This is a genomic window from Brachybacterium sp. J144 (assembly GCF_036321705.1).
Taxonomy (GTDB): Bacteria; Actinomycetota; Actinomycetes; order Actinomycetales; family Dermabacteraceae; genus Brachybacterium.
Genome location: NZ_JAZDCG010000003.1, coordinates 1 through 57,263, shown reverse-complemented (window position 1 = coordinate 57,263; position 57,263 = coordinate 1). Strand labels below are relative to the sequence as shown.

Annotated in this window: 48 protein-coding genes (1 of these 48 running past the window's edge); 17 read left to right on the top strand and 31 right to left on the bottom strand. The window is 73.7% G+C overall.

Going from position 1 to position 57,263, the window contains the following annotated elements; translation table 11 throughout:
• Positions 1-954 carry the 3' portion of an acyltransferase gene (locus V1260_RS02095; protein ID WP_329745142.1) on the top strand. It extends 162 nt beyond the left edge of the window, so 954 of the gene's 1,116 nt are visible here — the last part of the coding sequence; its start codon lies beyond the left edge, outside the window; its stop codon occupies positions 952-954.
• 69 nt (positions 955-1,023) lie between these two features.
• On the opposite strand, the gene V1260_RS02090 is transcribed toward V1260_RS02095, so the two are convergent.
• Together V1260_RS02090 and wecB are read right to left on the bottom strand one after the other, a co-directional pair.
• Positions 1,024-2,160 (bottom strand): glycosyltransferase, encoded by a 1,137-nt coding sequence (locus V1260_RS02090; protein ID WP_329745141.1) that lies wholly within the window; start codon positions 2,158-2,160, stop codon positions 1,024-1,026.
• A 53-nt stretch (positions 2,161-2,213) separates the two neighbouring features.
• The gene (gene wecB, locus V1260_RS02085) at positions 2,214-3,278 is read right to left on the bottom strand and encodes a non-hydrolyzing UDP-N-acetylglucosamine 2-epimerase (RefSeq protein WP_329745140.1); all 1,065 of its coding nucleotides are present in this window, start codon (positions 3,276-3,278) and stop codon (positions 2,214-2,216) included.
• A gap of 147 nt (positions 3,279-3,425) precedes the next feature.
• Between wecB and V1260_RS02080 the strand changes: the two genes are divergently transcribed.
• Positions 3,426-4,541: a glycosyltransferase gene (locus tag V1260_RS02080; RefSeq protein WP_329745139.1), complete on the top strand. Its 1,116-nt coding sequence runs from the start codon at positions 3,426-3,428 to the stop codon at positions 4,539-4,541.
• On the opposite strand, the gene V1260_RS02075 is transcribed toward V1260_RS02080, so the two are convergent.
• Both V1260_RS02075 and V1260_RS02070 read right to left on the bottom strand, forming a co-directional pair.
• Positions 4,525-5,634: a glycosyltransferase gene (locus tag V1260_RS02075; protein WP_329745138.1), complete on the bottom strand. Its 1,110-nt coding sequence runs from the start codon at positions 5,632-5,634 to the stop codon at positions 4,525-4,527. The genes V1260_RS02080 and V1260_RS02075 overlap by 17 nt on opposite strands.
• Positions 5,631-6,890, bottom strand: coding sequence for a glycosyltransferase (locus tag V1260_RS02070; protein WP_329745137.1), 1,260 nt, complete (start codon positions 6,888-6,890; stop codon positions 5,631-5,633). Before V1260_RS02070 ends, V1260_RS02075 begins: the two co-directional genes overlap by 4 nt.
• 163 nt (positions 6,891-7,053) lie before the next feature.
• Between V1260_RS02070 and V1260_RS02065 the strand changes: the two genes are divergently transcribed.
• Entirely contained in the window at positions 7,054-8,751 is a 1,698-nt protein-coding gene (locus V1260_RS02065) for an asparagine synthase-related protein (protein ID WP_329745136.1), read from the top strand.
• On the opposite strand, the gene V1260_RS02060 is transcribed toward V1260_RS02065, so the two are convergent.
• Positions 8,720-9,820 carry a hypothetical protein gene (locus tag V1260_RS02060; RefSeq protein WP_329745135.1) on the bottom strand — a complete coding sequence of 367 codons (1,101 nt, stop codon included), beginning with the start codon at positions 9,818-9,820 and terminating at the stop codon, positions 8,720-8,722. The two genes, V1260_RS02065 and V1260_RS02060, sit on opposite strands and share 32 nt — an antisense overlap.
• Positions 9,821-9,955: 135 nt before the next feature.
• Here V1260_RS02060 and V1260_RS02055 point away from each other — a divergent pair, with 135 nt between their 5' ends.
• Positions 9,956-11,983, top strand: a complete 2,028-nt coding sequence (locus tag V1260_RS02055) for a DUF6541 family protein (protein WP_329745134.1) — start codon at positions 9,956-9,958, stop codon at positions 11,981-11,983.
• A gap of 62 nt (positions 11,984-12,045) precedes the next feature.
• Here the strand turns inward: V1260_RS02055 and V1260_RS02050 are convergent, their stop codons facing one another.
• From V1260_RS02050 to V1260_RS01995, 12 genes are all read right to left on the bottom strand, one after another.
• Positions 12,046-13,173, bottom strand: a complete 1,128-nt coding sequence (locus V1260_RS02050; protein ID WP_329745133.1) for a glycosyltransferase family 1 protein — start codon at positions 13,171-13,173, stop codon at positions 12,046-12,048.
• Complete coding sequence (locus V1260_RS02045; protein ID WP_329745132.1) at positions 13,170-14,975, bottom strand: ABC transporter ATP-binding protein; 1,806 nt, start codon at positions 14,973-14,975, stop codon at positions 13,170-13,172. Before V1260_RS02045 ends, V1260_RS02050 begins: the two co-directional genes overlap by 4 nt.
• Positions 14,972-16,546 (bottom strand): glycosyltransferase, encoded by a 1,575-nt coding sequence (locus V1260_RS02040; protein WP_329745131.1) that lies wholly within the window; start codon positions 16,544-16,546, stop codon positions 14,972-14,974. The genes V1260_RS02045 and V1260_RS02040 overlap by 4 nt, the downstream gene beginning before the upstream one ends.
• On the bottom strand, positions 16,543-17,550 hold the full coding sequence (locus V1260_RS02035; RefSeq protein ID WP_329745130.1) for a Gfo/Idh/MocA family protein: 1,008 nt from the start codon (positions 17,548-17,550) through the stop codon (positions 16,543-16,545). Before V1260_RS02035 ends, V1260_RS02040 begins: the two co-directional genes overlap by 4 nt.
• Positions 17,551-17,552: 2 nt before the next feature.
• Positions 17,553-18,662: a DegT/DnrJ/EryC1/StrS family aminotransferase gene (locus V1260_RS02030; protein ID WP_329745129.1), complete on the bottom strand. Its 1,110-nt coding sequence runs from the start codon at positions 18,660-18,662 to the stop codon at positions 17,553-17,555.
• Positions 18,659-19,366: an acyltransferase gene (locus tag V1260_RS02025; RefSeq protein ID WP_329745128.1), complete on the bottom strand. Its 708-nt coding sequence runs from the start codon at positions 19,364-19,366 to the stop codon at positions 18,659-18,661. The genes V1260_RS02030 and V1260_RS02025 overlap by 4 nt, the downstream gene beginning before the upstream one ends.
• 195 nt (positions 19,367-19,561) lie before the next feature.
• Positions 19,562-20,074, bottom strand: a complete 513-nt coding sequence (gene purE, locus V1260_RS02020) for a 5-(carboxyamino)imidazole ribonucleotide mutase (protein ID WP_329745127.1) — start codon at positions 20,072-20,074, stop codon at positions 19,562-19,564.
• Entirely contained in the window at positions 20,071-21,273 is a 1,203-nt protein-coding gene (locus tag V1260_RS02015; protein WP_329745125.1) for a 5-(carboxyamino)imidazole ribonucleotide synthase, read from the bottom strand. Before V1260_RS02015 ends, purE begins: the two co-directional genes overlap by 4 nt.
• A gap of 10 nt (positions 21,274-21,283) precedes the next feature.
• Entirely contained in the window at positions 21,284-22,663 is a 1,380-nt protein-coding gene (locus tag V1260_RS02010) for an ATP-binding protein (protein WP_329745124.1), read from the bottom strand.
• Positions 22,664-22,666: 3 nt separating this feature from the next.
• Positions 22,667-23,362, bottom strand: coding sequence for a response regulator transcription factor (locus V1260_RS02005; RefSeq protein ID WP_329745123.1), 696 nt, complete (start codon positions 23,360-23,362; stop codon positions 22,667-22,669).
• Between the two features lie 48 nt (positions 23,363-23,410).
• Positions 23,411-24,565, bottom strand: a complete 1,155-nt coding sequence (locus V1260_RS02000) for an adenylate/guanylate cyclase domain-containing protein (protein ID WP_329745122.1) — start codon at positions 24,563-24,565, stop codon at positions 23,411-23,413.
• Positions 24,566-24,573: 8 nt separating this feature from the next.
• On the bottom strand, positions 24,574-25,563 hold the full coding sequence (locus tag V1260_RS01995) for a biotin--[acetyl-CoA-carboxylase] ligase (protein WP_329745121.1): 990 nt from the start codon (positions 25,561-25,563) through the stop codon (positions 24,574-24,576).
• Between the two features lie 150 nt (positions 25,564-25,713).
• Between V1260_RS01995 and V1260_RS01990 the strand changes: the two genes are divergently transcribed.
• From V1260_RS01990 to V1260_RS01970, 5 genes are read left to right on the top strand one after another with little or no spacing between them, the layout of a single operon-like run.
• Entirely contained in the window at positions 25,714-27,303 is a 1,590-nt protein-coding gene (locus V1260_RS01990) for an acyl-CoA carboxylase subunit beta (protein ID WP_329745120.1), read from the top strand.
• Positions 27,300-27,611, top strand: a complete 312-nt coding sequence (locus V1260_RS01985) for an acyl-CoA carboxylase epsilon subunit (protein ID WP_329745119.1) — start codon at positions 27,300-27,302, stop codon at positions 27,609-27,611. The genes V1260_RS01990 and V1260_RS01985 overlap by 4 nt, the downstream gene beginning before the upstream one ends.
• A gap of 53 nt (positions 27,612-27,664) precedes the next feature.
• Entirely contained in the window at positions 27,665-29,365 is a 1,701-nt protein-coding gene (locus tag V1260_RS01980) for a DUF885 domain-containing protein (protein ID WP_329745118.1), read from the top strand.
• Entirely contained in the window at positions 29,362-30,126 is a 765-nt protein-coding gene (locus tag V1260_RS01975) for a Maf family protein (RefSeq protein WP_329745117.1), read from the top strand. The genes V1260_RS01980 and V1260_RS01975 overlap by 4 nt, the downstream gene beginning before the upstream one ends.
• A gap of 55 nt (positions 30,127-30,181) precedes the next feature.
• Positions 30,182-31,960: an acetyl/propionyl/methylcrotonyl-CoA carboxylase subunit alpha gene (locus V1260_RS01970; protein ID WP_329745116.1), complete on the top strand. Its 1,779-nt coding sequence runs from the start codon at positions 30,182-30,184 to the stop codon at positions 31,958-31,960.
• A gap of 73 nt (positions 31,961-32,033) precedes the next feature.
• On the opposite strand, the gene V1260_RS01965 is transcribed toward V1260_RS01970, so the two are convergent.
• Complete coding sequence (locus tag V1260_RS01965; RefSeq protein WP_329745115.1) at positions 32,034-33,512, bottom strand: NAD(P)H-quinone dehydrogenase; 1,479 nt, start codon at positions 33,510-33,512, stop codon at positions 32,034-32,036.
• Between the two features lie 67 nt (positions 33,513-33,579).
• On the opposite strand from V1260_RS01965, the gene V1260_RS01960 reads away from it, so the two are divergent.
• Both V1260_RS01960 and V1260_RS01955 read left to right on the top strand, forming a co-directional pair.
• A complete protein-coding gene (locus V1260_RS01960; protein WP_329745114.1) occupies positions 33,580-34,419 on the top strand; it encodes a purine-nucleoside phosphorylase in 840 nt (279 codons plus the stop codon).
• A complete protein-coding gene (locus V1260_RS01955; protein ID WP_329745113.1) occupies positions 34,416-36,176 on the top strand; it encodes a phospho-sugar mutase in 1,761 nt (586 codons plus the stop codon). The genes V1260_RS01960 and V1260_RS01955 overlap by 4 nt, the downstream gene beginning before the upstream one ends.
• A 46-nt stretch (positions 36,177-36,222) precedes the next feature.
• Here V1260_RS01955 and V1260_RS01950 read toward each other — a convergent pair whose 3' ends face one another.
• Complete coding sequence (locus V1260_RS01950) at positions 36,223-37,383, bottom strand: DUF2330 domain-containing protein (protein WP_329745112.1); 1,161 nt, start codon at positions 37,381-37,383, stop codon at positions 36,223-36,225.
• A 100-nt stretch (positions 37,384-37,483) separates the two neighbouring features.
• A complete protein-coding gene (gene deoC, locus V1260_RS01945; RefSeq protein ID WP_329745111.1) occupies positions 37,484-38,149 on the bottom strand; it encodes a deoxyribose-phosphate aldolase in 666 nt (221 codons plus the stop codon).
• A 14-nt stretch (positions 38,150-38,163) separates the two neighbouring features.
• On the opposite strand from deoC, the gene V1260_RS01940 reads away from it, so the two are divergent.
• Positions 38,164-39,171 (top strand): L-idonate 5-dehydrogenase, encoded by a 1,008-nt coding sequence (locus V1260_RS01940; protein WP_329745110.1) that lies wholly within the window; start codon positions 38,164-38,166, stop codon positions 39,169-39,171.
• A 61-nt stretch (positions 39,172-39,232) separates the two neighbouring features.
• Complete coding sequence (locus V1260_RS01935) at positions 39,233-40,315, top strand: NUDIX domain-containing protein (RefSeq protein WP_329745109.1); 1,083 nt, start codon at positions 39,233-39,235, stop codon at positions 40,313-40,315.
• A 22-nt stretch (positions 40,316-40,337) separates the two neighbouring features.
• Here V1260_RS01935 and V1260_RS01930 read toward each other — a convergent pair whose 3' ends face one another.
• The 8 genes from V1260_RS01930 to V1260_RS01895 all read right to left on the bottom strand — a co-directional run bounded on the left by V1260_RS01930 (position 40,338) and on the right by V1260_RS01895 (position 50,691).
• Positions 40,338-41,651: a thymidine phosphorylase gene (locus tag V1260_RS01930; protein ID WP_329745108.1), complete on the bottom strand. Its 1,314-nt coding sequence runs from the start codon at positions 41,649-41,651 to the stop codon at positions 40,338-40,340.
• 19 nt (positions 41,652-41,670) lie between these two features.
• Positions 41,671-42,102: a cytidine deaminase gene (locus tag V1260_RS01925; RefSeq protein WP_329745107.1), complete on the bottom strand. Its 432-nt coding sequence runs from the start codon at positions 42,100-42,102 to the stop codon at positions 41,671-41,673.
• Between the two features lie 35 nt (positions 42,103-42,137).
• A complete protein-coding gene (locus V1260_RS01920) occupies positions 42,138-43,475 on the bottom strand; it encodes an ABC transporter permease (RefSeq protein ID WP_329745106.1) in 1,338 nt (445 codons plus the stop codon).
• On the bottom strand, positions 43,475-45,046 hold the full coding sequence (locus V1260_RS01915) for an ABC transporter permease (protein ID WP_329745105.1): 1,572 nt from the start codon (positions 45,044-45,046) through the stop codon (positions 43,475-43,477). The genes V1260_RS01920 and V1260_RS01915 overlap by 1 nt, the downstream gene beginning before the upstream one ends.
• Positions 45,043-46,626, bottom strand: coding sequence for an ABC transporter ATP-binding protein (locus V1260_RS01910; RefSeq protein WP_329745104.1), 1,584 nt, complete (start codon positions 46,624-46,626; stop codon positions 45,043-45,045). Before V1260_RS01910 ends, V1260_RS01915 begins: the two co-directional genes overlap by 4 nt.
• Before the next feature lie 108 nt (positions 46,627-46,734).
• Entirely contained in the window at positions 46,735-47,847 is a 1,113-nt protein-coding gene (locus V1260_RS01905; protein ID WP_329745103.1) for a BMP family lipoprotein, read from the bottom strand.
• 286 nt (positions 47,848-48,133) lie between these two features.
• Positions 48,134-49,375, bottom strand: a complete 1,242-nt coding sequence (locus V1260_RS01900) for a M20 family metallopeptidase (RefSeq protein WP_329745102.1) — start codon at positions 49,373-49,375, stop codon at positions 48,134-48,136.
• A 146-nt stretch (positions 49,376-49,521) separates the two neighbouring features.
• Positions 49,522-50,691 carry a mannose-1-phosphate guanylyltransferase gene (locus V1260_RS01895; RefSeq protein ID WP_329745101.1) on the bottom strand — a complete coding sequence of 390 codons (1,170 nt, stop codon included), beginning with the start codon at positions 50,689-50,691 and terminating at the stop codon, positions 49,522-49,524.
• Positions 50,692-50,909: 218 nt separating this feature from the next.
• On the opposite strand from V1260_RS01895, the gene sdhC reads away from it, so the two are divergent.
• The 4 genes from sdhC (at position 50,910) to V1260_RS01875 (ending at position 54,354) form a co-directional block, all read left to right on the top strand.
• Positions 50,910-51,287 carry a succinate dehydrogenase, cytochrome b556 subunit gene (gene sdhC / locus V1260_RS01890; protein ID WP_329745100.1) on the top strand — a complete coding sequence of 126 codons (378 nt, stop codon included), beginning with the start codon at positions 50,910-50,912 and terminating at the stop codon, positions 51,285-51,287.
• Between the two features lie 3 nt (positions 51,288-51,290).
• Complete coding sequence (locus V1260_RS01885; RefSeq protein WP_329745099.1) at positions 51,291-51,755, top strand: succinate dehydrogenase hydrophobic membrane anchor subunit; 465 nt, start codon at positions 51,291-51,293, stop codon at positions 51,753-51,755.
• A 68-nt stretch (positions 51,756-51,823) separates the two neighbouring features.
• Entirely contained in the window at positions 51,824-53,599 is a 1,776-nt protein-coding gene (sdhA, locus tag V1260_RS01880; protein ID WP_329745098.1) for a succinate dehydrogenase flavoprotein subunit, read from the top strand.
• Positions 53,599-54,354, top strand: a complete 756-nt coding sequence (locus V1260_RS01875; protein ID WP_329745097.1) for a succinate dehydrogenase iron-sulfur subunit — start codon at positions 53,599-53,601, stop codon at positions 54,352-54,354. The genes sdhA and V1260_RS01875 overlap by 1 nt, the downstream gene beginning before the upstream one ends.
• An 80-nt stretch (positions 54,355-54,434) precedes the next feature.
• Here V1260_RS01875 and V1260_RS01870 read toward each other — a convergent pair whose 3' ends face one another.
• From V1260_RS01870 to V1260_RS01860, 3 genes are all read right to left on the bottom strand, one after another.
• The gene (locus V1260_RS01870) at positions 54,435-55,304 is read right to left on the bottom strand and encodes an alpha/beta fold hydrolase (RefSeq protein WP_329745096.1); all 870 of its coding nucleotides are present in this window, start codon (positions 55,302-55,304) and stop codon (positions 54,435-54,437) included.
• A gap of 100 nt (positions 55,305-55,404) precedes the next feature.
• Positions 55,405-56,226: an exodeoxyribonuclease III gene (locus V1260_RS01865; RefSeq protein ID WP_329745095.1), complete on the bottom strand. Its 822-nt coding sequence runs from the start codon at positions 56,224-56,226 to the stop codon at positions 55,405-55,407.
• Between the two features lie 45 nt (positions 56,227-56,271).
• Entirely contained in the window at positions 56,272-57,171 is a 900-nt protein-coding gene (locus V1260_RS01860; protein ID WP_329745094.1) for a bifunctional methylenetetrahydrofolate dehydrogenase/methenyltetrahydrofolate cyclohydrolase, read from the bottom strand.
• Positions 57,172-57,263: the final 92 nt, after the last annotated feature.

Genomic DNA, 57,263 nt, shown 5'->3' with positions numbered 1-57,263 from the left:
TCGGGGATCGCCCTGGTCGCGCTGGACATGGCGCTGATCGCCGCGGTCCCGGTGTTCTTCATGATGTCCGGGGCGCTGAGCCTCGACCCCCGCGCCCTGCGGCGCGGTCCCGCGGACTTCCTGCGGCGCCGGGCCGCCCGCATCCTGCCCGCCCTGGTCGTGTGGTCCCTGTTCTACGTGCTCGCGGTGCGGATGGTGCTCAGCGAACAGCGGTTCACCGGCCCCGACGTGCTCGACATGCTGGTCGGCGGAGACGCCTACACGCACCTCTACTTCCTCTGGGCGATCGCCGGGCTCTACCTGCTCACCCCGGTGCTGCAGCCCTTCCTGCAGGTCGACGAGGGCCGACGCGGCTGGATCCTGGGCCTGGCCGCCGCGGGGTGGACGGTGCTGGTGATGGCGCTGGGGCAGCTCGCGGCCCTCGAGCTGCTGCCCGCCGCCCCACTGACCGCCGGGGCGACCACCTTCGCCCTGATGTACGTCGGCTACTTCGTGCTGGGCCGGGCGATGCTCGTGAGCCCGCTCCCGCGCCACGCCGCCTGGGCCGCGCTCGCGAGCGCCCCGCTGTTCGTGGCCCTGCTGACCTGGCTGTACGAGGCGCTGCGGGATCAGCGCGACGTGGCGACTCCGGATCCCTGGATCGCGATGCTCGCGCCCAGCTACGTGTCGCTGCCGACGGTGCTGTACGCGGTGCTGCTGATGGCCGCGGTGAGCTCGCTCTGCCGTGGCTGGCGGGTCTCCGAGCGGACGGGCAGGATCCTGCGCCGCCTCGGGGAGGCGACCTTCGGGGTCTTCCTGGTGCACTTCGCGGTGCTCGCGGGGCTGCGTGTGGTGCCGTGGCTCGCCACGTTCGACCCGGCGCCGATGGCCGTCTGCTTCGTGGTGACGATCGCCCTCTCGACGGCGTTCGCCCTGATCGGCGCGCGTATCCCGGGACTGCGCCGGATCCTCTGATCCATCGCGCAGGCCCTGCCGTCCCGGCCACCCGCGTCGCCCGCGGCGTCGGGGTGATCGGGGCCGGTCTCAGTCGTCTAGCGAGGAGAGCACCGCGCGGGCAGCCTGTGCGGCGCAGCCGGCGAGGGAGGCGTTCTCCTGCGTCCAGGCGCGCAGGTGTGCGGCCGAGGGCACGTCCGTCCCTTCGAGCGCCCGCGTCATCGCCTCCGCGACCTGGTCCGCGTCGTAGTCGCAGGCCCAGCCGAGACCGTTGTCCCGGATGCGGTCATGGGCGGAGCCCTCGCCTGCGTGGATCACCGGGGTTCCGGTGGCGGTCGCGGCGTAGATCTTGGTGGGCAGCGCGAACTCGTACCCCTGGCCGGGCGTGATCGAGGAGAGCCCGGCGACCGCACCGCGGAGGAACGCGGCGACCTGCGCCGGCGGGATCTTGTCGCGGAACTCGATGCCCTCGAGGCCCTTCTCGGCGACGGTGCGCTCGAGCTGGTCCCGTCCGCTGCCCTCGGAGAAGAACAGCAGCCGAGCGCCCGGATGCTCGGCCCGGACCGCGGCGAAGGCGTCGACGAAGATGTCGGCTCCCTGCCACTCGGAGACGGTGCCCGCGTACACGAAGTACGGTCCGTGCTCGCCCGCGTCGGGGCCCTCGACCGAGAAGGTGTCGGTGTCGATGCCGTTGCCGACCATCACCAGCGAGTCCCGGGCGCCGATCAGCTCCTCGACGCGGTGCTGCACGCCCGGGGAGATGGTGAGCACGCGCGCGGCGCGCCGCCACACGGTGGTCTCCGCGATCCGCACCGCGGCGCGGACCGGAGCGGGGACGCCCTCGACGCTGTCCGTCGCATCGGACCAGATGTCCGCCGCGTAGAAGGTGTACGGCACGCGCCGGAGCGCGGCCGCGACCATGCCGACCAGCCCGGTGGTGGGCGGCGGCTCGAGCACGAGGGCGTCGAGGTCGCGGCGCAGCAGGAGCCGGAGCGCGAGCGGCACGTCGAAGCTGAGATAGGAGACGTACCCGCGCACCTGCCCCTGGGAGTCCCGCTTCACGGGAAAGCGGGAGATGCCGACCTCGCGTCGCCGCGCGGCGCCGGGCACGGTGGTGGTGAGCACTGTGACCTCGGCCCCGGCCTCCTCGAGCGCGGTCACGAGCGCCTGCTGCCGGAAGGCGGCCGCGACCGGCTCGGGTGCGTACACCCGGGTCGCGACGGCCACCCGAGGCGGTCGGCGCGATCCGGTCACGGCGCCCGTGCGGCGGATCCTCAGCATCAGGCCCGCTCGCGCAGCGCGTCGACGCTGCGCAGGGACGCGTTCCCGTCGCCGTAGTGGGCCGGGCGCTCCGCGGTGGGGCGGGACCTGGTGACCGCGGCGGTGAGCTCGGAGGGGTCGACGACGAGGCGGTTCCAGTCGTTCTCGAGGGTCTCGACCCATTCTGTCTCGGTGCGGACGGTCGAGGTGGGGGTGCCGAGGAGGTAGGCCTCCTTCTGCAGGCCGCCGGAGTCGGTGACGACGGCGGCGGCGTGCTGGACGGCGTTGACCAGGTCCGGGTAGGCGATGGGCGAGCCGACGTGGACGGCGCCGCCGGCCAGCTCGATCCCGGCCTCCTCGGCCTTCGCGACGAGGCGGGGATGGGCGAAGAGGGCCAGCGGCATGTCGAGCCCCTGCAGGGCGGAGACGATCGCGGCGAGCCGGGCCGGGTCATCGGTGTTGTCGGCGCGGTGGATGGTGGCGACCGCGTAGTCGGAGGCGGGGTCGATGCCGTCGGGCAGCACGACCGGGGCGTCCTTGACGGACTCGGCGACGCGCAGGCACACGTCGGTCATCACGTCGCCGGTGACGAGGGTGCGCTCGGCGAGGCCCTCTGCGGCGAGGTGCTCGCGGGCGACCTCGGTCGGCGCGAGGAGGAGGTCCGCGGCGTGGTCGGTGAGGACGCGGTTGTGCTCCTCGGGCATGCGCCGGTTGAAGGAGCGCAGGCCGGCTTCGAGGTGGGCAACCTTGAGGTGCATCTTCACGGCGGAGAGGGTGCCGGCGAGCGTCGAGTTGGTGTCGCCGTAGACGAGGGTCCAGTCGGGGCGGTGCTCCTCGAGGACCTCGTCCATGCCGGCGAGCATCGCGCCGGTCTGGCGGCCGTGGGAGCCGGAGCCGACGGCGAGGTTCACGTCGGGGGCTGGGATCCGCAGATCGGCGAAGAAGACGTCGCTCATCGCGGCGTCGTAGTGCTGTCCGGTGTGGACGATGACGTGCTCGACGTCGTCCCGCTGCGCGGCCGCGTCCGCGATCGCGGCGAGCTTGACGAACTGCGGGCGGGCACCCACGACGGACAGGATCTTCATGAGGACTCCCGGGGCGATGGCGGCTGCTGTGCCCCGGGGGCGACCCGAGGGCAGGGGCCACTGTATCGGCATTCGGGCCGCCGACGGCGCAGGCGATACCCTCGGGGCCGGGCCGTGCCCGCCCCCGTCCCCTCCGAAGGGAGTCCCGTGAGGATCACCGCCGTCAGCGCCTGGTTCCCGACCGCCGCCGCTCCGAGCCGCGGCTCGTTCGTGCTGCGCGACCTGCTGGCGATCGCCCGGCACCACGAGGTGCGCCTTGTGCACCTGGTGCCGCCGCAGGACGCCGACGGCACCGTGCGGGAGGTCGTCGAGGGCCTCGAGGTGCTGCGTGTGCCGATGTCGCCGCGCCGTCCCGCCGAGGTGCTGTCCGCCGCCCGCGCCCTCGGCCCGGCGCTCGCGGGTGCCGACGTGGTCCACACCATGGCCTTCCCCTCCCTGCTGCCGTTCTCGGTGCCGGGGCTGAGCCCGGTCCCGCAGGATGCCGCCTGGGTCCACACGGAGCACTGGTCGGCGCTGTCCACCCCGGCCTCGTTGCCGGCGCCGGTGCGCCCGGCGCTGCCGCTCCTGGCGCGGGTGCTGCGCGGGCCCGACCGGGTGACCTCCGTGTGCGAGTTCCTCGCGGAGCCGATCCGTGCGGTGCGCGGGACGCGGCCGGTCGACATCGTGCCCTGCATCGTCGATCCCCACGCTGTCGTGCCGCGGCGCGACCGTTCGGACGGCGGCCTGCGCCTGGTCTCGACCGGCGGGCTGATCCCGCGGAAGGACCCGCTGGTGGCGGTCGCGACGATCGCCGAGCTCGTCGGTCGCGGCGTCGACGCCCACCTCACCTGGCTCGGCGACGGGCCCCTGCGGGAGGCGACCGCCGAGGAGGCGCGCCGGCTGGGCGTGTCGGAGCGGGTCGATCTCGTCGGCACCGTCGACGCGGCGGGCGTGGTCGCCCACCTCTCGGCGGCCGATCTCTTCTTCGGCCCCACCCGGGCGGACAACTTCTTCGTCTCCGCGGCCGAGGCGATCGTCGCGGGTCGGCCGGTGGTCCTCGGCGCTACGGGAGGACAGGGCGAGTACGTGCGGGACGAGGTGGGTGCCCTCGTGGACGTCCAGGACGCGGACGCCTATGCCGACGCGGTCCTCGCGGTCGACGCCCGCACGCGGGACCTGCCCGCCGACGAGATCGCGGCGACCATCGGGGACTCCTTCTCGACGCCGACGGTGGGCCGCGGCTACGACGCGGTGTACCGCCGGGCGGTCAGCGCAGCGCACTGAGGTCCTCCGCGACCTGACGGGCCCGGGCCTCCCAGGAGTGGTGCTCGCGCCCTCGGCGCACCGCGTCCCGCACCCGCTCCACCTCGGCAGGGTCGTCGCGGAGCGCGACCAGCCGCGCGGCGACGGCGTCGGCGTCGTAGTCGACGGACCAGCCCATCCCCTCGCTCGTCACGAGGTCCGCGGCATGGGTGCCCGCCGAGGCGAGCACGGGCAGGCCGTGCCCGATGTACTCGAACAGCTTGATCGGCGCCGCGAAGTCGCGGTACTCGGCCGGCTCGACGACGAGGGCGCAGAGGTCCGCGGCGGCGAAGTACGGCTCGAGCTCGGCGCCGCGGCCGTGGACGACGCGCACGCGGCCCGGACCGTCGGCGATCAGCGGCTCGTACTCGGAGCGCACCGCCTCCCAGGCCTCGGGCGGCACGCAGACCGTCAGCTCCACGCCGTCGACCCGCGCCGCCCCGGCGAACAGCGCGTGCATCCGGTAGTAGTCCGAGACGTTGCCGACGTAGAAGATCCGCAGCGGCTCGTCGGGGCGCCGCCCGTGCGCGGCGGCGAGATCCGTGAGGACCCCGCCGGGGGGCAGGGCCCGCGTGATCGCGGCGTCCACGTGCGGGACGTAAGCGGCCATCTGCGCCGACGGCAGGTAGAGACGGTCGAGCCAGCGCCCCATGACCTGGAGCTCCGCGTGGTAGAGCGTCTTGGTGCCGAGCCCCACGAGGCGGGGGACGCTGAGGTCGTAGGCCGGGAACCGCCAGTAGACGTCCCGGTAGAACAGCCCCGTCGGCACCCCGTGGGCGCGCAGCAGGCGCAGCAGCTCGAGGTCGACGAGGGGGTGGGTGGGCAGATGATGCGGCTCGGTGAGGACGGTCGGCATGGTCGAGGACTCGCCGTACGCGAAGTCGATCCGCTGCCCGGCCCGCAGCCGACGCCGCAGGGCGCGCAGCTTTCGGGCCCGTTCGGCCCCGTGCCCGGTCACGTCGAGGACCTCGATCCCGAGCTCGCGGAAGGCGCGCAGCAGGCGCGGGGGGCGCGCGGCGGAACCGGTGCCGTTCTCCACCACCGGGTAGGGGGCGTGGAAGACCATCGTGGTCATGGGGCGGTCCTTCCGCGGCGGGGGTCGGGGGCGAGGGAGCGGCGCCACAGGGTCTCGGCGCGCGCGACGTACGCCGGGGGACCATATCGCGCCAGCGTGTCCTCGCGCAGTCCGGGGCGGGGAAGCTCCTCCCCCGTCGCGCGGTCCTCGAGCGCCTCCTCGAGGGCGCGGCGCAGGGCCTCGGCGTCCTCCGGCGGCACGAGCACGCCGCGGCGCGGATCCTCCCCCACCACGTCCCGCGGTCCCCAGGCATCGACGGCGATCACCGGGACGCCCACCAGCAGGGATTCGGCAAGGACCAGGCCGAAGGACTCCTGCTCGCTCGCCAGCACGAAGCGGTCGGCCGTGGCCATCGCCCGCGGCACGTCCTCCCGGGCCACGGAGCCGACGAGCGCGGCGCCGCCGGGGGCGAGCTCTGCCAGCCGTCCGCGCGGCGGGAGACCGTCGAGCACGGGGAGGTCCAGCTCGACGGAGAGCCGGCGCACCCGCTCCGGCGACCCGCCGGCGATGACCAGCTCCCGCGGGGCGTCGGAGCGCAGCGCGCGGAAGGCGGCGACGATCCGGTCCACCCGCTTGATCGGGGCGAGATGGGACAGGTGCAGGAAGCGCGTGACGGGGACCTGGCGATCCGCGGGCTCCGGCGCGGGCTGGGCGACGAGCACCGCCGACAGCGGGTTCGGCAGGACCTCCACGCTCCCCGAGGCGAGGCCGTGTCGCTCCTCCATCGCCCCGGCGAGCCCTCGGCTGACGGCGCTCAGGGCGTCGGCCGCGCGCAGCAGTTCGCCCCGTGCCCGCTCGCGGCGGGGCGGGAACAGAGCGGTCACCGCCGAGGGGCGGTGCTCGGTCAGCACCCAGGGGACGTCGAGGGCGCCGGCGACGGCGCGGGCGACCGTCGCGGCCGGATGCACGGAATGGGCGTGGACCACGTCGACCCCGGAGAGGAGCCGCCGGGCGACCCGTGCGGCCCACCGGGCGAGCAGCGCAGTGACCTGGTCGGCGATTCCGGGGAGCGGGACGGGGGCGCGCAGCCGCAGCACCCGCAGCGCGCCCTCGCGGCTCTCCTGCAGGGCGAGCGTCCCGGCGAGCGCGGCCCGGGCCGCGGCGGGGCGGCGGGGGTCGGGGTAGGTGAGCTCGGCGGCGAGGACGCTCACGGTGTGCCCCGCCGCGGCGAGGATCTCGGCCTGCTCGCGGAAGAAGGAGCCGCCGGGGTCCGACGCGCCGCGCGGGTACCACGAGGGGACCAGCAGGACGTGCATGCGGGGTCCTTCCGTTCTGCGAGGCGATGCGCGGACCGGGATCGGACCAGGGCCGAACCGGGCCCGAACCAGAGCCGGACCAGGGCCGAACCACGGCACGCGACCCGCGTCGTATCGTGGGGATCGTACGTCACCCCGTGCCCCGCCCGTCCCCAGGAGCCCGATGACCACTCCGCCGCGCGCCGCCGCTCCCCTCGCCCGTCTCACCCGCGGTGACTGGGTGCGCGTCGAGGCCGCTCCCGGGACGGAGCTCCTCGCGATCGCGCCCCGGTGGACGCCGGCGGAGATCGCCCGCACCCTCCGTGTGGCCGGGGACGCCGAGGAGTCGCTCGACAACCTCGCCGCCCGCGGCGAGGCCGCCGTGCTCCAGATCCGCGCGGACGGCTCGGCGCGCCTGCTCACCGATGCGAACCGCTCCTTCCCGCTCTTCTGGCGCCGCGCCGGCTCCCGCTGGGAGGTCTCCGACGACGTGCGGGTCCTCGCGAGCGCGGCCGGATCCGCACCGCGGCCCGATGAGGCAGCCGTGGCCCAGTTCGCCGGGGGCGGCCTCGTGCTCGGCGAGCGCACCCTCTACCGGGACGTGCACCGCACCCCGCCGGACGCCGTCGTGGAACTCGGGCTCGACGGGAGCTCGTCGACGCTCCGCCGCGGGCGCCTCGCGTTGCCCGCCCGCGGCGCGGTGACCGAGGGGGCCGAGGCCGGCGCCCTATTCCGGGACGCCCTGCTCGAGGCGGTCGCGACCCTGGTCGCCGCTGATCCCGGTGCCCGCTACCTGCTCCCGCTGAGCGGCGGTGCCGATTCCCGCCTGCTCGCGGCGGCCTTCGTCGCCGCCGGGGCGCGGGACGTGCAGTGCTTCACCTACGGGGTGCGACCCACCGCCGAGGTCGAGGTCTCCCGGAAGGTCGCCGAGCTGCTCGGCCTGCCGTGGGCCTTCGTGCCCACACCGCCCGAGGAGGTCCGGTCGGCTTGGCGCGAGCCCGAGACCGCCCGCTTCCTCGGGGACGCCTACACGGGTGCCGCACTCCCCCACATCCAGGACTGGTTCGCGCTGCGCGGCCTCGCGGCGCAGGGCCTGCTGCCGGAGGACCGCTCGCGGGCCGTGGTGGTCCCCGGGCACACCGCCGTGCGCACCCTCAAGGACGCCGACCTCCTCGACGCCCCGGAGCTGAGCCGGGAAGACCTGGTCGCGGCGATCATCCGCCGCCACTTCTCGCAGGCGGGCGCGCCGCGGGCGCTGTTGCGGGATCCGGTGCTGCGGGCGGAGGTCGAGGGGGCGCTGGACCGGGTGGGGTACGACGGCTCCCCGCTCTCCCGCGCCCGGGCCCTGCAGTCGGTGAACATCGACGGGCGGCAGAGCACGTACATCCTCAACTCGGTGCGCGGCTACGAGAGCGCGGGGCTGGGCTGGGCGATGCCGATGCTGGACCTCCCGCTGCACCGTATCGTCGCCGACCTCGACTGGCGCCTGACCCGCGACCGCGACTGGTACCGCGCCATGACTGACCAGGTGTTCCGGGACACCGCCGGCCCCGGTGCCGAGGAGCTGTCCTTCTGGGTGCCCACCGCCGTGCCCGAGGAGCGCCGGCAGCAGATGAAAGCGGCGCTGTCCCGCGTCGGCCTGCTGCGCCTGGCCGAGCACGCCGCTTCGACCCGCACCAACCTCCGCCACCCGATGGCCTTCGAGGCCTTCGCCCCGTCCCCGGCCCGCTACGGGGCCGCCGTCGCTCTCGGGACGACCCCGATCGGGGTGTTCTCCCGGGCCTTCCTCGAGGGGAGGTGGAATCCGGTGTTCGACTGGCGGGACCCGATGACCTGGGGCACCCCCGAGATCAGGGACGCGCTCGATCCCACAGACGGTTGAGGACTCCGCTGGCGGCATGGCGCGCCCGCTGCTCGCGATCGAGCAGTCCCTGCGCGGAGGCGGGGAGCAGCCGGTCGACCGCCCCCAGGCCGGACCATGCGTCCGCGACGCGGCGCATGCCCGCGACGTCTGACGCGCGCGCCATCTCCCCCAGGAGCCGTGCCTCGCCCCGCGAGAGCGCCGTGTCGATCACGGCGAGCTCCCGCCAGGCGGCGAGCTCGGCCCGCAGCGCCGCGACGTCCTCGTCGCCCAGGGTCGGCGCATGGCGCAGCAGCGTGCCGATCACGTCGCGCCGCACGGTGCGCACGGCGTAGGCGCGGCGGAACGGGGCAGGGGCGGCCCGGAACCACTCCTGGCCGCGGAGCAGGGCCGCGGGCCGCAGCATCTCCTCGACCCCGAAGCGCACCGCCTGGATGCGATCGGCGGCCCCGGCGACGACCACGTGGTGGGGCAGGCCCGCCCGCGCTAGATCGATCCGTCCCGCGGTGAGGAAGGCGCGGGAGGTGAACTCGAGGTCCTCTCCGTGGCGCAGCCCCTCGCGCATCCGGATCCCCTCGCGGCGCAGCAGGTCGGTGCGGGCCAGGATCATGGGACCGGTGCGATAGCCGAGGCGATCGGCGACCGCCCCGAGCCGACGACGCCTCCCCACCCGGACGTGCGGGATGGTGCCGGGGCTCGAACGCTCCGGGTGCTCGTGGTCCACGGTGCGGGTGCGCATCAGCACGAGGTCCGCCCCGCCGCGGGCCAGCTCCGCCCAGGCGCTGAGCGCGCCCGCCTCGAAGAAGTCGTCCGAGCCCAGCACCGTGGAGTAGGGGGTGCGCACGGCGTCGAGACCATGGTTCAGCGGACCCGCCGGGGAGGGGATGCCGTCCGCGAGGGCGAGCAGCTCGATGTCGCCCTCGAGGCCCGTGAGCCGGTCGCCAATCGGTCCCGGGTCGGTGTTGTGACAGACCACGACCGCCCGGGCCCCGTCGGCGACGACGGAGCCGACGGCCCGCTCGATCGGACGCGACGGGGTGTGGACGGGGATCGCGACGGTCACGTCGCGGGCTCCGGGGGCGAGGGGCATGGGGATCCTTCCGTTTCCTGTGCCACAGACCGAGGCGGGACCGGGCGGGCGCGGAGCGGGAGCCCGACCCGCCCGTGGTAGCTTGCGAGCTGGCCTCCGGTGCCGGGACGGGGGCAGCCGTCGAGGGAGGAAGCCGTGGGCGAGCTGATCGACGCCGCTCTCCCCTGGGGGGTGGCGATCGGCTGCACCCTAGCACTGCTGGTCCTGCCCGGATGGGGGATCCTCGTGCTCGCCCGGGTGCCGATCCGTCGTCGCTACGGCCTCGCGCCGCCGGTCACCGTCGCCGCCCTCACCGTCACCTCCGCGCTCGCGAAGCTGCTGGGACTGCCCTATGACCGTGCGGTCGTCGCGGTCTCCCTCGCCCTCATGCTGGTCCTCGCCGCGCTGCTGGGCCGCACCGTGTGGACGCAGTCGACCTCCCCCGTGCTGCAGCCCCTCGACCCGCACCCCGAGGCGGATCCGGCGAGCGTCGGCCACCGTCGCGGGGTGCGGCTCCTGGCGCTGGCCGCCCCGCCGCTGCTGTCCCTGGGCGTTGGGCTCGCCTCCGTGGTCCCCGCCGTCCGCGCCATCGGCGATCTCGACGAGCTGCCCCAGCCCTTCGACGCCTTCTTCCACCTGTCCGCGCTGCAGCAGGTGCGCAAGGGCGGCGACGCCTTCCCCTTCACGGCCCTCGGCCCGCTGTACGACCGCGAGGTGGTCCCCTACCCGGTGGGCTGGCACTCGGTCGCCGCGCTGCTGCCCGGGGACGTGGTGACCGCCGCGAACAGCCTCGTCGTCGCGACGCTGATGGTGCTGCCGCTGACCATGCTCGCCCTGATGGACCAGGTGCTGCCCCCGGGGCAAGACCGGCGGGCCTCTCTCGCGGCCCTGCTGCTGCTGCCGGCGCTGGCGACCTTCCCCTCGATCCTGCTGCGCGCGGGCCTGTGGCCCTACGCCCTCGGCGTCGCCCTGCTCCCGGCCCTGCTCGCCGCCCTGCTGCACCTGCGCCACGGCCGCCGTGCCGATCCGCATCTCACCCGTTCGATCGTCGTGCTCCTGGCGACGGTGGGCGGCACCGCCGCGACGCATCCCTCGACCGCCTTCGCCCTGCTGCTCATCGCGCCCGTGCTCCTGGCCGATGCCGTGCGCGCCGTCCGCGTCCCCGCGGAGCGGCGCCGCGGGATCGCGCTGCTGATCGTCTACGCCCTCGCCCTGGGTCTGCTCGCGCTGGTCACCGCCTCCCGCTACGGGACCATGTCCTCCTTCTTCGGACGGCTCGAATCCGGGGACGTGCTCACCGCCCTCGGGGTCGTGCTGACCGACCGGCCGGCCTTCGGCGAGCTGGTCTTTGCCCCGCAGTGGGCGCTGCTGCCGTGGCTCCTCGCCGCCTGCGGGCTGGTCGCGGGGATACGGCGCCGCTCCGTGACCGTGATCGGCCTGGGCGCGGGTCTCGCCGCGGTGGTGCTGGTCATGGTCGCCGCGCTCGTCCCCGGCCCGCTCGGGCCGCTCCTGACGTGGCCCTGGTACGGGGACCGGGAGCGCCTCGGGCCGGTCATGGCGATCGGCGTGGTCGCGCTCGCGGGGGTGGGCATCCAGGCCCTCCTCGCCGCCGCGCGACGACGGCGGGAGCGGGAGCCCTCCGGCACGATGGCGGGCCTGCTGGGCGCTCCGCTGCTGATCGCCCTCGTCATCGTGCTGGTCCTCGCGGGCACCCTCCCGGCCGGGCGCGTCGGGACGCTCGCCACCGCGACGTACCACCCGGAGGGCACGGCCTACAAGATCTACGTCTCGGAGCAGGAGGAGGAGTTCATCCGACGGTCGGCGGAGCTCCTCCCCGCCGACGCGGTGGTCCTCGGCGATCCGCGGGACGGCACCACGCTCTACTACGCAGTCGGCGATCGGGAGGTCGTCTTCCCGTACCTGCAGCCGCCCTCGGACGTCCCCCGCAAGCGGGTCGCGCGCTACGCCGACCAGATGGACGAGGTGCCGCGGGTGTGCGCGGCGCTCGAGTCCACCGGCGCGGACTACTTCTACCGCGACACCAGCGCCGACTCCGGTCGCGCCGGTGCCGATGCGCAGCAGAACGAGGAGTTCGCGGGGCTCGACGCCCTCGACACCGACGAGATGGTGCTCGTGGCGCGCGAGGGCGACTACGCCCTGTACCGCCTCGACGTCTCCTGCTGAGGCGTTCGCGCCGTCCTCCCCCTGCCGAGCCCGCGGACCCCTCCGCGGAGCCCCGGGGCGCCTCAGCGGGAGACGATCGCGGTGATCGCCCGGTCCCAGGCGGCGACCACGGCCTCCGCCCCGACCTGCTCGGCGATCGCGTCAGAGTTCGCCTTGAAGCGGGAGACGTCCTGCGCGGCGAGCTCGTCGATCGCGGCGGCGACGTCCCGGGCGGTGAAGCCAGCCGCGACCACGCCGAGGTCGTGCTCGCGCACGTGGTCGGCCATCTCGACGCTCGGCCCCACCAGCAGGCCGAGCCGCGCCTGGGTGTAGTCGAAGATCTTGTTGGGCAGCGCCAGCTCGTGGTTGAGGTTGACCGGGGGCAGCACGTGCACGCCGACGTCGGAGCGGTTGAGGGTGCCGGCGAGCTCGCGGTACGGGACCGGGTCGTGCACGGTCACGCGACCGCTGCGCCGGCCGGCCTCGCGCAGCTCCTCGATGTAGGCGGGGTCGTTGGGGGCGAGGTAGAGGTCCAGGTGGACGTCGGCGGCGGCGAGCGCCGCGCCCTCGACGATGATCCCCAGATCGCGGTTGCGCAGCGCCGCCCCGGAGTGGACCAGGCGCAGCGGCCGGTGCACGGGGGTGGGGCGCAGGTCCGCGCGATGCGGGGCGGCGTTGGTGACCACGCCGACGGGATGCCCCACGAGCCCCTCGTACTCGCGGGCGATCGCGGCGGAGACGGTGGTGACCGAGGCGGCGCGGCGCACATGGCGCCGCACGACCCAGCGAAAGTAGGGCGAGACGAAGCGCCGCCAGGTCGGGTTCTGCGCGTGGAGGGCGGGGAAGAACTCGTGCAGGTCCACGTGGACCCGCTCGGCGGGCACGATCTCGAGGGCCAGCAGCACCGTGTCGGCGTCGTTCGCGATCACCGCGTCGAAGCTCCCGCCCAGGCGGGTGCGGGCCCAGGCGGGGCCCTGCTGCGACCAGTACACGCGGCGGAACCGCCGCAGCGCGGCGAGCTTGCCGTTGACACGGTTGACGGTGCCCTCCGGCACCTCCACGTGCTGCGCGACCCCGTCGGGGGCCGGACCGTACCCGCAGGTGGTGATGTCGAAGCGGTCCTGGAAGAGGGCGATCTGCTTGAGGATCCGGGCATCCCGCGCGATCGGCGAGAAGGAGATGATCAGCAGGGACGGGCGGGCGGTGGTCATCGCAGGGGCTTTCCGTCGGGGCCGACGAGGCCGGCCAGCTGGGCCTGGAGGGAGAAGGCGGGGACGTCGGCGACGAGCTCGTCGAAGGTGCCGACCGCCTGGACGCGGGCGTCCTCCATGAAGCAGATCTGGTCGAAGCCGCGGATCGTGGAGAGGCGGTGTGCGACGGCGACCACCGTCACCTCGCCGTGCAGCTCGGCGATGGCGCGGGTGATGGCGTCCTCGGTAGCGGTGTCGAGGGCGCTCGTCGCCTCGTCCATCACCAGCACCAGCGGGTCGCTGTACAGGGCGCGGGCGATCCCGAGCCGCTGCCGCTGACCGCCCGAGAGGGCCTGGCCCCGCTCGCCGATCCGGGCGTGGATGCCGCCGGGACGCTGGGTCACCGTCTCGAGCAGCTGGGCCTGCTCGAGGCAGCGCAACACCTTCTCCTCGTCGGCATCGTCACCCCAGGTGAGGGCGACATTCTGCGCGATCGTGGCGTCGAAGAGGGCGACGTCCTGGGGGACGTAGCCGACGCGCGAGCGCCAGGCCTTCAGCACCTCCTGCAGGTCCTGGCCGTCGAGGCGGATCCGGCCGTCCTCCGTGGTCAGCAGGCCCAGCAGCAGGTCGACAAGGGTCGACTTGCCGGCGCCCGAGCGGCCCACGAGCCCGAGCGAGGTGCCGAGCGGCACGGTGAGGTCGACATCCCGCAGCGCGGGCTTGTCGCTCCCGGGGTAGGTGAAGGAGACCTTCTCGAGGGTCAGCTCGCGGGGCCGCTCGGCCATCGGCGCCTCGCCGAGGACCTCCTGGTTGGCGATGAACTCCTCGGTGGTGTGGATGTCGCGGATGACCGCCTCGGCATGCGGGATGGCCGCGGCGGTGGTCGACATCAGGGTCTGGAAGCGGACGATCGCGGGCACGATCCGCAGCCCGGCGATGCCGAAGAGGGCCACGGAGCTGAGCGCCCCGGACATGCCGCCCTCGAGGTACGCGGTCAGCCCGACCACGACGAAGCCCAGCACGAGGGCCGCCTCGACGACGAACTTCGGGGCGGCCGCGAGGAACTGCAGGTTCGCGCGGGCCCGGGTGGAGAAGCGGCGGTTGTCGTGGACCACCTGGCCGACGGCATCGAGCTTGTCCCGCAGCACGATCTCCTTGAGGGTGCCGACCATCTCGGTCATCAGCCGGGCGACCCGGAAGGAGTAGTCGCGGGAGACGCGCCCGGCCTGCAGGGAGCGGCGGGTGATCACGAAGTACAGGAACAGCCCGACGACGCCGAGGTAGATCACCGTGACGGCGGCGGTCGAGGGCTGCGTGATGAAGAGGACCACGAGCACGGCGAGGGTCGTGCAGATCTCGCCCGGCAGGGAGGCGGCGGGGAGCAGCACGCCGGACATGGTGTTGGCGATGCCGACGTCGGCGAGGCGGACCAGCTCGGCGGTCGAGCGGCTGAGGCGGTCGGTCCACGAGGCGCGGATGAAGGAGGAGAACAGCCGGTCGCCGATGGCGAGCTCGTAGGTGGACATGCGGCGGGTCGCGATCCAGGTCCACACGAGCGCGATCACGCTCTTGGAGATCATCAGACCGGTCGCGACCGCGAGCACCGCGACCGTCCCGGTGCCGGAGACGTCCCCGATGAGCGGGAGTGTCACCGTGGTGGCCCCGCCGATCAGGGGCGACAGCACGAGCGCGAGGAGGCCCAGCGCCCCGACGTCGAGCAGGGCGAGCGCCGCGAGGGCGACTGCGTAGAGGCCGAGGAAGCGCTGTGCCCCGGTGGGCAGCAGCGGCAGCAGCTCGGCGACGGTGCGGCGGAGTCTGTTCACGCCGGTCCTCCTTCGGGGCGGGCGGTGCCGCCGGGGTGCGGACGGGCGGGACCGATCCAGCGCTCCTGGGCGGAGGCCAGGGCGTCGGGATCCCGGTCATGTCGGATCTGGGCACGAGCGGCCTCGCCCTCGGCGGCCCGGCGGCCGCGGTGGTCGAGGATCCGCCGTGCGGCGGCGGCCGGATCATCGGGGACGATCCAGCTCTCGGGGTAGACGGTGCGGGCGCCGCCGTGGGCGCGCACCTGGGGCCAGTCGCGCACCACGGGGACGCAGGCGGAGGCGGCGCCCTCGGCGACGGCCTCGTGGGTGCCCTCGATGACGGAGGCGGAGAGGATCCAGCCGCTGCGGGCGAGCACGGCGGGCACGTCCTCCCGGCGGCCCAGCACCCGCACGGCGTCTCCGGCCGCGGCGATGCGGGCGAGCAGGGCGCGGGCGCGCGGGGCGTCGGCCCCGGTGACGGCCGGCTCCTCCCCCACGAGCAGGAGGGTCCAGGGCGTCCCTGCGTCCTGCGCGCGCAGCTGCTCGAGCACGTCCAGGGCGAAGTCAGCGTCCTTGGCCGGTCCGGCCCACCCCACCAGGGCGAGGAGGCGGTCGCGGGAGGGCAGGTCCCCCGGCAGGTCGAGGGCCGGAGCCGGATCCGCGAAGCGCTCGAGGTCGAGGGCGTTCGCGGTGACCGCGGTGCGCGGCGCCGCGGCGAGACGCGGGGCGATGGCCACCGCGGCCTCGCGCACATGGGTGGCGACGAAGCACAGGGAGTCCACCCGCGCCGCGTCCAGCAGCTGCGGGTAGGCCGTAAGGATCTCGTACTTGTGGATCCGGACCGAGAGGGTCCTCGCGCCGCGGTCCAGGTGCGAGAACCAGGCGGCGACCTGGTCCCCCCACTCGACGTGCACGTGGTCGACACCCTCGAGCGCGGACGCGAGGACGGCGGGGACGGGCGCGGGGCGTCCGGTGCGCCAGGTGGTGATCGCGGCGCCGACGACGGTGCGCAGGGTGGGCCGCTCGGCCGCGGGCAGCTCGTCCGCGGTGAGGGTGCGGACCTCATGCCCGGCGGCGCGCCAGGAGTCCATCACGGGGCGCAGGAAGCTCAGTCCTCCCCCGCTCAGCACGAGCACGGTCGCGGGCCGGTCGGCGGAGGCCTCGGTGGGGCCGGCGGCGGACGCGGAGGGCTCCGGGGACGACGAGGATCCCTCGGGCCCGTCACCGGGGAGGCCGTCGACCCCGGCGGCGGGGACGCCACCCGGGCGGCGGAGCACTTCGCCGACCTTCCCACCGTCGAGCACCGAGAGCACGGCGGCAGAGTCCTCGAGCAGCGGCGGGATCGCGGCGCCGAGCGCGCGGCTGGGGTGCAGCAGGAGCACCAGAGCCTTGGTGAGGGCCTCCGCCGCGGTCTCATCCCGGCCCGCCCCGAGCTCCCGCTCGGCCTCGGCGACCAGCTCCCGTACGAGTCCCTCGACCTGCCGTGCCGGAGCCCCCGCCTCGAGGGCCGCGCGGGTGCGCACGAAGCGCGCCCGACGGCCCACCGCGCCCGGGATCGCGGCGAGCGCCCCGAGCAGGAGGTCCCGGATCACAGGGCGTCGAGCTCCACGACGCTGCCCTCGCGGGCGCTCTCGAGGACCGCCTCGACGGCGCGCACCGTGTGCAGGCCCTCGCGCATGGTGACGATGTTCGCGCTGTCGCCGAGGATCGCGTCGCGGAAGGCCTCGTGCTCGGTCGCGAGCGGCTCCTTGCGCTGCAGGGCGTAGGTGATCGAGTCTCCCTCGCTGACCCCGCGGAACGAGGCCATCGACTCCCACAGGTTCGTGGCGTTCTCCCCGTTGGCGTGGAAGGTGAGGTCGGCGTTGACGGTGTCCGCGACCAGGGCACCCTTCTCCCCCGTGACCACGGTGACCCGCTCCTTGAAGGGGGTCAGCCAGTTGACGAGGTGGTTGGTGATGGTGCCGTCGCGGAGCCGTCCCGCGACCGAGACCATGTCCTCGTCCTTGCGACCCGAGCGGCGCGTGGAGGTCGCGGCGACCTGGGCGTAGGGCGACTGGGCGACCCAGGCGGTGAGATCCAGGTCGTGGGTCGCGAGGTCCTTGACCACGCCGACGTCGGCGATCCGGGCGGGGAAGCCGCCCTGACGGCGGGTGACGATCTGGTAGATCTCACCGAGCTGCCCGTCGGCGATCCGGCGCCGCATCTCCTGCAGCGCGGGGTTGAAGCGCTCGATGTAGCCGACCGCTCCGACCAGGCCCGCCGACTCGAAGGCGGCGGTGATCTCCTCCGCCTCCCCGATGTCGAAGGCCAGGGGCTTCTCCACCAGGGTGTGCACCCCGGCCGCCGCGAGGGAGAGGGCGACGTCCTTGTGGAACTGGGTGGGCACGGCCACGACCGCGTAGTCGATGCCCGCGGCGATCAGCGCGTCCACGTCGGGCAGCACCTCGAGGCCGGGGGCGGCGCCGTGCGGGTCGCCGTAGGCGTCGGCGACCGCGACCAGCTCGACGCCCTCGAGGGCGCGGAGGTTGCGGGCGTGGTGGCGTCCCATCATGCCCAGGCCGATCAGTCCGGCCCGCAGGGTCCTCTTCTCGCTCATGCTCACACTCCTGCGGCGGCGACGGTGTTGACGGCGGCGACGATCCGGTCGCGGTCCGCATCGGACACGCTCGGGTGCACCGGGAGGGACAGCACCTCGCGGGCCAGCATCTCGGTGACAGGGAGCTCCAGGTCCACGGCGAAGGTGGCCAGGCGATGCACCGGCGTCGGGTAGTACACGCCGCAGCCCACCTTGTGCTCCTCCCGCAGCGCGGTCGCGAAGGCATCGCGCTCCGCGGCGGTCGCGCCCTCGATACGGATCGTGTACTGGTGGTAGACGTGCGTCGCTTCGGGCCGGACCACGGGGGTGACCACCCCGGTCAGGTGCGCGTCGAAGAAGGCGGCGAGCTCCTGACGGCGCACGGTCCACGCGCCGAGCTTGGTGAGCTGGACGCGGCCGATCGCCGCGTGGATGTCGGTCATGCGATTGTTGAAGCCGACGACCTCGTTCGCGTACTGCGCCTCCATGCCCTGGTTCCGCAGCAGTCGGATCTGCCTGGCGTACTCCGGGGAGTCCGTGGAGACCATGCCGCCCTCGCCCGAGGTCATGTTCTTGGTCGGGTAGAGGGAGAACATGCCGCCGCGCCCGAAGGTGCCGACCTGCGCGCCCTGCCAGGTGGCGCCGTGCGCCTGGGCGGCGTCCTCGAAGATCCACAGGCCGTGGCGCTCGGCGATCTCGACGAGGCGGTCCATCGGTGCGGGATGCCCGTACAGGTGCACCGGCTGGATGCCGACGGTCCGCTCCGTGATCGCGGCCTCGACCGCGGCGGGGTCCAGGGTGAAGGTCTCGGGATCCACGTCCACGAACACCGGCGTCGCACCGCAGGCGGCGACGGAGTTGCCGGTCGCCGCGAAGGTGAAGGAGGGCACGATCACCTCGTCGCCCGCCCCGAGACCGAGGGCGAGCATGCCCAGGTGCTGCCCGGAGGTGCCCGAGTTGACGGCCACGCACTCCCGGCCGCCGGCAAGCTGCGCCCCGAACTCCTGCTCGAAGGCCTTCACCTCGGGGCCCTGCGCGACCATCCCGGAGGCCAGCACGCGGTCGACCGCGTCCCTCTCGTCCTGCCCGATGATCGGCTTCGCCGCGGGGATCATGGCGGGTTCGGTGTTCATGCGGTGGGACCGTCCTGTTCGTCGGCGTGGGAATCTGCGGAGTCGTCGGGCTCGAGGGGAGCGGGGCGCGGGGCGCCCTCGACCGGGGCGGAGGCGAGCTGCAGCCCGCCGCTGGTCTCGTCGGGGATGTACCACTCCCCCGTCACCGGGCACACCCAGGCGTCGGTGCCGTCGGAGGCGGGCAGGAGCTTCTCCCCCGCGCGGCCCACCCAGCCGAGGCGGCGGGCCGGGACCCCGGCGACGAGGGCGTGCGGCGGGACGTCCTTGACCACGGTGGCGCCCGCGGCGACCATCGCCCAGGCGCCGATCGTGACCGGCGCGACGCACACGGCGCGCGCCCCGATCGAGGCGCCCTGCTCGCAGGTCACGCCCACCGGCTCCCAGTCGGAGGCGGACTTGGGGCTCAGGTCCGGGTTGACCGCGCGCGGGAAGTGGTCGTTGGTGAACACCGCCGCCGGGCCGACGAAGACGCCATCCGCGAGGACGGCGGGCTCGTAGACGAGCGCGTAGTTCTGGACCTTGCAGCCGTCGCCGAGGGTCACGCCGGTGCCGATGTAGGCACCGCGGCCGACGACGCAGTCGGCGCCGAGCTGCGCCCGCTCCCGCACCTGGGCCAAATGCCAGATCGAGCTGCCGGCGCCGATGGTCGCCTCGGGCGAGATGTCGGCTCCCGGGGCGACCCGGTAGTCGGGGGTGTCAGTCATGGGGACGACGATACCGTCCGGTCGGGCCCGCTCCCGGGATCGACGGCCCCGGGGCGCGGGCTGTCGCACATCTCGCCCCGCACCTCCGCGAACCGTTCACAGATCGTGGCCGCGACCTGCCCGTCGGACGGCCCGGAAGGCCCCGTCGCGCGCTCGGCTCGCCCCTCCGTCTTGCCTTTCCGTCGTGCCTCTCCGTTACCGGGACGCGCGCAGCGCCTCCCCCTTGGCGAGCGCGACCTCGCGCAGCTCGCCCTGGAAGGCGACCATCCGCGCGCGCAGGTCCGCGGCGCGCTCGTCGCCGCCCGCCGCGAGGATGCGGGCGGCGAGCAGGCCGGCGTTGCGCGCCCCGCCGATGGACACGGTGGCGACGGGGACACCGGCGGGCATCTGCACGATGGAGAGCAGGGAGTCCATGCCGTCGAGGTGCTTCAGCGGCACGGGCACCCCGATGACGGGCAGCGGGGTGAGGGAGGCGAGCATGCCGGGCAGGTGCGCGGCGCCGCCGGCCCCGGCGATGAGCACGCGCAGTCCGCGCTCGGCGGCGGAGCGGCCGTAGGCGACCATGTCCTCCGGCATCCGGTGCGCGGAGACGACGTCGACCTCGACGGGCACGTCGAACTCGGCGAGCGCCTCCTCGGCGGCGCGCATCACCGGGTAGTCAGAATCCGAACCCATCACGATGCCGACCAGGGGGGACAGTGTGCTCATGCGATCTCCTCGGAGGACGGTGCGGTTCCAGCGGGTCCCGGTGCGGGGACCCCGTCGATGATCAGCCGCTCGGCGCGGTGGGCGCGCGCGAGAAGGTCCTCGGCGTCCTCGCCCAGCAGGGTCACGTGGCCGATCTTGCGGCCCGGGCGCACGCCCTTGCCGTAGAGGTGGACCTTCAGAGCGGGCTCGAGGGCGAGGGCGGCGTGCATGCCGGGCACGAGGTCCGTCGCCTCCCCGCCGAGGAGGTTGACCATCACCGCCACCGGGGCGAGCGGGGTCGTGGCGCCGAGGGGGAGGTCGGCGACGGCGCGCAGGTGCTGCTCGAACTGGCCGGTGACGGCGCCGTCCATGGACCAGTGGCCGGTGTTGTGGGGGCGCATGGCGAGCTCGTTGACGCTCACCGTCCCGTCGGCGGTCTCGAACAGCTCGACGGCGAGCATGCCGACCACGCCGAGGTCCTCGGCGATCGCGAGGGCGAGCGACTGGATGCGCTCCTGCGCGGCCTCATCGAGGCCCGGCGCGGGGGCGACCACCTCGTAGCAGACCCCGTCCTTCTGGAGGGACTGCACGACGGGATAGGCGACCGCCTCGCCGTCGGGCCGCCGCGCGACCTGCGCGGAGAGTTCGCGTGCGAAGGGCACCAGCTCCTCGGCGAGGAGCTCGTCGTGCTCCCCGGCCCAGTCGGCGACCTCCGCCGGATCGCTGATCACACGCACGCCGTGACCGTCGTAGCCGCCGCGCGGGGTCTTCACCACGAGACGGCCGCCGGCCTGCGCGAGCGCGTCGGCGAGGTCCTCCGCCGAGGTGATCCGCCACCAGCGGGGGCAGGGGTGCCCGAGGGCGCTCAGCCGCTCGCGCATGACCAGCTTGTCCTGGGCGTGGACGAGGGCGGCGGGCCCGGGGCGCACGGCGACGCCCTCGGCCTCGAGTGCCTCGAGGATCGCGGTCGGCACGTGCTCGTGGTCGAAGGTGACGGCGTCGACGGCCCCGGCGAGGCCGCGCACCGCCTGCTCGTCGTCGTGCCGGCCGATCCGGACCTCGCCCGCGACCGCCGCGGCGCTCTCGGCGGGATCGGTCGCGAGCACCGTCGCGGGCAGCCCCAGCTCGATCGCGGGGCCGAGCATCATGCGGGCGAGCTGGCCGCCGCCGACGATGCCGAGACGACGAGCGGGGGGACGGGGCGCGGGATCGGGGAGCACGCGGGACAGTCTAGGTCGCGTGCGGGTCCTGGCCCGCGGGCGTCCGCACGGTCCGACCGCGGGAGCGGCGCCGCACCACGGAGCCCTGCGGGAGCCGTCCCAGCTCGCCGCCGTCCTCGTCCCCGCCCAGGTCGGGCTCGTCCCCCGGGGCGGAGATGAGGAAGACGCCGAAGGTCGCGGGACTCTCGGTGAGCAGCTCGAGGCGTCCTCCGTCGTCCTCCACCAGGGTGCGGGCGAGGGCGAGCCCCACGCCGGTGCCGGTCGAGGAGCGCCCGGACACGGAGCGCTCGAAGATGCGCGAGCCGAGCTCGGGGTCGATGCCCCGCCCCTCGTCGGAGACCTCGATGACGGTCGAGTGGTCGTTGCGCCGCACCTTGACCAGGGTGCGGCCGCCGCCGTGGGCGAGGGCGTTCTCGATGAGGGTCGCGATGACCTGGGTGAGGGGACCCTGCGATCCCCACACCGCCGCGGTGCGCGGCACCTGGATGCGCAGCTCGCGGCCGGCCCGGCGGTAGGCCGGGGACCACTCCTCGGACTGCTGCGTGAGCACCGTGCGCAGCTCGACGACGCCCGGGGTGCGGCGCTGCGAGGAGCGGGGCGCGTTGATCAGGTCGTGGACGACCTCGGTGAGGCGGTCGATCTGCTCGAGCGAGATGCGCGCCTCCTCCCGCACCCATTCCTCGGAGCTGGTCGCCAGGATCTCGTCGAGGCGCATGGACAGCGCCGTGAGCGGGGTGCGCAGCTGGTGCGAGGCGTCGGAGGCGAGGCGGCTCTCGGCCTCGAGCCGCTCGGTCAGCATGGCGCCCGAGCGGGCGAGCTCCTCGGCGACGTCGTCGATCTCGGAGATCCCGGACGGCTTCCAGGGACCGCGGGCGCGGCCGCCGCCCATCTCCTCGGCGCGGCGGCTGAGGCGGGCGAGCGGCATCGAGATCCGCTGCGCCTGCCAGAGCGCGACGGAGACGCCGATCGACAGGGCCGAGAGCGCGGCGACGGCGATCAGCACCCAGGCGCTGGCCGTGTGGGCGCGCACATCGGACTGCGGGATGAAGACGGTGATCTCCTGGCCGTTCGTGCCGAGGGTGCGCACCTCGATCGCGCCCTCGCCCGGCGGATCGCCGGCCCGGACGGTGAGGTCGTCGACCTTCACCTCGATCGCGATGTTCAGGTCGAGCTGCTCGTCGACCCGCTGCTGCAGCATCGCCTCATCGATGGGCCGGTCCTCGCTGAGCCGCTCCTCGGTGTCGATGCGGACGGTGTCCAGGATCCGGTTCGCCTCGCTGTACAGCTCCTGCCGGTTGAGGTTCAGCCACGACCACCCCAGCGGGATGCCGAGCAGGAGCACGGACAGGACCACGGTGATCAGCGTGGCCTGCAGCACGCGCTGCCACACGCGTCAGGCCTCCGTGCCGGTCTCGAAGCGGAAGCCGACTCCCCTCACCGTGGTGATCCGGCGCGGGTTGGTGGCGTCGTCGCCGAGCTTGCGGCGCAGCCAGGAGATGTGCATGTCGAGGGTCTTGGTGGAGCCCCACCACTCGGCGCCCCACACCTCCCGCATCAGGTCGTCGCGGGTGACGACGCTGCCGGCCTCGCGCACCAGCACGGTGAGCAGGTCGTACTCCTTCGCGGAGAGCGCGAGCTCCTCGCCGTCGACATGGGCGCGGCGCGCGGCGACGTCGAGGTTCACGCCGTTGACGTCGAAGGCGTCGCCGCTCTCCTCCATCGCCTGCGAGCGGCGCATGAGGGCGCGGATGCGCGCCTGCAGCTCGCCGAGGCGGAAGGGCTTGGTCACGTAGTCGTCGGCGCCCGCGTCGAGCCCCACCACGGCGTCGACCTCGTCGGCCCGCGCGGTGAGGATCAGGATCGGCGACTCGAGCCCGCCCTTGCGCAGGCGACGGGCGACCTCGAGGCCGTCCAGGTCGGGCAGGCCGAGATCGAGGATCACCACGTCGATCGGGTCGCTGCCCGCGGCGATCGCGAGGGCGTCCATGCCGCGCGAGGCGCGCGTGACGGTGTAGCCCTCGCGGTCCAGGGCACGGGAGAGGGGTTCGGCGATGGCCGAGTCGTCCTCGACGAGAAGCAGTCGTGTCACGCGTTCCATCCTAAGTCCGTGCCGTCGGCGGGGCGGGCCGCCAGGGTCTCACAGTCCCAGGTCGAGCGGAGCGGAGCGGTCCCGCCGCATCTCCATCACCCGCACCGTGCCGATGCCGTGCAGCTCGACCTCCTGCCCCTCGTCGACCGCGAAGCCGCCGGGCAGCGCCCGCTCGATCGCGGCGGCCGTCTCCTCGTCGACCATCACCCCGCCGGGCCGGGCGACGGCCTCGAGCCGGGCGGCGAGGTTCACCTTCGGGCCGAAGACGTCCCCGTAGCGGGAGAACATCGAGCCCCAGGCCATGCCCACCCGCACGGGCGGCAGGCCGGCCTCCGCGGAGAGCACCTCGGCGAGGCTCATGGCGATCTGGGCGCCATCCTCGGGCGTGTCGGCCAGGAACATGATCTCGTCGCCGACGGTCTTGACCACCCGCCCGCCGCCGACGGAGATGATGTCCCGCCCCAGGGCCTCGAAGCGGCCCACCACGTCGGCCAGCTCGGCGCCCGAGAGGTCCTGGGCGAGCCGGGTGAACTGGACCAGATCCGCGAAGCCGACGGCCCGCTGCAGCGGGAACAGCTCGTCGGTGTCGCGGTGCAGCACCTCGGAGCCGGCGCGGGCCGCGAAGGCCGCGAGCTGCCGCCGGAAGGCGAACATGACCTGCGACTCGAAGGTCTCCAGCAGCTCGGGCAGCACCTCGAGCATCCGCTGGCGCGCCTCGGCGTCGTCGAGGCCCTCCTCGTTCTTGCCCTCGTCGACCAGTGCCTCCGTGATCCACATGGCGAGGCGCCCCATGTGGAAGCCGAGGCCGCGGGTGATCGAGGCGAAGGCCCGCTCGGAGAGCGTGCCGTCTTCGACGATCGCCGCGAGGTCGCCGATCGAGTAGGCGTCCTCCTCCGTGAACACGACGGTGTCCTCGTCGACGGGGGTGAAGCCGAGGGAGCGCCAGTACACGGCGGTCAGCCGCTCGGGGATGTCCTGCTGCTCGGCGAGATCGCGGCGCGAGTACTCGCGCGGCCCCTGCAGGAGCACCTTCTCGAGGGTGCCGACGCTGCGTCGCACGGCCGCGAAGCGCCGGTTGAGGTCGAGGATCTCCTGGGTGTCCAGCGGCGTCTGGTCGAGGTCGGGCGAGGCGCCGACGGGCAGCGGGAGCTCGCCGGTCGGGAGCCTCCCGCCGGGCGCGTCGCCGCGCTCGATGTCGTCCATGCCGCTCGTCACCGCGTCCGGTCCTCCTCGTGCTCTGCTGTCTGATCCCGCTGGTCCTGGCGGTCCTGTCGTCCGGTGCGGGGCGCCGCCTGCGGGTCCGGGCCGACGGGGTCGTCGGCCCGCAGGTGCCGCACGTCGCCGACGCCCACGATCCTCCGGCCGCCTCCCGCGAGGTCCACGACCAGCCCTCCGTGCGCGTCGATCGCCCGGGCCGTGCCGTGCAGCGTCGCCGGCGTCGCCTCCGACGGCCCGTCGGCCCCCAGGGGGTCGACCCGCACCGCGCGCCCCAGTGTGAGGCACGTCATACTGTAGCGGTCCGCGAGACCGGATGCTCCCGCGTCCCCCTGGGCGGACTCGAGGGCGCCGAGCTCGTCGTGCAGGGCGAGGGCGAGGGCGCGCCCCAGCTGCACGACCAGGGCCTCCGCCGCGATCGGATCCGCCTCCGGACCCTCGAGGGGGCCGCCCTCCGCGACAGGCGCCGCCGCCGCGGGAAGCAGGCCGCCGGGGCCGCGCAGCCAGGCGACGCCGGGGACCTCGGCGCCGTCGGCGTCCCGCACCGGACCGCGCACGTTGATCCCGAGGCCGATCAGCACGTGATCCGCGCCGTGCCCCTCGACGAGGATGCCGCCGAGCTTGCGGCCGTCGGTCGTGTGCAGGTCGTTGGGCCACTTGAGGCCCAGCGCCACGGGCTCCGCGGCCGCCCCGGCCGCACTGTCGCCGCACACCTGATCGACGGCGGCGAGCGCGGCGAGCCCCGCGAGATGCGGGATCCACGTGCGGCGCGCGAACGGCAGGGAGGTGCGATGGGCGTAGGTGAGGTAGAGCCCCGCGGCGGGGCTCGCGAAGCGGCGGCCCAGCCGACCCCTCCCGGCCGTCTGCGCCCGCGCGGTCAGCACGAACGGCGCGCTCTCGCCGGCGCGGAGCCGGCGCACGGCCTCGTCCTGCGTCGAGGCGACCTCGCCGAGGCGCTGCGGGACGGGGGCGTCGGGACGGGACACGGGGCGGGACCTCTGCTTCACGGGCGGGCGGGACGGCCGACGCGGCCCGGCACCGGGCGGCACAGGGGCCGTCGGCGGCGAGGGGTAGCGTAGTATCCCCGTGTTCTTCACCCCGATCTCGCGGCCGCTCCGGCCGTGGCAGGAGGCCCCGTGACCGACGCCCCGCGGCCGCTCACCACAGCTCAGCGACTCGCGGATCTCCGCGACCGGGATGCCGCGGCGGTCGCCGCGGCCGACGAGCTGGCGATCCAGAAGCAGCACGCCCGCGGCAAGAAGACGGCTCGCGAGCGCATCGCCGACCTGCTCGACGACGGCTCCTTCGTGGAGACAGACCGCTTCGTGCGCCACCAGGCCCACGCCTTCGGCATCGACGCGAAGCGCCCCGACGGCGACGGCATCGTCACCGGCCACGGCACCATCGACGGCCGCCAGGTGTGCGTCTACTCGCAGGACTTCACCGTCTTCGGCGGCTCGCTCGGCGAGGCCCACGGCCGCAAGATCCAGAAGATCCAGGACCTCGCGCTGCGCACCGGCGTGCCGATCATCGGGATCCTCGACGGCGGCGGCGCGCGCATCCAGGAGGGCGTCGCCTCGCTGGCGATGTTCGCCGGGATCTTCAAGCGCAACACCCGCGCCTCGGGCGTCATCCCGCAGATCTCGCTGATCATGGGGCCCGCCGCGGGCGGCGCGGTCTACTCCCCCGCGCTGACCGACATCATCGTGATGGTCGAGAAGACCTCGCACATGTTCATCACCGGCCCGGACGTGATCCGCACCGTGACCGGCGAGGACGTCGGCTTCGAGGAGCTCGGCGGGGCGCGCACCCACTCGACCCGCTCCGGAGTCGCCCACTACATGGCGCCCGACGAGGCCGAGGCGATCGAGTACGTCAAGGACCTGCTGAGCTACCTGCCCGCCAACACGCTCAGCCCCCCGCCGTCCTTCCCGGTGCGCTTCGACGAGGCGCCCACCGCGGCGGACACCGCCCTGAACACCCTCGTGCCGGACTCCCCGAACCAGCCCTACGACATGCTGACCGTGCTCCGCGCGGTGCTCGACAACGAGGAGTTCCTCGAGGTCCAGCCGCTGTTCGCGCGGAACCTGCTGGTGGGCTTCGGCCGCGTCGAGGGGCACAGCGTCGGCATCATCGCCAACCAGCCGAACCACCTCGCGGGCACCCTCGACATCGACGCCTCCGAGAAGGCGGCCCGCTTCGTGCGGCTCTGCGACGCCAACAACATCCCCGTGCTCACCTTCGTGGACGTCCCGGGATTCCTGCCCGGCACGGACCAGGAGTACGGCGGCATCATCCGCCGCGGTGCCAAGCTGCTCTACGCGTACGCCGAGGCCACCGTCCCGCTGATCACGGTGATCACCCGGAAGGCCTACGGCGGCGCGTACATCGTGATGGGCTCCAAGGAGCTCGGCGCGGACGTCAACCTCGCCTGGCCCACCGCGCAGATCGCGGTGATGGGCTCTCAGGGCGCCGTGAACATCCTCCACCGCCAGTCGCTCAAGCGCACCGGCGAGGAGGGCGGGGACGTCGCCGCCGAGCGCGCCCGCCTCGAGGCCGAGTACGAGGAGCAGTTCGCGACGCCGTACACCGCCGCCGAGCGCGGCTGGATCGACGGGGTCATCGAGCCCTCGCAGACCCGCCTCGAGGTCGCGCGCGCCCTGCGCGCCCTGCGCACCAAGCGCGATGCGCTGCCCACCAAGAAGCACGGGAACATCCCGCTGTGACCGCTGCGGGACCAGCCATCGCACTGGAGGCGTCAGGGGCATCGGAGGCATCGGAGGCGTCGCCGGCCGTCGCGCCCCGCGCGGACGTGCGGCTCGTCGCCGGGCGGCTCGAGCCGGCCGAGCTCGCGGCGATCGCCGTGGTGGTCTCCGCGATGAGCGTGACCAGCCGCCTCGAGGCGGAGGAGCGGTCGCTCGCCGTCGGCGGCGGCGCCGAGAGCGGCTGGGCCGCCCCCGTCCACACCCATGCGGGCGGCCATCGCGAGCGCCTGCACCCCTCGGCCTCCGCCTGGATGCTCGCCGACCGCTGAGCCGACGCTGCGACGACCCGTGCGCGACGGCCCCGGCCCCTAGACTCGCCACCATGTCGCACCCCACGCCGGCCGCCGGCCGCACGCCCACCGCCCTGGACGCCCTCGCCGACGCGTACGTCGACCGCAGCGCCCGGCTCGATCCCTTCCTCGCCACGCAGATCGGCGTGAGCGGCCACGACCACGAGGTCACCGACTTCTCCCCCGCCGCCTTCGCCGAGCGCTCCGAGGCCGCCCGCTCCCTGCTCGCCGCGATCGCCGAGGTGCCCGACGAGGACGCGACCGACGCGGTCACCCGGGCGGCCCTCTCCGAGCGGCTCGGCCTCGAGCTCGAGCTGTCCGCCCGCCGCCTCGACGCCGCGACCGTCAACAACCTCGCTTCCCCGCTGCAGTCGCGGGACGTGCTGGACCTGATGCCGACCGAGACCGCCGAGGACTGGGAGGTGCTCGCCGAGCGCCTCGCCGGGATGCCCCGCTCGATGGCCTCCTGGGCCGACTCGCTGCGGGAGGCGGCCGAGCACGACGTGCTCTCGGCCCGCCGCCAGCTGCTGCTCGGCGCCGAGCAGGCGCGCGGCTTCGCGGCCGACGGCGGCTTCTTCGATTCCTTCGCGGACCAGGCGGTCGGCGAGCAGCCCCTGCGGGACCGGGTGCGGGAGGCGGCGGAGTCCGCCCGCACCGGCTACCTCGAGCTCGCCGCGACGCTCGAGGAGCTCGCGCCGCGCGCCCCCGAGGCGGACGCCGTCGGCCGCGAGGCCTACCAGCTCTCCAGCCGGGTCTTCCTCGGCACCGAGATCGACATCGAGGAGACCTACGCCTGGGGCGTCGAGCAGCTGCGCGCGATCGTCGCCGAGCAGGAGGAGGTCGCCGCGCGGCTGAACGAGCGCTACGGCACCGGCGGCGGCGACTCGGTCGAGGCCGCGAAGGAGGCCCTGAACGCCGATCCGGAGCGGATCCTGCACGGCACCGACGCACTGCAGCAGTGGATGCAGGAGCTCTCGGATCGCGCGATCGCCGACCTCGCCGGGACCCGCTTCGACATCCCCGAGCCGCTGCACCGGCTCGAGTGCCGCATCGCGACCACCGGATCGGGCGGCATCTACTACACCGGCCCCAGTGAGGACCTCACCCGGCCCGGGCGGATGTGGTGGGACGTCCCCGCGGGCACGACCGAGTTCCGCACCTGGCAGGAGACCACCACCGTCTACCACGAGGGCGTGCCGGGCCATCACCTGCAGGTCGGCGTCCAGACCCTCCAGGCGCAGCAGCTGAACCGCTGGCGCGCGCTGATGTGCTGGGTCTCGGGGCACGGCGAGGGCTGGGCCCTGTACTCCGAGCGCCTCATGGAGCAGCTCGGATACCTCGAGGACGACGGCGACCGTCTCGGCATGCTCGACGCCCAGCGTCTGCGCGCGGGCCGCGTGGTCCTCGACATCGGCCTGCACAACGGCCTGGCGATGCCGGAGGGCGTGCCGGGATCCGCCGCCGGGGCCTGGGACTACGGGAAGGCCTGGGACTTCATGAGCGCCCACTGGGGCATCGGCGAGGCGGAGCAGCGCTTCGAGCTGCACCGCTATCTCGGCTGGCCCGGTCAGGCGCCGTCCTACAAGATCGGGCAGCGCGTCTGGGAGGAGCTGCGGGACCACGCCCTCGCGGGGTCGACGGAGGATCCCGAGCAGACCCTGCGCGACTTCCACCGTCGGGCGCTCGAGCTCGGCAGCCTGCCCCTGTCCGTCCTCCAGGAGGCCCTGCGATGACCCAGGTCGGAGCCCCGCTCGACCACGATCCGCTGCTGCTGCTCGCCTCCGCCTCGGCGGGACGGCGGGCGACCCTCGCCGCCGCCCGTATCGAGCACGGCACCCTCCCGGTCGATCTCGACGAGGACGCGCTGCTGGATTCCGCGCGGACGGCGGCCGCGCTGACCGGCGACGCGCTGAGCCCCGCCGAGCAGGTCCTGCTGCTCGCTCGCGCGAAGGCCGAGGAGGCGACCCGTCGCAGCGAGGGCGGCTATGTGGTGCTCGGCTGCGACTCGATGCTCGAGCTCGACGGCGAGGTGATCGGCAAGCCGCACACCGCCGAGCGGGCGCGCGAGCGCTGGCGGGCCATGCGCGGCCGCACCGGCGTGCTCCACTCCGGTCACTGGCTCGTGGACGACCGCGACGAGGAGGACGGCGGGACCGGTGCGACCTTCGGCGCGACCGCGAGCTGCTCGGTCTCCTTCGCGCAGCTCACCGACGAGGAGATCGACGCGTACGTCGCGACCGGGGAGCCGCTCGGCGTCGCGGGCGGTTTCACGATCGATGGCCTGGCCGGTCCGTTCATCGAGGGCGTCGACGGGGACCCGCACGCCGTCGTGGGCCTGTCCCTGCCGCTGCTGCGCCGGCTGCTCGCCGGGATCGGCCTGGGGGTCCACGAGCTGTGGGAGGACGGAGCGCTGACGGCCGACGGAGCGGGTGCGGTGGACGTCGAGGACACCGCGGCCCCGGAGGACCCGACGGCGGAGCCGTCCGCTCCCTGAGGACGCTCGGTACTACACTCGATCTCTGCTGACTCCCGGAAGGATCCCTCTCCCCATGGCCTCACGCTCCGCCAAGCCCCGCCCGCTGTCCACGGTGCTCATCGCCAATCGTGGAGAGATCGCGGTGCGCGTCGCGCGGGCCTGCCGAGACGCCGGTCTCCGCTCCGTGGCGGTCTACGCCGAGCCGGACCGTGACGCGCTGCACACCGTCATCGCCGACGAGGCCTATGCGCTCGGCGGCACCACCGCCGCGAGCTCGTACCTGGTGATCGACAAGATCCTCGACATCGCCCACCGCTCGGGGGCCGATGCGATCCACCCCGGCTACGGCTTCCTCTCCGAGCGCGCCGACTTCGCGCAGGCCGTGATCCACGCGGGACTGACCTGGATCGGTCCCAGCCCGGAGGCGATCGAGAAGCTCGGGGACAAGGTCTCCGCCCGCCACATCGCGCAGAAGGCGGGGGCCCCGCTCGTCGCCGGCACCAAGGATCCGGTGCAGTCCTCCGACGAGGTCGTCGACTTCGCCCGCGAGCACGGGCTGCCCATCGCGATCAAGGCGGCCTTCGGCGGCGGCGGCCGCGGTCTGAAGGTCGCCCGCGAGGAATCCGAGGTGCGCGAGCTGTTCGACTCGGCCGTGCGCGAGGCCGTCGCCGCCTTCGGCCGCGGCGAGTGCTTCGTCGAGCGGTACCTCGACTCCCCCCGTCACGTCGAGACCCAGTGCCTCGCGGACATGCACGGCAACGTGCAGGTGGTCTCCACCCGTGACTGCTCCCTCCAGCGCCGTCACCAGAAGCTGGTCGAGGAGGCGCCCGCGCCCTTCCTCACCCCGCAGCAGAACGCCCAGCTGATCTCCTCCTCGAAGGCGATCCTGCGCGAGGCGGGCTACGTGGGCGCCGGCACCTGCGAGTTCCTCGTCGGCGCCGACGGCACCATCTCCTTCCTCGAGGTGAACACCCGCCTTCAGGTCGAGCATCCCGTGACCGAGGAAGTCGCCGGAGTCGACCTGGTGCGCGAGCAGCTGCGGATCGCCGCCGGCGAGCGCATCGCGGACACCGACCCGGCGGTGCGCGGCCACTCCTTCGAGTTCCGCATCAACGGCGAGGACCCGGGCCGCGGCTTCATGCCCGCCCCCGGTCGCATCCAGCGCTTCGACGCTCCCTCCGGCCCTGGCGTCCGCGTCGAGACCGGCGTGCGCGCGGGCGACGAGGTCTCCGGCGCCTTCGACTCGATGCTCGCCAAGCTCGTGATCACGGGCGCGACCCGCCAGGAGGCGCTCGAGCGCTCGCGGCGCGCGCTGGCCGAGTTCCGCATCGACGGCATCCCGACGGTGCTCCCCTTCCACCGCGCGGTGGTCGAGGATCCCGCCTTCGCCCCGGAGGATCCGACCGAGCCCTTCACCGTCCACACCCGCTGGATCGAGACCGAGTTCGCGGGCGACCTGCCGGCCGCCCCGCTGCCGGCCCAGCCCGAAGAGGCCGAGGACCGGGAGTCCGTGGTGGTCGAGGTCGACGGCCGACGGGTCGAGATCTCCCTGCCCGCCTCGCTCCGCGCCCCGCAGGCCGCGGTCCGCTCGCGCCGCAAGCCCGCCCGCCGCGGCGGCGCGGAGGCGGTCGCGAGCGGCAACAGCGTCGCCGCCCCGATGCAGGGCACGATCGTGAAGATCGTCGCCGAGGAGGGGCAGCACGTCGCCGACGGTGACCTGCTGGTCGTGCTCGAGGCGATGAAGATGGAGCAGCCGCTGACCGCCCACCGCTCGGGCGTCGTGACCGGGCTGTCCGCGGAGATCGGGGCGACCGTCTCCGCCGGCGCCGTGCTCTGCACCATCGAGGACTGATCCGCCCCGCCCCTCGGGGTGACGGCGCCCCGCCCCAGGTGGCTGCGCCCCGCCCCCGGCTCCGCCTCTGCGCTCAGCCCTCGGCGTCCACGCGGCGGGCGACCTCGGCCAGGGATCCGGTGAGCGAGGGGTACACCGTGAAGGTCCCCGCCACCTGTTCGGCGGTGAGCCGGTGCGCGACTGCGAGGGTGAAGGGCATGATCAGCTCGCTCGCGCGCGGAGCGACCACCACCGCCCCGAGCACGGTGTGCGATCCGGGACGCACCACGAGCTTCACGAAGCCCTCCGCCACGCCCTGCATCTTCGCGCGCGGGTTCGTCTCGAGGCCCAGCACGAGCACCTCGCCCGCGACCTCCCCGGACGCCACCTCGGCCTCGCTCACCCCCACCACGGCGATCTCGGGGCTGGTGAAGATCGCGGAGGAGACCTGCGCGGCGACGAGCGGGCTGACCGCGTCGCCGAGGGCGTGGTGCATCGCGATCCGCCCCTGCATCGCCGCGACCGAGGCGAGCGGGTACACGCCCGTGCAGTCCCCGGCGGCGTAGATCCCGCGCACCGAGGTGCGGGAGACCCGGTCCGTCTCGACGTGGCCGCTCGACCGGAGCCGCACCCCGGCGGTCTCGAGGCCGAGCCCCTCCGTGCGCGGCACGCCGCCGAGGGCCATGAGGGCGTGGCTGCCGCGGATCTCCTCCCCCGAGGTGAGGGTGACCACGACCTCCTCCCCCTCGCGGCGGGCGGCCGCGGCGCGAGAGCGGGAGCGCAGCTCGACCCCGCGGCGGGCGAAGGCATCCTCGAGCACGTCCGCGGCGTCGGCGTCCGTGCCGGGCAGCACCTGATCGCGGGAGGAGACGAGGGTGACCCGGCTGCCGAGCGCCCGGTAGGCGCTCGCGAACTCGGCACCGGTCACCCCGGAGCCGACCACGATCAGATGCTCGGGCAGGGCTCCGAGCTCGTAGAGCTGGGTCCAGTTGAGGATCCGCTCCCCGTCGCAGGGTGCCTCGCCGAGCTCCCGCGGGCGGGCGCCGACGGCGAGGAGCACGACATCGGCCCCGATCTCCTCGACGACCGCGCCATCACCGGCGCCATCGCCAGGGCCGTCGAGGGCCTGCACCCGATCGGGTCCCACGAGGCGCCCGCGCCGCGGCAGGATCCGCACCCCGGCGGCGCGCAGGCTCGCGGTGATGTCCGCGGACTGGGAGGCGGCGAGACGGCGCACCCGCTCGTTGACGGCGCCCAGGTCGACGGTCAGCGTCTCGGCGGTCGGCGCGGAGCCGTCGTCGGCGTCGCGGATCCCGAGCCGCGCCGAGTCGGCGACCTGGTCGAGCACCTCGGCCGTCGCGATCAGGGTCTTCGACGGCACGACATCGGTCAGGACCGCGGCGCCGCCGATGCCCCGCTCCTCGAGCAGGGTCACCTCCGCTCCCGCACGGGCCGCGACGAGCGCCGCCTCATACCCTCCGGGACCTCCGCCGAGGATCACCACCCGGCTGCGATCGCCCTGCACGGGCACGCGGTGCGGATCGGACGGGAGGGCGGTTCCGGGGTCGCTCACCCTCGACATTGTGGTTCATGCGCGCCGCTCAGGGGGCCGTTCGGGGGACCTGCGCTAGTTTGTGCCCATGACTGCTGCCACTGCCACCACCGACCCGTATCAGCTCGCCCGGGACGCGGCCGCCGCGATCGCCGACGCCTCCGGCGTCCCGGCCCATGACGTCGCCCTCGTGCTCGGTTCCGGCTGGGCGGGCGCGGCCGATCTCCTCGGCGAGACCGTCTGGCAGGCCGACGCCACCTCGATCCCCGGCTTCCGCGCCCCGGCCGTCGCGGGCCACGTGGGCACCCTCCGCTCCGTCCGGGTCGAGGGCAACGACGCCCGCGCCCTGGTGCTCGGAGCCCGCACCCACTACTACGAGGGCGCCGGTGTCGAGGCGACCGTGCACGGCGTCCGCACCGCGGCCGCGGCAGGGGCGCGCACGATGGTGCTGACCAACGGCTGCGGCGGCATCGACCCGTCCTGGGCCCCGGGCACCCCGGTGCTGATCGCCGACCAGATCAACTTCACGGGCGACTCCCCGCTGCGGGGCGCGAACTTCGTGGACGTCACCGACCTCTACACCCCGGCTCTGCGCGATCTCGCCCGGGAGGTCGATCCGAGCCTCGACGAGGGCGTGTACATGCAGTTCCGCGGCCCGTCCTACGAGACCCCCGCCGAGGTGCGGATGGCGCGCACGATGGGGGCGACGCTCGTGGGCATGTCTACGGCGCTCGAGGCGATCGCCGCCCGCGAGGCCGGCATGGACGTGCTCGGCATCTCGCTGGTCACGAACCTCGCCGCAGGCATCAGCGCCCAGGCGCTCAGCCACGAGGAGGTGCTCGAGGCCGGTCGCGACGCGGGCCCGCGCATCTCCCGTCTGCTCGCCGAGACGGTGCGCCGCCTGCCCGTCGAGGGGCCGAGCGCATGAACCAGATGCCCGGCGCCGCCCCCGGCGACGCGGACGCCCCGGCCGTGCTCGACGCGGAGTTGCGCCGCCGCGCCGAGGAGTGGCTCGAGGACGATCCGGATCCCGGCACCCGCGCGGCGCTCGCCTCCCTGCTCGAGCAGGCTCGCGGCGGGCGCGCGGAGGCGATCGACGAGCTCGAGGACGCCTTCTCCGGGGACCTCGAGTTCGGCACCGCCGGGCTCCGGGGCCGCATGGGCCCGGGCCCGCTGCGGATGAACCACTCCGTGGTCGCCCGCGCGGCGCGGGGCCTCGCCGACCATCTCCTCGGCGATCTCGGTCTCGAGGATCCGCTCGTGGTGATCGGCTTCGACGCCCGTCACGGATCGGAGGCCTTCGCCCGCCGCTCGGCGGCGATCCTCGTCGCGGCGGGCTGCCGGGTGCGCCTGCTCGAGCGGTACGGCCCCACCCCGCTGATCGCCTTCGCGGTGCGCCATCTCGCGGCCGACGCGGGCATCGTCGTGACCGCCTCGCACAATCCCCCTGCGGACAACGGCTACAAGGTCTACCTCGGAGGCCGGGCCGCCGAGAGCGACGGCCGCGGCGTGCAGATCGTGCCGCCCTCGGACGGGCAGATCGCCGCGCGGATCCGCGCCGTCGGCCCCGTCGGCGGAATCCCCCATGCCGAGGAGGGCTGGGAGGCGCTCGGCGAGGAACTGCGCGAGGACTATCTCGCCGCGATCTGCGCGCTCCCGGATCCCGAGAGCCCGCGCGAAGTGCGGATCGTGTACACCGCGATGCACGGGGTCGGCACCGAGACGGCGCTCGCGGCGCTGCACCGCACCGGGTTCACCGAGGTGCATCCGGTCGCGAAGCAGGCCGATCCGGACCCGGACTTCCCCACCGTCGCCTTCCCGAACCCGGAGGAGCCCGGGGCGATCGACCTCGCCCTCGAACTCGCCCGCACCCTCGAGGCGGACGTCGTGATCGCCAACGACCCCGATGCAGACCGCTGCGCCGCCGCGGTCTTCGATCCGCACCGGGGCGACTGGCGGATGCTCACGGGCGACGAGCTCGGCGTGCTGCTCGGCGATCACCTGATCCGCCGCCACGGCTACGCGGGGACGATCGCGAACTCGGTCGTCTCCAGCCGCTGGCTCGGACGGATCGCCACGGCCTCCGACCTGGACGCCGCGACCACGCTCACCGGTTTCAAGTGGATCGCCCGCGCCCCGGGGATCGTCTTCGGCTACGAGGAGGCGATCGGCTACTGCGTGCTGCCGGAGGTGGTGCGCGACAAGGACGGACTCTCCGCGGCGCTGATGGTCGCCGAGATGGCGGCGCTCGCCCGCGCCGAGGGCACCACGCTGATCGGCCGCCTCGACGAGCTCGCCCGCGAGCACGGCCTGTTCGCGACCGCGCAGCTGTCCCTGCGGGTCACCGAGCTGTCCGAGCGGGACGTGATGATGGCGCGGTTGCGGTCCGCGCCGCCGTCGATCCTCGCGGGATCCGACGTCGCCTCGGTGCAGGACCTCGCGGACGGCTCCCTCGAGCGCACCGGTCTGCCGCCGACCGACGGGGTGCTGCTCGCCACGGCCGACGACGCGCGCGTGATCGTCCGCCCCTCCGGCACAGAACCGAAGCTGAAGGCCTATCTCGAGGTGCACGAGGAGGTCCCCGCGGGGGCCGACGACGCCGCGCTCGGCGCGGTGCGCCGCCGCGCCGCCGAGCATCTCGAGCAGATCCGGCAGGACATGCGCCGGGCGCTCACCGGCGCCTGACCAGGTCTCGCGTCCGTCCCGGACTCCGGGGCGGGCGCGGCGACGCTCAGCCTCGTGCGCGCCGCCGCGCCCGGCGGGCTGAGGCCAGAGACGCGGCCGCGACGCCGAGGGCGAGCGCGGTGACGACGCCGGCGGCCACCAGCAGCCAGCCGACGGGGATCCCCGCGACGGTGATGGTCTCGGTGACGGTGTAGGTGGGCACGACGTAGTCGGCCTGTGGATCGGGGGCGAAGACGAAGTCCTCCGTGAAGGACTCGGGATCGCCGGAGATCACGAACTCGGTGACGATCCGATGCCGGCTCGGATCCTCCAGGCCGTCGCTCGCCTCCGCGGCCGCCGCACCGGTCAGCTCCCGCAGCGTCTCGTCGCTCCACACCCATCCCTCCCAGGCGGGGTCCGCGATCCACGGCCGCTCGACGCGCTGCCCGGCTGCGGAGGCGTCGGTGCGCCCCATCGGCTCGTCGGAGAGGACGAACAGCGAGAGGTCCTGGCGCTGCGTCGCCGCCTGGGAGAGGCGCATCGGGTAGATCAGCTCATCGCTCGGGAAGTCGACCCGGAGGGGCTCGATCTCGCCGCGCAGCTCGGCATCGGCCGCATAGCGCACCGCGGTGAACACCCAGCCCTCCTCTGCGTACGGGTCGAGCAGACCGGAGACGGCGGGGGCGAGCTCATACCCGTTCCCGGCGAGCCAGGTGCGCACGCCGTCGGCCCCGCCCTCGAGCACGGCGACCTCGTAGTCGCCGACCCGGGACTGCTCGTGGACGGTCACGCCGGTGCCGCCCGTCGGCGCGCCGCCGCCCGGTGCGCCCTCACCGGCGAGGAACGGGTTGCCGCCCCACAGGTCGTGCTCGACCTCCTTCCGCGGCGCGGTCGCGGCCTGCATCTCGCGCAGCGTGCCGGAGGAGGCGGTGCTCACCTCGGGCACGGCGGGCGTGGGCAGGAGGAGCGTCGAGCCGGTGCGGGTGCCGTCGAGGGCGAGCCCCATGATGATCGTCTCGACGCCGTCCTCGAGGGACAGGATCGCCGTCTCGCGGAGCACGTTCGCGCCGGTGCGCTGGTCCGCAGGATCGATGAACGCCCCGCATGCGCAGGCCCCGGCGGGGCTCACGGCGCCCAGCAGCAGCTGGGCGAGCACGAGCGCGCCGGTGATCGCGGCGGCGAGGAGCCGCCTGCGCGCCAGCGCGGTCGGTCGGCGGTGGTCGGTCATCACGTTCCCCCTCGTGGTCCCCTGCCCCGGGCGCCCCCTCGACGCGCGGGTCCTGCTCGCGGACCGGCCGGCGGCCCCCGCCGACCGGCCCGCGCCCTGCTCAGTACCCGGTGCCGGTGCCGCCCTCGAGGATGGCCTTCGAGGACGACAGGCCGAGCCGGCTCGCGCCCGCGGCGACCATCGCCTCGGCCGCCTCGCGGGTGCGGATCCCGCCGGAGGCCTTGACGCCCAGGCGGTCGCCGACGGTCTCGCGCATGAGCCGCACCGCGTGCTCGCTCGCGCCGCCCGCGGGGTGGAATCCGGTGGAGGTCTTCACGAAGTCGGCGCCAGCGGCCTCGGCGGCCCGGCACACGCCGACGATCTGCTCGTCGGTCAGGGCGGCGGACTCGATGATCACCTTGAGCACGACCGGCGCGGGCGCCGCCTCGCGCACGGCGCGGATCTCGGCCTCGACGGCGTCGAACGCGCCGGCCCGGGCGAGGCCGACGTTCAGGACCATGTCGATCTCGTCGGCGCCCTTCGCGGCGGAGTCCGCGGCCTCGGCGGCCTTGATCGCGGGGGAGTGCTGTCCGGACGGGAAACCGCACACGGTCGCGACCTTCACGGTGGTCTCGACCGGGAGCATCGAGGGCGAGACGCAGATCGAGTAGGTGCCGAGCTGCTCGGCCTCGCGGGCTAGCGCGTCGACGTCGGCGCGGGTCGCCTCAGGCTTGAGCAGGGTGTGGTCGATGAGCTGGGCCAGCTGGGCGTTCTCGAGAGCGGTCATGGGACAATCCTCCCATGCGCGCCCTCGAGATCCACGCCCCCGGCGAGCTCCGCCTGGTCGACCGCGAGGAGAGCGCCCCCGGCCCCGGGCAGGTGCGGCTCGCCGTCGAGTTCGGCGGCATCTGCGGCTCCGACCTCGCCTACTGGAGGAGCGGCGTCTCCGGCACCGCCGTCATGCAGCGCCCCTTCGTGCTGGGCCACGAGATCTCCGGCCGGATCACCGCGCTCGGCGCGGACGTCGCGGGGCTCGAGGTGGGCCAGGGCGTCACCGTGCACCCGGCCCGCACCCACTCGCCCCTTCCGGCAGGCCTCGAGGGGCGCGAGAACCTCCACCCCGATCTCACCTACTTCGGCTCCGCCGCCCAGGACCCCCACTCCGACGGCGGCTTCGCGCAGTCGCTCCTGGTCGACGCGGACCAGATCGTCCCGCTGCCGGCCGGGCTGAGCATCCGCCGCGCCGTGCTCGCCGAGCCGCTCGGCGTCGCGATGCACGCCGTCCGCCGCGCGGGGGACGTGGCCGGGAAGCACGTGCTCGTCTCCGGCTGCGGGCCCGTCGGCCTGCTGGTGATCCTCGCCGCCCGCGATGCCGGCGCGGCGCACATCACCGCCGTCGACCTCTCCGAGACCGCCCGGGAGCGGGCCCTCGCCCTCGGCGCGGACCTGGCCGGTGACACCACCGACGGGATGGATCCCGGGATCTCCGTGGCCTTCGAGGCCTCCGGTGCGCCCGCCTCCCTCGACGGCATCCTGCGCCACATCGCCCGCGCCGCGACCGTGGTGCAGGTCGGGAACCTGCCGCCCACCCCGGTCAGCGTGACCCTCGGCCCGATCGTCTCCAAGGAGCTCGAGTACCGCGGGACCTACCGCTTCGTGACCGAGATCGAGGACGCCGTCGAACTGCTCGCCCGCAGCGAGGTCGCCGAGCAGGTGATCAGCGACGAGTTCGCCCTCGAGGACGCCGAGGCGGCCTTCACGGCCGCCGCCGGACGCGGCTCGAGCAAGGTCGTGCTGACCTTCGCCTGAGCCGGTCACTCCCGCCTACGGGCCCGTCGACACCGTCGGCGGGCCCGTAGACTTCTGGCTCATGACCGGCCCCTCCGCCCCGCCCCGTCCGCCGCGCCGCATCGTCCTCGTCGCTGGCCCCTCGGGCAGCGGCAAGGGGGTCATGGCGCGCCGGGCGGGACTGCCCACGGTGCCGCTCGACGACTTCTACCGCGACCACGACGATCCCGGACTCCCCCGCCGCTTCGGCATCGTGGACTGGGACGATCCCGCCTCCTGGAACGCGGGAGCGGCGCTCGAGGCGCTCACGGCCCTCGCCCATGACGGCGTGGCGGACGTTCCCGAGTACTCGATCCCCCTCTCGCGCCGCACCGGCACGACATCCCTCGCGGCGGGCGACGCCGAGCTGATCATCGCCGAGGGCATCTTCGCGGCCGAGCTGGTCCGCCCCCTGCGCGAGATGGGGCTGCTGGCCGATGCGATCGTCCTGCATCGCCCCACCCCGGTGGTCTTCGCGCTGCGCCTCGCCCGGGACCTCCGTGAGGGGCGCAAGCCGCCGCTGACGCTGCTGCGGCGCGGCGTCGCCCTGGCCCGTGAGCAGCACGCGGACATCGCCGGCTGGCGCGCCGCGGGCATGCGCCCGGTGGGGCTGCGCCGGGGAACGCAGTTGCTGCGCCTTCTCGCCGCCCTCACCGCCGCAGAACGCTGCCAGCGCCAAGCCGCCGACGCCGGGACGCTGCTGCGCATCACCGCCGTCGCCTTCCTCCGCGAGGGCGCCCGGGGCGAGGAGATCCTCGCGGTGCGCAAACGCGGCACCGGCTCCTACATGCAGGTGGGAGGCAAGCTCGAGCCGGCCGAGAGTGCGCTCGAGGCGGCCGTGCGCGAGGTCGGCGAGGAGCTCGGGGTCGTCCTGGACCCTGCCGGGCTGGAGCTGCTCGGCGACTTCGAGGCGGTCGCGGCGAACGAGCCGGGAACGCGCGTGCGTTCGACGGTCTTCGTGTGTCGGCAGGCGCTGCCGGAGCCGCTCACCGTGCGGGCCGAGCTCGCCGACCACCGCTGGTTCCCGCTGGCGGAGTCGGAGGCGGGCGTCCGCCTCGCACCGCTCATGACCGAGCACATCGTCCCGGCTCTTCTCGACAGCGCCGCCCGCACCGCCCGCGGCTGAGGAGCACCGCGCGCGCCCGAGGTCAGGCGATGCGGTCCAGCACGATCCGTCGCGCCGGGAGCACGGTGCCGGGGGCGGCGAGGGTCCAGGAACCCTCGATCGCCTCGAGCGCCCGGCCCACCCGTTCCGGGGTGTCGGTGTGCAGACGGGCCAGCACGTCCCCGGCCCGCACCTCGTCGCCGAGGTGCTTCTCGATCTCGACGCCCGCGGCGGCCTGCACGGCCTCGCCGGGGCGCGAGCGGCCGGCGCCGAGGCGCCAGGCGGCGACGCCAACGCCCATCGCGTCGAGGCCCGTGACCACGCCGTCCTCGGCGGCGCGCAGCTCCTCGACGTGCCGCGCCGTCGGCAGCGGGGCGTCCACGTCCCCGCCCTGGGCGGTGATCATCGCGCGCCAGGAGTCCATGGCGCGGCCGTCCCGGAGGGCGGCCTCGACGTCGGGGTCCCGCACTCCGGCGGCCTCGAGCATCTCGCGGGCCAGCGCCACGGTCAGCTCGACGACGTCGGCCGGGCCGCCGCCGGCGAGCACCTCGAGGGACTCGCGCACCTCGAGCCCGTTGCCGGCGGTGCGACCCAGCGGCGCGGACATATCGGTGAGCAGCGCGACGGTGCGCACGCCCGCGTCGGTGCCGAGGTCGACCATGGTGCGGGCGAGCTCGCGGGCGTCGGCCTCGTCCCGCATGAAGGCGCCGGCACCGGTCTTCACGTCGAGGGTCAGGGCGGCGGTGCCCTCGGCGATCTTCTTGGACATGATCGAGCTGGCGATCAGCGGGATCGCTTCGACGGTCCCGGTGACGTCCCGCAGCGCGTAGAGCTTCTTGTCCGCGGGGGCGAGGCCCGAGCCCGCCGCGCAGATCACGGCGCCGACCTCCGCGAGCTGGCGCATCATCTCGTCGCCCGTGAGGGAGGCGCGCCAGCCGGGGATCGCCTCGAGCTTGTCGAGGGTGCCACCGGTGTGTCCGAGCCCGCGCCCGGACAGCTGCGGCACCGCGACCCCGAACGAGGCGACCAGCGGGGCGAGCGGCAGGGTGATCTTGTCCCCCACCCCGCCGGTGGAGTGCTTGTCGGTGGTGGGCTTGGCGAGGGCGGAGAAGTCCATCCGCTCGCCGCTCGCGATCATCGCGGCGGTCCAGCGGGAGATCTCCTCGCGCTCCATGCCGTTGAGGAACACGGCCATGGCGAGGGCGGCCATCTGCTCCTCGGCGACCACGCCGCGGGTGTACGCGTCGATCACCCAGTCGATCTGCTCGGGGCTCAGCCGCTGCCGGTCGCGCTTGGCGCGGATCACGTCGACGGCGTCGAAGGGCTCGACGGCGAGGGCGGGGGTGGTCGGGGTCATGGGCTCCTCCTCGGGAGGGTCAGGGGGCGAGGTCGGCGGGGCCGAATGCCTGAGGGAGCACCTCGTCCATGCTCCGGCGGCCCTCGGGGGTGAGGATCACGAGATCCCGGCCCGCGTGCTCGGAGATCAGCTGGCGGCAGCGACCGCAGGGCATGACGACCGGGCGCTCCTCGCGGGCGAGGTGCTCGTCGCCGCCGACGCACACGAAGCGCGCCAGCTTCCCGCCGCCGCCCGCGATCAGCTCGCTGATCAGACCGCACTCGGCGCAGAGGGTGACGCCGTAACCGGCGTTCTCGACGTTGCAGCCGCGCACGAGCCGACCGTCCTCGGTGAGCGCGGCGGCACCCACCCGATAGTGCGAGTAGGGGGTGTAGGCGCGCTCGGCGATCGCTCGGGCGGTCTCGAGCAGGGTCGCGAACTCGTCGTCCGCCGGGGGCTGTGCGCTGGTCATGTCCCCGATGCTCTCACCTGCGGCGCTCATCAGGGTCACTGCTTGATGTACGGCTCGCCGTCGGCGGCGGGGACCCGCACGCGGCCCACCACGCCCGCGACCGCGAACAGCGCGACCACGTACGGGAGCATGAGCAGGAAGTCGCCGGGGATCGAGACCCCGCCCTCGGCGGCGGTCATCGTGCCCAGGCGCAGCTGCAGCGAGTCGGCGAAGGCGAAGGTGAGGGCCGCGAGGAGCGCACCGACGGGGTGGTACCGGCCGAGGATCATGGCGGCGAGGGCGATGTAGCCCTTGCCCGCGCTCATGTCCTCGCCGAAGGCGACGCCTGTGCCGATGGTGAGGGTCGCCCCGCCGAGGCCGGCGACCGCGGCGCCCAGCAGGACGTTCTTCCAGCGGGTGAGGTTCACGGGGATGCCCACGGTGTCCGCGGCCTTGGGGTGCTCGCCGACGGCGCGGACCCGCAGGCCCCAGCGGGTGCGGAAGAGGGCCACGGTGAGCAGCGCGACGATGACCCACATCAGGTAGACCAGGATGTTCTGCTCGAAGAGCACGCGACCGATCACGGGGATGTCCGCGAGCAGCGGGATGCGCAGCACGGGCAGACGCAGCGCGGCGTTGAAGGTCCCGGGGTTGTCACGCATGACGGTGCCGAAGAAGAACGAGGTCACGCCGAGGGCGAGGACGTTGAGGACCACGCCCACGATGATCTGCTGGACGTGATAGCCGACGGCGAAGAGGGCGAGCAGCGCGCCCATCAGCAGGGCCACGAGCGGGGCGGCGATCAGGCCGGCCCACACGTTGCCGGTGAGGGAGCCGACGAGGGTCGCCCCGAAGGCCCCGAAGAGCAGCTGCCCCTCGATGGCGATGTTGATGACGCCGGCCCGCTCGGAGAGCACGCCGGAGAGGGCGCCGAAGGCGAGCGGGACCGCCAGGACGATGGTGCTCTGCAGCAGCGTCGTGACGTCGAGGGACCGCTCCGAGATCACCCAGGTCATGAACGCCAGCACCCAGGCCACGGCGAACACGGCGATGAGGGTGAGGCGCAGTGCCCGCGGCGGGCGGGCACGCAGCGCCTGGAGCGCCCACAGGCCCGCGGAGGCGGCGAGCGCCAGGACGGCGAGGAGGATCGCGGCGAGCTGGGAGGGGACGGTGATGCGCTCGGGCACGAGACCCAGCGGGTTCAGGTCCGTCTCGCGGGCCAGGGCGAAGGTCGACTCGGTGCCGGGGAGACCGCGCAGCCCGAAGAGGATCAGCGCGATCAGCCCCAGCACGGTCAGGCTCGCGGGCAGGTGCCACCAGCTGGAGGAACGGGTCTCGTCCTGCGGCTTCTCGACGACGGAGTCGTCGGCGACGATCACGGGTGCGGTGCTCATCACGCGTCCTCCTGCGCATCGGTGGGGTCCGCACCGCGCTCGGGCGCGGGGGCGGGTCCGGCCGACGGCGCGTCGCCGCCTCCGCCGGAGGGGGTGACGCCGCCGGTCGGGTCGTCGCCGTCGGAGGCTGGGCCGCCGTCGGAGGCGGCGCGGGGGTCGACCGGGTCTTCGGCACGGTGCCCACCGACGGGGGCGGCGCCGCTCGCGTCGACGGTGGCGGGGACGGCCGCCGTGCGGGCGCGAAGGGCACGTCGCACGCGGGCCGACGCCCCGGGGTGGTCCACGTGCCGCAGACCGATCAGGGTGCGGACGAGCGGCGGAGCCGCGATGAAGAGCACCACGAGCACCTGAATCACGGAGACCAGGTCCAGGGGGACGCCCTGGTTCGTCTCCATGAAGCGGCCGCCGGTGGACAGGCCCGCGAAGAGCAGGCCCGCCAGGGCGATCCCGACGGGGCCGGAGCGACCCAGCAGGGCGACTGTGATCGCGTCGAAGCCGATGTTGCCGGCGACGCCCTCGGTGAGGCGCCGCTCGGTGCCGAGCACGTGCACGGCGCCCGCGAGGCCGACGAGTCCGCCGGCGACGGCGAGGGTCAGGAATGCGGTGCGGGAGGTCGAGATGCCCGCGAACCGTGCGGCGCGCGGGTTCGAGCCGACGGCGCGGAAGTGGAAGCCGAGCGTCGAGCGGCTCATCAGCCACCACAGCAGCACCACGGCGCCGGCCGCGAGGAACAGTCCCGCGTGCAGGCGGAATCCGGTGCCGAGCAGCAGCGGGAGCTGGGCGTTCTCCCCCACCGACGGGGAGGTCGGCTGGGACTGGTTCGCACCGGTGAAGGCCGCGGTCTTCAGAGCGAAGGCCAGCAGGTAGGTCGCGATCCAGTTCAGCATGATGGTGCTGATGACCTCGTTGGCGCCGAAGCGCGCCTTGAGGAAGCCGGCGATCCCGCCCCACAGCCCGCCGGCGATCACCCCGACGAGCAGGGCGAGCAGCAGGTGCACGACCCCGGGCAGGTCGAGGGCGAAGCCGATGTACCCCGCGGCCATCGCGCCGACGATCAGCTGGCCGGTGCCGCCGATGTTGAACAGCCCGGCGCGGAAGCTGACCGCCATCCCGGCCGCGGCGATGATCAGCGGCGTCGCGATGGTGAGGGTCTCGGTGAGGGGGCGCAGCCCGGCGGTGAGCGCGGGCAGCAGCACGTAGGTGCCGGAGCCACCGGCCTCGCGCACGGACTCCGCCGCCCGCGCCGCGCCGGGTGCATCGAAGACGGCGCCGCGGAACATGGCGCCGTACGCCTGGGTGACGGACTGCCAGACCGCGACCACGGCGTCCCCGGGGCGGGCGAAGAAGTAGCCGAAGGTCGCGCGGACGTCCTCGTCGGCGATGACGATCAGCACCGAGCCGATCAAGAAGGCGAAGACGAAGGCCATCACCACCACCAGCAGATCGCTGCGGGCGAGGCTCTGCAGCGTCCGGGCGAGGGCGCTCTCAGCGTCCTCGGCGGGAGGCGGTGGGGCGTCGGCGACGCTGCCGCCCACGCCGGGTGCGGTGCCGCTCACGGAGGGCGTGGTCATGCGAGGTCTCCTTCGTCGGCGAGTTCGTCGGCCAGGCGGCTGTCGGCGGTGCGGGCCCCCGCGGCCACGGCCTCCCGGGCCGCCTCCGCGGTGTATCCGGCCATCATCAGGCCCAGCACGTCGCGGTCCTCGTCGCCGGGCACGATCCCGAGGATCCTCCCGCGGTACATCACGGCGATGCGATCGGCGAGCTGGGTGACCTCGTCGAGCTCGGTCGAGACGATGACGACGGGCGTGCCCCTGTCCCGCTCGTCGAGGATGCGGCGGTGCAGGAACTCGATCGAGCCGACGTCCACGCCGCGGGTGGGCTGGGAGGCGATCAGGAGGGACAGCTCGCGGTTGAGCGCCCGGGCCATGACGATCTTCTGCTGGTTGCCGCCGGAGAGGGTGGACGCCGCGGCGGTCGCCGATCCCGTGCGGATGTCGAACTCGGGGATGAGCCGCTTCGCGTTCTCCGCGATGGCCCGGAGGGACATCGCCACGGAGCTGCCGAAGGGGGCGCGGTCGTGCTGGTCCAGCACCAGGTTCTCGGCGACCGTGAAGTCGGCGACGAGCGCGTCGTGGGTGCGGTCCTCGGGGACGAAGCCGACGCCGGAGTCGAGGATCTGCTTGGTGGAGCGGCCTACCAGCTCGACGCCCTCGAGGCGCGCCGAGCCGTGCACCGCGTCCTGCAGACCCAGCAGCGCCTCGGAGAGCTCCGTCTGGCCGTTGCCCTGCACGCCCGCGATGCCGAGCACCTCGCCGTGGCGCACCGCGAAGCTCACCCCGTCGAGGGTGCGGGTGCCGGTCTCGTCGGTGACGCGGAGGTCTTCGACCTCGAGCGCGACCTCGCCGGGGGCCGCCGGGGCCTTCTCCTGCGCGAGGGAGACCTGTCGGCCGACCATGAGGGAGGCGAGGTCGGCCTGGTCGGCGGAGGGATCCGCCTCGCCGACGACCTTCCCGCGGCGGATCACGGTGATCCGGTCGGAGACGGCCTTGACCTCGCGGAGCTTGTGGGTGATGAAGACGATCGAGGTGCCCTCGTCGCGGAGCTGGCGCATGATCGTCATCAGCTCGTCGGTCTCGTGCGGGGTGAGCACGGCGGTGGGCTCGTCGAGCACGAGGATCTCGGCGTGGCGGCTGAGCGCCTTGATGATCTCGACCCGCTGCTGCGCGCCGACGGGGAGGTCCTCGACCAGCGCGTCGGGGTCGAGGTCGAAGCCGAAGCGGGCGGAGATCTCGCGGACCATCCGGCGGGCCGCGGGGAGGTCGAGCAGCCCGCCGCGGGTGGGCTCGTGGCCGAGCACCAGGTTCTCGGCCACGGTGAACACCGGCACGAGCATGAAGTGCTGGTGGACCATGCCGATGCCGGCGGCCATCGCCTCGCCCGGATCGGCGAAGGCGACGGGGGCGTCGTCCAGGAGGATCTGCCCGCCGTCGGGGCGGTAGAGCCCGTAGAGCACGTTCATGAGCGTCGACTTGCCAGCACCATTCTCGCCCAGCAGGGAGTGGATCTCCCCCGGTTCGACGACGAGGTCGATGGAGTCGTTGGCCACGAAGGACCCGAAGGTCTTCGTGATCCCGCGCAGTTCGAGCTTCACGGCACTCGCTTCCGTCGGCTCCTCCCCGGATCTCGGAGCGGAGGGTCTGTGACAGGGAACGCGGTCCCCGTCCCGATCCGGGACGGGGACCGCGGGCGGTTCCGAGGGTCAGGCCCCCGCGGGGGACGCCTCGGACTCGACCACGACGGTACCGTCGATGATCTCCTGCTTGAGCGTCTCGAGCTCGGTCACCAGCTCGGCCGGGACATCATCCTCGAACTCGTGGAAGGGCGCCAGTCCGACGCCGCCGTTCTCGAGGGTGCCGACGTACGGGGTGGCGTCGAACTCGCCGCCGGCCGCACCGGTGATGACGTCCTCGACCGCGACGGTCATCTCCTTCATGACGGAGGTGAGGATGGTGCCCTGCGCCTCGGGATCGGCGGCGTTGGTCTCGAAGCCGTCGGCGTCGACCCAGATCACCATGCGGTCCTCGCCCTCCTTGGCGGAGGCGAGGGTGCCCGCGCCGACCGGGCCGGCGACCGGCATGACGATGTCGGCACCGGCGCTGTAGAACTCGTCCGAGACGGCCTTGCCCTTGGACTGGTCCTCGAAGGTGCCGACGATCGAGCCGGTCTGGGTCTGCTTGTTCCAGCCGAGCACCTCGACCTCGGTGCCATGGGTCTCGTTGTAGTGCGCGACGCCGTCGACGTAGCCGTCCATGAAGATCGTGACGGTGGGGATGTCCATGCCGCCGTAGGTCGCGACCTTGCCGGTCTCGGTCATGCCGGCAGCGAGGTAGCCCGCGAGGAAGGCGGCCTGGGCGGTGTCGAACTCGAGCGGCTTGACATTGCCGAGCTCGATCGGGTTGCCGTCGGCGTCCTGGGCGGTGGAGTCGACGATCGCGAAGTCGGTGCCCTCGTTGGCCTGTGCGGCGGCGCCGGTCGCGGGGGCGAGGAGGAAGCCGACGGTGATGATCAGGTCGCAGCCCTCGGTCACCATGTTGTTGATGTTCGGGGCGAAGTCGGAGTCGGTCGTGGACTCCGCCTCCTGCGTCTCGATGCCGAGCTTCTCCTCGGCGTTGAGCAGGCCGGTGTGGCTGGACTCGTTGAAGGACTTGTCGTCCCAGCCGCCGGAGTCGGAGACCATGCAGGCCTTGTAGTCGGTCGAGGCGCCGCCGGCGTCGCTGCCGCCGCCGGCGGTCTCCTCGGGCGGGGTGCCGCAGGAGGCGAGCGCGAGGGCCGCGATGCCCGCGAGGGCGAACGCGCGAGAGGTGGTCTTCATGGGATTCCTCCGGAACGGTGGGCGAGGCCGGGTGGGCCGAGTGGGATCGCGTGCGGCGACAGCGCTGTCGCAGACGCCTCGGACCTTAGCCGCCAGGAGCTCGCGGCGAGGCCGGGTCGAGGCCCCGTGCGAGAACCGTTATGAAATCGACGCGGAGGTGGCGCCCGGGTGAACCGGGCGGGGCCGGCGGGCCGGGTTCCCGGCGCTCAGTGGGGGGATCGGTCGGGAGATCAGTCGGGGACCAGTCGGGGATCGGTCGGGAGATCAATCGGGGACCAGCCGAGGATCAGGGGCCGACGGGGTCCCTTTGCACGCAAGCGCTCGCGAGCACCGCCGCGCCGTAGTCGATCGCCCGCTCGTCGATCATCAGATCGCCCATGTGCAGGTCGAAGGTGCGGCCGCCCGGGGTGCGGGTGCCGAGCCGGGCGAGGGCGCCGGGCACCTTCTCGAGGTACCAGGCGAAGTCCTCGCCGCCGAGGGACTGCGCGGTGGGGTCGAGGCGGTCCGCCCCGAGTACCCCGGTGACGGCCGCCGAGAGCACCGCGACCGAGGAGGCGGAGTTCGAGACGGGCGGCACGCCGCGGTCGTGGGTCACGCGGGCCTCGACGCCCCAGGGGCGCACCAGGTCGGCGAGCACCTCCTCGAGGAGCTCCTCGGCCTGGTCCCAGGCGTCGTGGTCGAGGCAGCGCAGCGTGCCCTCGAGGCTGCCGCTGGAGGGGATCGCGTTGAAGGCGGAGCCGGCGTGGATGCTGCCCCAGGTGAGGTTCACCCCGGAGCGGGGGTCCATGCGGCGGCTGAGCGCGGCGGGGAGCTGGGTCGCGATCGAGCCGAGGGCGTAGACCAGGTCCTGGGTGAGGTGCGGCCGGGAGGTGTGCCCGCCCGCGCCGCGTACCTGGATCGCCACGGGATCGGTGGCCGAGGTGATGGGACCGGTCTTCAGCCCGATGTGGCCCACGTCCACGCCCGGATCGCAGTGCAGGGCGAGGATCGAGTCGACGCCGTCGAGCACGCCCTCGCCGATGAGGTCCAGCGCCCCGCAGGGGTGGCGCTCCTCGGAGGGCTGGAAGACCAGGCGCACGCCGCGGCGCAGCGCACCCTCCTCCGCGACGCGCACCAGGGCGCCGGCGGCGCCGAGCACCGCGCTCATGTGCACGTCGTGCCCGCAGGCGTGGGAGACGCCCTCGACGACGGAGCGGTACGAGACGGTGGTCAGCTCGGGGATGCCGAGCGCGTCCATGTCGGCGCGCAGCGCGATCAGCGGGAGCGTGGGATCGCTGCCGGGGATGTCGCAGATCGCGCCGGTGCCGGCCATGCGCACGGGTGAGAGACCGAGGCCCTCGAGGTGCTCGACTACGTAGTCGGTGGTCCGGTGCTCCGCATGGGACAGCTCGGGATGGCGGTGCAGGTGGCGGCGGACCGCCCGCATCAGGTCGGAGCGCTCGGCGACGGTGCGGGCGATCAGGCCGCCGGGGCCGAGGATCCGGGGCGTTCCCGCCACGTCCGTCCGCTGCTGCTGCGTCTGCTCCACCGCTGCACCCTCCCGGCTGTGCGCCCTGATCCGACTGGTCACTCTGGTCGTCCTGCTCCGTCACCACGGCTCCGCGGCCGGCCGGTCCGCGCCGGCTCCGGCACGAGGGTCGGTGCAGGTCCCCGGCGCCGGCTCCCGGGGACGCCTCAGCGCAACCGCTCCGCGTCGGCCCCGTCGAGACCCGCGACGAGGCGGGCGAGATCCTGCGCGTGCTCGTCGGCGAGCACCAGCAGGACGTCGTCGGTGTCGACGATGCTGATCCCGTCGAGCCCGACGAGGGCGACGTGACGATCCGTGGCACCGTACACCGTCGCCCGGGAGGAGACGGCATCGACCCGTGCCCCGCCCAGAACCTGGACATCGGAGCCGTCCGCGCCCTCGCGAGTCACCGTCCCCGTCCCCGCCGCCGACCTGCCCGTCGCCCGCAGCTGCCGGGCAAGCACGGCGAAGTCGCCCACGTCGTCCCAGCCGAAGGCGGCCGGCACCACGGCGACCCGGCCCGCGGCGGCGAGCGGCTCGGCGAGCGCGTGGTCGATGGCGATCGCGGTGAGCGTCGGCCAGAGGCGGTCGAGAGCCGCCCTCTCCCCGGGGGTGCCGAGCATCGCGGCGAGCTCCCGCACCCCGGCGGCGAGCGGGGGCATCCGGACGGCGAGCTCGTCGAGCATCACCCGGGCGCGCACCACGAACATCCCCGCGTTCCAGGAGAAGCCGCCTTCGGCGAGGAAACCCTCGGCCGTCTCCCGGTCGGGCTTCTCGACGAAGCGGGCGACAGGGCGGGCGCCGAGATCGCGCAGCGCCCGGGCGGCGGCGCCCTCGGCGCCGGGGTCCGCCTCCTGGATGTAGCCGAATCCGGTCTCGGGCCCCGTCGGCGAGATCCCGAGGGTCACCAGGAACCCCAGCTCCGCGGCCTTGCGCGCGATCGCGACGGCCGCGGTGAAGGCCTCCTGATCCTCGATCAGGTGGTCGGCGGCGAAGGAGCCGAGGACAGCGTCGGGATGCTCCCGCTCGATCACGGCGGCGGCGAGCGCGATCGCGGGCATGGAGTTGCGGGGCGAGGGCTCGGCGAGGATCCGGGTGCTCGCGTGCCCCGCGGCGTCGAGCTGGGCGCGCACTTCGGCGGCATGGGCCGTCCCGGTCACGACGACCGGCGGGTGATCGGCGAGCGGGGCGAGGCGATCGAGGGTCTGCTGCAGCAGGGAGGAGCCCCTGCCGGTGAGGTCCAGCAGGAACTTGGGGCGAGCTCTCCGTGAGAGCGGCCACAGTCTTTTGCCGGAACCGCCCGCGGGGATCACCGGGACGAAAGGGGCCGAGGGCATGCGGACCAGCATATCCGCGGCCCCGGACCCCTCTCGGGCCCCTCTCCGAGGGCTACTCGGCGACGCGCCCCGGGACACCCCTTCTGGCACAGAACCTGCACGTCATGGTGCTACGCTGGCCGGGTCCCCGTCGGGGGCGATGATCTGTCGCAGCGTCGTGAAACAGTCGCCGTGACGTACCGCGCCCGGCCTCCCCCCGTCGCTTCTGGAGGAACTCCGTGGCATCAGCCCAAACCGGGACGCTCTATCGCGGTCGCGAGGGCATGTGGTCCTGGGTCGCTCACCGCATCTCCGGGATGCTCATCTTCCTGTTCCTCCTGGTGCACGTGCTGGACACCGCCCTGGTGCGCGTCTCTCCCGAGGCCTACAACGAGGTGATCGGCCACTACAAGACGGTCGTCTTCGGTCTCGGCGAGATCGGCCTCGTCGGCGCGGTCGTCTTCCACGCGCTCAACGGCCTGCGCATCATCCTGGTCGACTTCTGGTCGAAGGGCACCAAGCACCAGCGCGGCCTCTTCTGGGGCGTCGTCGTGCTGTGGGTCGTGCTCATGGCCGGCTTCCTCCCCCGCCATCTCATGCACATGTTCGGAGCCTGAGCGATGACGACCACCGACACCTCCCTCCCCCCGCTGCCCGACCCCACCACCCGGTATCGGCGCACCGGCCAGCGCGGCATCAACTTCGAGATGCTCTCGTGGCTGTTCATGCGCGCCTCCGGCGTGCTGCTGGTGATCCTCGTGTTCGGCCACCTCTTCGTGAACCTGTGGCTGGGCCTCGGCGTCAAAGGCATCGACTTCGCCTTCGTCGCCGGCAAGTGGGCGAACCCGTTCTGGCAGATCTGGGATCTGCTGATGCTCTGGCTGGGTCTGATCCATGGCGGCAACGGCGTGCGCACGATCATCAACGACTACGCCCGCGGCGACCGGGCGCGGCTGGTCCTCAAGGGCCTGCTGCTCCTCGCCGTCGTGGTGACGATCGTGCTCGGCACGCTCGTGATCTTCACCTTCGACCCGTGCCCGGCGGGCGCGGAGCCGAGCCTGCTGCCGGCGGTGTGCGGGGCCTGATCCCCGCCCGCTGAACCCGGCCCTCGTCCTCCCCCTCCACCCGACTCGGAACGGAGCTGTCCCTCGACATGCAGACCCACACCTATGACGTGGTGATCGTCGGCGCCGGCGGCGCCGGCATGCGCGCCGCCCTGGAGTCCTCCAAGCGCGCTCGCACCGCGGTCGTCACCAAGCTGTACCCCACCCGGTCCCACACCGGCGCGGCCCAGGGCGGCATGTGCGCCGCCCTCGCCAACGTCGAGGAGGACAACTGGGAGTGGCACACCTACGACACCGTCAAGGGCGGCGACTACCTGGTGGATCAGGACGCCGCCGAGGTGATGGCCAAGGAGGCCATCGACGCGGTGCTCGACCTGGAGAAGATGGGCCTGCCCTTCAACCGCACCCCCGAGGGCCGCATCGACCAGCGGCGCTTCGGCGGGCATACCCGCGAGCACGGCGAGGCGCCCGTGCGTCGCGCCTGCTACGCCGCGGACCGCACCGGTCACATGATCCTGCAGACCCTCTACCAGAACTGCGTGAAGCAGCAGGTGGAGTTCTTCAACGAGTACTACGTGCTCGATGTGCTGATGACCGGCGACCCCCGCTCCGACGAGGGCGTGCGCGCCGCGGGCGTGGTCACCTACGAGCTGGCCACCGGCGAGATCCACGTGTTCCGCGCGAAGTCGGTGGTGTTCGCCTCGGGCGGCTTCGGCAAGATCTTCAAGACCACCTCGAACGCCCACACCCTCACCGGTGACGGTCCCGCGATGGCCTTCCGCCGCGGCATCCCGCTCGAGGACATGGAGTTCTTCCAGTTCCACCCGACCGGTCTCGCGGGCCTCGGCATCCTCCTGTCGGAGGCGGCCCGCGGCGAGGGCGCGATCCTGCGCAACAGCGACATGGAGCGCTTCATGGAGCGCTACGCCCCGACGCTGAAGGACCTCGCGCCGCGCGACGTCGTGGCGCGCGCGATGGCCAACGAGGTGCGCGAGGGCCGCGGCTGCGGCCCGAAGAAGGACTACGTCCTCCTGGACCTCACCCACCTCGAGCCCGCGCACATCGATGCCAAGCTCCCGGACATCACCGAGTTCGCCCGCACGTACCTGGGCGTCGAGCCGTACACCGAGCCGGTCCCGGTCTACCCGACCGCGCACTACGGCATGGGCGGCATCCCCACCAACATCCAGGGCGAGGTGCTCGCCAACGCGACCGACGTGATCCCCGGCCTGTACGCGGCCGGCGAGACCGCCTGCGTCTCCGTGCACGGCGGCAACCGCCTGGGCACCAACTCGCTGCTGGACATCAACGTGTTCGGCCGCCGCGCGGGCATCGCCGCCGCGGAGCACGCCGCGACCGTCGAGCTGGCGGAGCTGCCCGAGCAGGCCGAGGTCCCGACCGTCGAGCTGCTGCAGCGCCTGCGCGACCGCCCGGCGACCGAGGACCGCATCGCCAACATCCGGGCGGACCTGCAGGAGTCCATGGACCTCAACGTCCAGGTGTTCCGCACCGACGAGACCTGCCGCCAGGCCCTCGCCGACATCAAGGTCCTCAAGGAGCGCTACGCCTCCGTCGCGATCCAGGACAAGGGGCGCCGCTACAACCTGGACCTGATGGAGGCCGTCGAGCTCGGCTTCCTGCTGGATCTCGCGGAGATCGTCGCCCTCGGGGCGCTCAACCGCCGCGAGTCGCGCGGCGGCCACTTCCGCGAGGACTACGCGACGCGCGACGACGTGAACTTCCTCGAGCACACCATGGCCTACCGCACCCTGCCGGGTGAGGAGGGCGAGGAGGGCACCTCGATCCGTCTGGGCACCAAGCCCGTCGTGATCACCCGCTACGAGCCGAAGGAGCGCACGTTCTGATGACTGCCGTCGCTGAGAAGCCCCAGGCCGAGGCCGGGGCGATCCCCTCGTTCCAGGTGACCCTGCGCATCGCGCGCTTCGATCCGGACACCGACGCCGAGGCGCGCTGGGAGGAGTTCACGGTCACCGCCCACGGCACCGACCGCGTGCTCGACGCCCTCCACGACATCAAGTGGCACCAGGACGGCTCGGTGTCCTTCCGCCGCTCCTGCGCCCACGGCGTGTGCGGCTCGGACGCGATGCGGATCAACGGCCGCAACCGCCTCGCCTGCAAGACCCTGCTCAAGGACCTCGACGTCACCAAGCCGATCACGGTCGAGCCGATCAAGGGCCTGCCCGTCGAGAAGGACCTGATCGTCGACATGGAGCCGTTCTTCGACTCCTACAAGGAGATCATGCCGTTCCTCGTGGCGAAGGGGCAGGAGCCCAGCCGCGAGCGGCTGCAGTCCGCCGAGGAGCGCGAGCGCTTCGACGACACCACCAAGTGCATCCTGTGCGCGGCGTGCACCTCCTCGTGCCCCGTGTTCTGGACCAACGGGCAGTACTTCGGCCCCGCCGCGATCGTCAACGCCCACCGCTTCATCTTCGACTCGCGCGACGACGCCGGCGAACAGCGCCTGGAGATCCTCAACTCGAAGGACGGCGTGTGGCGCTGCCGCACCACGTTCAACTGCTCCGAGGCGTGCCCCCGCGGCATCCAGGTCACCCAGGCCATCGCCGAGGTGAAGCAGGCCGTGATCCGCGGTCGCATCTGACCGCCTGAACGATCAGGCTCCCCCGGGAGCCGACGAGGCCCCTCCGCCCTGGCGGAGGGGCCTCGTCGTGTCGGTCGCGCTCAGTCCCGGCCGGTGGCGAGCACCTCGCGGAGGCGGGCCGCGAAGGCGGCGGGATCACCGGGCTCGGCGGGGTTTCCGATGGCGAAGCCGCCGTGGTCCCCGGGGAAAGTAACCGGCTCGAGGCCGAGCCGGGCGGCGAGCGCGCGGGTGGATCGGGCGGTCAGCGCCTCACCCGTCTGCTCCCCGACGGCGAGGACGAGCCGCTCCCCGGCGGCGCGCAGCGCCTCGAGATCGGGCTCGAAGGCGGTCACGGGGGCACTCGCGCCGGACAGCAGCGGATCCTCGCGCGTGCCGTCGTCGGCGCCCGGCAGCCCGAACTGCGCCGGCTCGGGCAGGGGCCGGGCGAGGTACTCTTCCGAGAACTCGCCCTGCCAGCTGCCGAGCGCGATGAAGGCGGCGAAGCCCGCGCCCCAGCCGCGTTCCTGGTAGGCCCGGCCGACGGCCTCGTTCGCGCGCTCGGCGAACTCCGCATCGGGCAGGACCCCCAACACGGGCGGCTCATGGGCGACGATGCGGGTGAGGTCCTCCGGATGCGCGGCGAGCAGCGCGAGGGCGGTCACCGCCCCGCCGCTGCTGGCGAACATCTCGACGGGACCGCCCAGTTCCGCGATCAGGGCGTGCAGGTCCTCGGCCTGCCGCCGCGGATCGTTCAGCGCGCTGCCGTCACTGCGGGTGCTGCGGCCGAGGCCCCGCGGGTCGTAGGCGACGACGGTGCGGTCGCCCAGCTCCGCGATGAGGTCGGCGAAGCCGTCGGCGGTCATGGGCTGGCCGATGACCAGCAGCACCTCCCCACCGTCGGCCGGAGGGAGCGGGCCGTGCACATCGTGGACGATCTCGGCGTCGGGCAGGGACAGGGTGCGGGTCTCCATGGGCACAGGCTAGGCCCCGCCCCGCCGGTCCGAGACGGGCTGGCGAACACGAAGGGCGGGGCCCACGGCCTCCGACCGCGACCCCGCCCGGTGCCCCCGCTCAGGCGTAGACGGCCACGAGCGGTGCGTGATCGGACCAGCGGGTGTCGTAGCTGGGGGCGCGGTCGACCTGTACCGCGGTGACCCGATCACCGAGCGCCGGGGTGGTGAGCTGGTAGTCGATGCGCCAGCCGGAGTCGTTGTCGAAGGCCTGGCCGCGCTGGGACCACCAGGTGTACGGGCCGGGGACGTCCCCGGCGAGGCGGCGCTGCACGTCGACCCAGTCCCCCTCGACGAGGAGCCGGTCGAGGTAGGCCCGCTCCTCGGGCAGGAAGCCGGCGGACTTCAGGTTGCCCTTCCAGTTCTTGATGTCGTTGTTGGCGTGGGCGATGTTGAGGTCGCCGGTGAGCACCACGTGGCGGCCGTCGGCGCGCAGCTCCTCGAGCCGCTGCATCGTGACGTCGAGGAACTCGTACTTGTCGGTCATGGTCTGCGGCTTGTCGACGCTGCCGGAGTGCATATAGCAGGAGATGACGGTGAGGTCCGTCCCGTCGCCGAGCGGGTCCTCGAGGTCCGCCTCGAGCCAGCGGCCGGTGTGGGTGGGCTCGGTGAGCCCCGGCAGACCGCGGCGCACCCCCTCGAGGTCGATGCGCTCGAGGGAGATGCGGGCGGCGATCGCGACACCGGCGCGGCCCTTGAGCTCGGAGGCCTCGCCGACGATGGACCACCCCTCCCCCATCAGATCGGCGAGCAGCTCGTCGGGCGCCCGCACCTCCTGCAGGGTGATCACGTCCGCGGCGGTGGCGGCGAGCCAGTCGGCCATCCCCTTGCGGGCGGCGGCGCGCAGGCCGTTGACGTTGACGGTGGCGAGGGTGAGAGTCATGGTCGCCAGTATGTCAGCGCCGCCCGACGCCCCGGGAGGCCCCGCTCAGGCGGTGCGGTCGAGTCCGGCGGCGAGTTCCGCCATCTCCACCACGTTCTGCACCAGCAGCGCGCGGGTCATGGGGCCGACGCCGCCCGGGTTCGGGGAGATCCACGAGGCGACCTCGGCGACGGCCGGGTCGACATCGCCCACCAGGGTGGCCTTCCCGCCGTCCGGGTCCTCCTGGCGGGAGACGCCGACGTCGAGCACGATCGCGCCGGGCTTGACGTCCTCGGGCCGCACCAGGTGGGCGACACCCGCCGCGGCGACGATGACGTCCGCCCGCTTGAGGTGGTCGGAGAGGTCGGCGGTGCCGGTGTGGGTGAGCGTCACGGTCGCGTTGATCTCGCGGCGGGTCAGCAGCGCGCCGATGGAGCGACCCACGGTCACGCCTCGACCGATCACCACGACGTCCTTGCCCTTGAGGTCCAGGTCGTGGCGGAGCAGCAGCTCGACGACGGCGCGCGGCGTGCAGGGCAGCGGCGTCGTGATCGGGCCGTAGGCGTTCAGCACGAGGCGACCGAGGTTCATCGGGTGCAGGCCGTCGGCGTCCTTCGCCGGGTCGATCCGCTCGAGGATCGCATCGGTGTCGAGGTGCTTCGGCAGCGGCAGCTGGACGATGTAGCCGGTGCAGGCGGGATCCGCGTTGAGCTCGTCGATGACGGCCTCGAGCTCCTCCTGCGTGGTCTCCGCGGGCAGGTGGCGCTGGATCGAGTTCAGGCCGATCTGGGCGCTGTCGCGGTGCTTGCCGCGCACATAGGCCGCGCTGCCCGGGTCCTCGCCGACGAGGACGGTGGCGAGGCCCGGCTGCGGGTGGCCGGCAGCGACGAGGGCGGCGACGCGCTCGGCGAGTTCTGCCTTGATGGCCTTCGCGGTGGCCTTGCCGTCGAGGATCTGGGCGGTCATGGGGCTCCTTCCGGGGAGCGCTGGGAACGGTCGGGAACGAGCGCGGGGGCGAGGCGATGCCCGCGCACTACTCCTCTCTTTGCGGCTCGCCT

Bases quoted from the DNA above. Each gene is read 5' to 3' on its own strand.
- V1260_RS01930 (WP_329745108.1), bottom strand. From the start codon at position 41,651: ATGACCCCGACCACCCCCGCCCTCGCCGTCGAGCCCTTCGACGCCGTC.
- wecB (WP_329745140.1), bottom strand. From the start codon at position 3,278: ATGAAGATCCTGTCCGTCGTGGGTGCCCGCCCGCAGTTCGTCAAGCTC.
- V1260_RS01915 (WP_329745105.1), bottom strand. From the start codon at position 45,046: ATGACCACGCCCTCCGTGAGCGGCACCGCACCCGGCGTGGGCGGCAGC.
- V1260_RS01860 (WP_329745094.1), bottom strand. From the start codon at position 57,171: ATGACCGCCCAGATCCTCGACGGCAAGGCCACCGCGAAGGCCATCAAG.
- sdhA (WP_329745098.1), top strand. From the start codon at position 51,824: ATGCAGACCCACACCTATGACGTGGTGATCGTCGGCGCCGGCGGCGCC.
- V1260_RS02000 (WP_329745122.1), bottom strand. From the start codon at position 24,565: ATGGACGACATCGAGCGCGGCGACGCGCCCGGCGGGAGGCTCCCGACC.
- V1260_RS01895 (WP_329745101.1), bottom strand. From the start codon at position 50,691: ATGCCCTCGGCCCCTTTCGTCCCGGTGATCCCCGCGGGCGGTTCCGGC.
- V1260_RS02035 (WP_329745130.1), bottom strand. From the start codon at position 17,550: ATGAGCGAGAAGAGGACCCTGCGGGCCGGACTGATCGGCCTGGGCATG.
- V1260_RS01940 (WP_329745110.1), top strand. From the start codon at position 38,164: ATGCGCGCCCTCGAGATCCACGCCCCCGGCGAGCTCCGCCTGGTCGAC.
- V1260_RS02075 (WP_329745138.1), bottom strand. From the start codon at position 5,634: ATGACCACGATGGTCTTCCACGCCCCCTACCCGGTGGTGGAGAACGGC.
- V1260_RS01935 (WP_329745109.1), top strand. From the start codon at position 39,233: ATGACCGGCCCCTCCGCCCCGCCCCGTCCGCCGCGCCGCATCGTCCTC.
- V1260_RS02050 (WP_329745133.1), bottom strand. From the start codon at position 13,173: ATGACCACCGCCCGCCCGTCCCTGCTGATCATCTCCTTCTCGCCGATC.
- V1260_RS01925 (WP_329745107.1), bottom strand. From the start codon at position 42,102: ATGACCAGCGCACAGCCCCCGGCGGACGACGAGTTCGCGACCCTGCTC.
- V1260_RS02030 (WP_329745129.1), bottom strand. From the start codon at position 18,662: ATGAACACCGAACCCGCCATGATCCCCGCGGCGAAGCCGATCATCGGG.
- deoC (WP_329745111.1), bottom strand. From the start codon at position 38,149: ATGACCGCTCTCGAGAACGCCCAGCTGGCCCAGCTCATCGACCACACC.
- V1260_RS02070 (WP_329745137.1), bottom strand. From the start codon at position 6,890: ATGCACGTCCTGCTGGTCCCCTCGTGGTACCCGCGCGGCGCGTCGGAC.
- purE (WP_329745127.1), bottom strand. From the start codon at position 20,074: ATGAGCACACTGTCCCCCCTGGTCGGCATCGTGATGGGTTCGGATTCT.
- V1260_RS01970 (WP_329745116.1), top strand. From the start codon at position 30,182: ATGGCCTCACGCTCCGCCAAGCCCCGCCCGCTGTCCACGGTGCTCATC.
- V1260_RS02065 (WP_329745136.1), top strand. From the start codon at position 7,054: ATGACCACTCCGCCGCGCGCCGCCGCTCCCCTCGCCCGTCTCACCCGC.
- V1260_RS01955 (WP_329745113.1), top strand. From the start codon at position 34,416: ATGAACCAGATGCCCGGCGCCGCCCCCGGCGACGCGGACGCCCCGGCC.
- V1260_RS01865 (WP_329745095.1), bottom strand. From the start codon at position 56,226: ATGACTCTCACCCTCGCCACCGTCAACGTCAACGGCCTGCGCGCCGCC.
- V1260_RS01950 (WP_329745112.1), bottom strand. From the start codon at position 37,383: ATGACCGACCACCGCCGACCGACCGCGCTGGCGCGCAGGCGGCTCCTC.
- V1260_RS01885 (WP_329745099.1), top strand. From the start codon at position 51,291: ATGACGACCACCGACACCTCCCTCCCCCCGCTGCCCGACCCCACCACC.
- V1260_RS02060 (WP_329745135.1), bottom strand. From the start codon at position 9,820: ATGCCCCTCGCCCCCGGAGCCCGCGACGTGACCGTCGCGATCCCCGTC.
- V1260_RS01870 (WP_329745096.1), bottom strand. From the start codon at position 55,304: ATGGAGACCCGCACCCTGTCCCTGCCCGACGCCGAGATCGTCCACGAT.
- V1260_RS02025 (WP_329745128.1), bottom strand. From the start codon at position 19,366: ATGACTGACACCCCCGACTACCGGGTCGCCCCGGGAGCCGACATCTCG.
- V1260_RS01905 (WP_329745103.1), bottom strand. From the start codon at position 47,847: ATGAAGACCACCTCTCGCGCGTTCGCCCTCGCGGGCATCGCGGCCCTC.
- V1260_RS01975 (WP_329745117.1), top strand. From the start codon at position 29,362: ATGACCCAGGTCGGAGCCCCGCTCGACCACGATCCGCTGCTGCTGCTC.
- V1260_RS01960 (WP_329745114.1), top strand. From the start codon at position 33,580: ATGACTGCTGCCACTGCCACCACCGACCCGTATCAGCTCGCCCGGGAC.
- V1260_RS01980 (WP_329745118.1), top strand. From the start codon at position 27,665: ATGTCGCACCCCACGCCGGCCGCCGGCCGCACGCCCACCGCCCTGGAC.
- V1260_RS01920 (WP_329745106.1), bottom strand. From the start codon at position 43,475: ATGAGCACCGCACCCGTGATCGTCGCCGACGACTCCGTCGTCGAGAAG.
- V1260_RS01875 (WP_329745097.1), top strand. From the start codon at position 53,599: ATGACTGCCGTCGCTGAGAAGCCCCAGGCCGAGGCCGGGGCGATCCCC.